General features: G+C 70.6%; 56 protein-coding genes, 1 tRNA gene and 3 pseudogenes. 26 read left to right on the top strand and 34 right to left on the bottom strand.

The features are described 5' to 3' along the window. The first annotated feature begins 173 nt into the window (after positions 1–173). A tRNA-Val gene (locus tag ABZX90_RS02475) sits at positions 174–248 on the top strand. Positions 249–315: 67 nt separating this feature from the next. Here the strand turns inward: ABZX90_RS02475 and ABZX90_RS02470 are convergent. The 13 genes from ABZX90_RS02470 to ABZX90_RS02410 form a co-directional block, all read right to left on the bottom strand. Next, complete coding sequence (locus ABZX90_RS02470) at positions 316–1,470, bottom strand: site-specific integrase (protein ID WP_355200981.1); 1,155 nt, start codon at positions 1,468–1,470, stop codon at positions 316–318. After that, the gene (locus ABZX90_RS02465; RefSeq protein WP_355200979.1) at positions 1,470–1,658 is read right to left on the bottom strand and encodes a helix-turn-helix domain-containing protein; all 189 of its coding nucleotides are present in this window, start codon (positions 1,656–1,658) and stop codon (positions 1,470–1,472) included. Before ABZX90_RS02465 ends, ABZX90_RS02470 begins: the two co-directional genes overlap by 1 nt. Then, a complete protein-coding gene (repSA, locus tag ABZX90_RS02460) occupies positions 1,655–3,046 on the bottom strand; it encodes a replication initiator protein RepSA (RefSeq protein WP_355200977.1) in 1,392 nt (463 codons plus the stop codon). Before repSA (ABZX90_RS02460) ends, ABZX90_RS02465 begins: the two co-directional genes overlap by 4 nt. After that, positions 3,034–3,234 (bottom strand): hypothetical protein, encoded by a 201-nt coding sequence (locus ABZX90_RS02455; RefSeq protein ID WP_355200975.1) that lies wholly within the window; start codon positions 3,232–3,234, stop codon positions 3,034–3,036. Before ABZX90_RS02455 ends, repSA (ABZX90_RS02460) begins: the two co-directional genes overlap by 13 nt. After that, entirely contained in the window at positions 3,234–3,419 is a 186-nt protein-coding gene (locus ABZX90_RS02450; protein ID WP_355200973.1) for a hypothetical protein, read from the bottom strand. The genes ABZX90_RS02455 and ABZX90_RS02450 overlap by 1 nt, the downstream gene beginning before the upstream one ends. 91 nt (positions 3,420–3,510) lie before the next feature. After that, complete coding sequence (locus ABZX90_RS02445; RefSeq protein ID WP_355200971.1) at positions 3,511–4,068, bottom strand: GGDEF domain-containing protein; 558 nt, start codon at positions 4,066–4,068, stop codon at positions 3,511–3,513. Positions 4,069–4,159: 91 nt separating this feature from the next. Then, entirely contained in the window at positions 4,160–4,492 is a 333-nt protein-coding gene (locus ABZX90_RS02440; protein WP_355200969.1) for a SpdD-like protein, read from the bottom strand. 24 nt (positions 4,493–4,516) lie between these two features. Further along, positions 4,517–4,672: a hypothetical protein gene (locus tag ABZX90_RS02435; RefSeq protein WP_355200967.1), complete on the bottom strand. Its 156-nt coding sequence runs from the start codon at positions 4,670–4,672 to the stop codon at positions 4,517–4,519. Positions 4,673–4,682: 10 nt separating this feature from the next. Beyond that, entirely contained in the window at positions 4,683–4,874 is a 192-nt protein-coding gene (locus tag ABZX90_RS02430) for a mobile element transfer protein (protein ID WP_351133123.1), read from the bottom strand. A 19-nt stretch (positions 4,875–4,893) separates the two neighbouring features. Continuing rightward, positions 4,894–5,568 (bottom strand): DUF2637 domain-containing protein, encoded by a 675-nt coding sequence (locus ABZX90_RS02425; protein WP_355200965.1) that lies wholly within the window; start codon positions 5,566–5,568, stop codon positions 4,894–4,896. Beyond that, complete coding sequence (locus ABZX90_RS02420; RefSeq protein ID WP_355200963.1) at positions 5,568–5,786, bottom strand: hypothetical protein; 219 nt, start codon at positions 5,784–5,786, stop codon at positions 5,568–5,570. Before ABZX90_RS02420 ends, ABZX90_RS02425 begins: the two co-directional genes overlap by 1 nt. A 68-nt stretch (positions 5,787–5,854) precedes the next feature. Further along, the gene (locus tag ABZX90_RS02415) at positions 5,855–7,210 is read right to left on the bottom strand and encodes an FtsK/SpoIIIE domain-containing protein (RefSeq protein ID WP_355200961.1); all 1,356 of its coding nucleotides are present in this window, start codon (positions 7,208–7,210) and stop codon (positions 5,855–5,857) included. Positions 7,211–7,212: 2 nt separating this feature from the next. Continuing rightward, the gene (locus ABZX90_RS02410) at positions 7,213–7,566 is read right to left on the bottom strand and encodes a hypothetical protein (RefSeq protein ID WP_355200959.1); all 354 of its coding nucleotides are present in this window, start codon (positions 7,564–7,566) and stop codon (positions 7,213–7,215) included. Between the two features lie 151 nt (positions 7,567–7,717). On the opposite strand from ABZX90_RS02410, the gene ABZX90_RS02405 reads away from it, so the two are divergent. From ABZX90_RS02405 to ABZX90_RS02385, 5 genes are all read left to right on the top strand, one after another. Beyond that, positions 7,718–8,089, top strand: a complete 372-nt coding sequence (locus ABZX90_RS02405) for a winged helix-turn-helix domain-containing protein (RefSeq protein ID WP_355200957.1) — start codon at positions 7,718–7,720, stop codon at positions 8,087–8,089. A gap of 234 nt (positions 8,090–8,323) precedes the next feature. After that, positions 8,324–9,538: a helix-turn-helix transcriptional regulator gene (locus ABZX90_RS02400; protein ID WP_355200955.1), complete on the top strand. Its 1,215-nt coding sequence runs from the start codon at positions 8,324–8,326 to the stop codon at positions 9,536–9,538. Between the two features lie 18 nt (positions 9,539–9,556). Next, a complete protein-coding gene (locus ABZX90_RS02395; protein ID WP_355200953.1) occupies positions 9,557–10,042 on the top strand; it encodes an NUDIX hydrolase in 486 nt (161 codons plus the stop codon). Between the two features lie 5 nt (positions 10,043–10,047). Continuing rightward, complete coding sequence (locus tag ABZX90_RS02390) at positions 10,048–10,482, top strand: NUDIX domain-containing protein (RefSeq protein WP_355200952.1); 435 nt, start codon at positions 10,048–10,050, stop codon at positions 10,480–10,482. Between the two features lie 806 nt (positions 10,483–11,288). Next, positions 11,289–11,591 carry a hypothetical protein gene (locus tag ABZX90_RS02385; RefSeq protein WP_355200950.1) on the top strand — a complete coding sequence of 101 codons (303 nt, stop codon included), beginning with the start codon at positions 11,289–11,291 and terminating at the stop codon, positions 11,589–11,591. 907 nt (positions 11,592–12,498) lie between these two features. Here ABZX90_RS02385 and ABZX90_RS02380 read toward each other — a convergent pair. The 4 genes and pseudogenes from ABZX90_RS02380 to repSA (ABZX90_RS02365) form a co-directional block, all read right to left on the bottom strand. Next, the gene (locus tag ABZX90_RS02380; protein WP_355200948.1) at positions 12,499–13,188 is read right to left on the bottom strand and encodes a site-specific integrase; all 690 of its coding nucleotides are present in this window, start codon (positions 13,186–13,188) and stop codon (positions 12,499–12,501) included. An 84-nt stretch (positions 13,189–13,272) separates the two neighbouring features. Beyond that, positions 13,273–13,632 carry a hypothetical protein gene (locus ABZX90_RS02375; protein ID WP_355200946.1) on the bottom strand — a complete coding sequence of 120 codons (360 nt, stop codon included), beginning with the start codon at positions 13,630–13,632 and terminating at the stop codon, positions 13,273–13,275. Further along, a complete protein-coding gene (locus ABZX90_RS02370; RefSeq protein WP_355200944.1) occupies positions 13,632–13,844 on the bottom strand; it encodes a helix-turn-helix domain-containing protein in 213 nt (70 codons plus the stop codon). The genes ABZX90_RS02375 and ABZX90_RS02370 overlap by 1 nt, the downstream gene beginning before the upstream one ends. Next, positions 13,841–14,311: pseudogene (gene repSA, locus ABZX90_RS02365) on the bottom strand (replication initiator protein RepSA); the annotation flags it as partial. The gene ABZX90_RS02370 and the pseudogene repSA (ABZX90_RS02365), both read right to left, overlap by 4 nt. A 153-nt stretch (positions 14,312–14,464) precedes the next feature. Here repSA (ABZX90_RS02365) and ABZX90_RS02360 point away from each other — a divergent pair. The 5 genes and pseudogenes from ABZX90_RS02360 to ABZX90_RS02340 form a co-directional block, all read left to right on the top strand. Next, complete coding sequence (locus ABZX90_RS02360; RefSeq protein WP_355200942.1) at positions 14,465–14,869, top strand: hypothetical protein; 405 nt, start codon at positions 14,465–14,467, stop codon at positions 14,867–14,869. 1,260 nt (positions 14,870–16,129) lie between these two features. Further along, complete coding sequence (locus ABZX90_RS02355; RefSeq protein WP_355200940.1) at positions 16,130–16,474, top strand: hypothetical protein; 345 nt, start codon at positions 16,130–16,132, stop codon at positions 16,472–16,474. Positions 16,475–16,711: 237 nt separating this feature from the next. Beyond that, the gene (locus ABZX90_RS02350; RefSeq protein WP_355200938.1) at positions 16,712–17,149 is read left to right on the top strand and encodes a hypothetical protein; all 438 of its coding nucleotides are present in this window, start codon (positions 16,712–16,714) and stop codon (positions 17,147–17,149) included. Between the two features lie 391 nt (positions 17,150–17,540). Further along, a complete protein-coding gene (locus ABZX90_RS02345) occupies positions 17,541–18,356 on the top strand; it encodes a hypothetical protein (RefSeq protein ID WP_351121758.1) in 816 nt (271 codons plus the stop codon). A gap of 1,146 nt (positions 18,357–19,502) precedes the next feature. Beyond that, positions 19,503–19,604 (top strand): annotated as a pseudogene (locus tag ABZX90_RS02340) (SMP-30/gluconolactonase/LRE family protein); the annotation flags it as partial. 234 nt (positions 19,605–19,838) lie between these two features. On the opposite strand, the gene ABZX90_RS02335 reads toward ABZX90_RS02340, so the two are convergent. Further along, a complete protein-coding gene (locus ABZX90_RS02335; protein ID WP_351121760.1) occupies positions 19,839–20,171 on the bottom strand; it encodes a hypothetical protein in 333 nt (110 codons plus the stop codon). A 350-nt stretch (positions 20,172–20,521) separates the two neighbouring features. On the opposite strand from ABZX90_RS02335, the gene ABZX90_RS02330 reads away from it, so the two are divergent. The 6 genes and pseudogenes from ABZX90_RS02330 (at position 20,522) to ABZX90_RS02305 (ending at position 25,362) form a co-directional block, all read left to right on the top strand. After that, positions 20,522–21,724, top strand: coding sequence for a hypothetical protein (locus ABZX90_RS02330; RefSeq protein ID WP_351121762.1), 1,203 nt, complete (start codon positions 20,522–20,524; stop codon positions 21,722–21,724). Between the two features lie 204 nt (positions 21,725–21,928). Beyond that, positions 21,929–22,393: a MarR family transcriptional regulator gene (locus ABZX90_RS02325; protein WP_351121764.1), complete on the top strand. Its 465-nt coding sequence runs from the start codon at positions 21,929–21,931 to the stop codon at positions 22,391–22,393. A gap of 89 nt (positions 22,394–22,482) precedes the next feature. Beyond that, a pseudogene (locus ABZX90_RS02320) lies at positions 22,483–23,559 on the top strand (MFS transporter); the annotation flags it as partial. Further along, positions 23,478–23,822: a hypothetical protein gene (locus tag ABZX90_RS02315; RefSeq protein ID WP_355200935.1), complete on the top strand. Its 345-nt coding sequence runs from the start codon at positions 23,478–23,480 to the stop codon at positions 23,820–23,822. The pseudogene ABZX90_RS02320 and the gene ABZX90_RS02315, both read left to right, overlap by 82 nt. Before the next feature lie 2 nt (positions 23,823–23,824). Then, a complete protein-coding gene (locus tag ABZX90_RS02310) occupies positions 23,825–24,412 on the top strand; it encodes a hydrolase (protein ID WP_355200933.1) in 588 nt (195 codons plus the stop codon). Between the two features lie 38 nt (positions 24,413–24,450). After that, a complete protein-coding gene (locus ABZX90_RS02305) occupies positions 24,451–25,362 on the top strand; it encodes a LysR family transcriptional regulator (RefSeq protein ID WP_355200931.1) in 912 nt (303 codons plus the stop codon). A gap of 176 nt (positions 25,363–25,538) precedes the next feature. Here ABZX90_RS02305 and ABZX90_RS02300 read toward each other — a convergent pair whose 3' ends face one another. Further along, positions 25,539–26,453, bottom strand: a complete 915-nt coding sequence (locus ABZX90_RS02300) for a 2-dehydropantoate 2-reductase (RefSeq protein ID WP_355200929.1) — start codon at positions 26,451–26,453, stop codon at positions 25,539–25,541. Positions 26,454–26,595: 142 nt separating this feature from the next. Next, positions 26,596–27,369 carry an MBL fold metallo-hydrolase gene (locus ABZX90_RS02295; protein ID WP_355200927.1) on the bottom strand — a complete coding sequence of 258 codons (774 nt, stop codon included), beginning with the start codon at positions 27,367–27,369 and terminating at the stop codon, positions 26,596–26,598. Between the two features lie 171 nt (positions 27,370–27,540). Here ABZX90_RS02295 and ABZX90_RS02290 point away from each other — a divergent pair, with 171 nt between their 5' ends. Next, positions 27,541–27,771 carry a DUF2277 domain-containing protein gene (locus tag ABZX90_RS02290; RefSeq protein WP_351121776.1) on the top strand — a complete coding sequence of 77 codons (231 nt, stop codon included), beginning with the start codon at positions 27,541–27,543 and terminating at the stop codon, positions 27,769–27,771. Positions 27,772–27,783: 12 nt separating this feature from the next. On the opposite strand, the gene ABZX90_RS02285 is transcribed toward ABZX90_RS02290, so the two are convergent. The 5 genes from ABZX90_RS02285 to ABZX90_RS02265 form a co-directional block, all read right to left on the bottom strand. Beyond that, positions 27,784–28,416: a VTT domain-containing protein gene (locus tag ABZX90_RS02285; RefSeq protein WP_355200925.1), complete on the bottom strand. Its 633-nt coding sequence runs from the start codon at positions 28,414–28,416 to the stop codon at positions 27,784–27,786. Positions 28,417–28,754: 338 nt separating this feature from the next. After that, entirely contained in the window at positions 28,755–29,210 is a 456-nt protein-coding gene (locus ABZX90_RS02280; RefSeq protein ID WP_355200923.1) for a DoxX family protein, read from the bottom strand. A gap of 85 nt (positions 29,211–29,295) precedes the next feature. Next, complete coding sequence (locus ABZX90_RS02275) at positions 29,296–31,170, bottom strand: FAD/NAD(P)-binding protein (RefSeq protein WP_355201293.1); 1,875 nt, start codon at positions 31,168–31,170, stop codon at positions 29,296–29,298. 289 nt (positions 31,171–31,459) lie between these two features. Next, a complete protein-coding gene (locus tag ABZX90_RS02270) occupies positions 31,460–33,172 on the bottom strand; it encodes an alkaline phosphatase D family protein (RefSeq protein WP_355200921.1) in 1,713 nt (570 codons plus the stop codon). A gap of 145 nt (positions 33,173–33,317) precedes the next feature. Further along, entirely contained in the window at positions 33,318–33,962 is a 645-nt protein-coding gene (locus ABZX90_RS02265) for an HNH endonuclease family protein (RefSeq protein ID WP_351121787.1), read from the bottom strand. A gap of 481 nt (positions 33,963–34,443) precedes the next feature. Here ABZX90_RS02265 and ABZX90_RS02260 point away from each other — a divergent pair, with 481 nt between their 5' ends. Both ABZX90_RS02260 and ABZX90_RS02255 read left to right on the top strand, forming a co-directional pair. Next, on the top strand, positions 34,444–35,025 hold the full coding sequence (locus ABZX90_RS02260; RefSeq protein WP_355200919.1) for a TMEM165/GDT1 family protein: 582 nt from the start codon (positions 34,444–34,446) through the stop codon (positions 35,023–35,025). Positions 35,026–35,336: 311 nt separating this feature from the next. Beyond that, positions 35,337–35,999 (top strand): HAD family hydrolase, encoded by a 663-nt coding sequence (locus ABZX90_RS02255; RefSeq protein ID WP_351121793.1) that lies wholly within the window; start codon positions 35,337–35,339, stop codon positions 35,997–35,999. Positions 36,000–36,133: 134 nt separating this feature from the next. Here ABZX90_RS02255 and ABZX90_RS02250 read toward each other — a convergent pair whose 3' ends face one another. Continuing rightward, the gene (locus ABZX90_RS02250; protein WP_355200917.1) at positions 36,134–37,552 is read right to left on the bottom strand and encodes a peptidoglycan-binding protein; all 1,419 of its coding nucleotides are present in this window, start codon (positions 37,550–37,552) and stop codon (positions 36,134–36,136) included. 383 nt (positions 37,553–37,935) lie between these two features. Between ABZX90_RS02250 and ABZX90_RS02245 the strand changes: the two genes are divergently transcribed. Then, positions 37,936–39,894, top strand: coding sequence for an MDR family MFS transporter (locus tag ABZX90_RS02245; protein WP_355201291.1), 1,959 nt, complete (start codon positions 37,936–37,938; stop codon positions 39,892–39,894). Positions 39,895–39,897: 3 nt separating this feature from the next. Here the strand turns inward: ABZX90_RS02245 and ABZX90_RS02240 are convergent, their stop codons facing one another. Continuing rightward, positions 39,898–40,419: a GNAT family N-acetyltransferase gene (locus ABZX90_RS02240; protein WP_355200913.1), complete on the bottom strand. Its 522-nt coding sequence runs from the start codon at positions 40,417–40,419 to the stop codon at positions 39,898–39,900. A 213-nt stretch (positions 40,420–40,632) separates the two neighbouring features. On the opposite strand from ABZX90_RS02240, the gene ABZX90_RS02235 reads away from it, so the two are divergent. After that, entirely contained in the window at positions 40,633–41,349 is a 717-nt protein-coding gene (locus ABZX90_RS02235) for a hypothetical protein (RefSeq protein WP_355200910.1), read from the top strand. 14 nt (positions 41,350–41,363) lie between these two features. After that, entirely contained in the window at positions 41,364–42,023 is a 660-nt protein-coding gene (locus ABZX90_RS02230; RefSeq protein ID WP_355200908.1) for a hypothetical protein, read from the top strand. A 222-nt stretch (positions 42,024–42,245) separates the two neighbouring features. On the opposite strand, the gene ABZX90_RS02225 is transcribed toward ABZX90_RS02230, so the two are convergent. Next, on the bottom strand, positions 42,246–42,701 hold the full coding sequence (locus tag ABZX90_RS02225; protein WP_355200906.1) for a DUF1992 domain-containing protein: 456 nt from the start codon (positions 42,699–42,701) through the stop codon (positions 42,246–42,248). Between the two features lie 119 nt (positions 42,702–42,820). Here ABZX90_RS02225 and ABZX90_RS02220 point away from each other — a divergent pair, with 119 nt between their 5' ends. Further along, positions 42,821–43,216, top strand: a complete 396-nt coding sequence (locus ABZX90_RS02220) for a hypothetical protein (protein ID WP_351121810.1) — start codon at positions 42,821–42,823, stop codon at positions 43,214–43,216. Positions 43,217–43,316: 100 nt separating this feature from the next. Here the strand turns inward: ABZX90_RS02220 and ABZX90_RS02215 are convergent, their stop codons facing one another. The 3 genes from ABZX90_RS02215 to proP form a co-directional block, all read right to left on the bottom strand. Then, positions 43,317–43,988 carry an O-methyltransferase gene (locus ABZX90_RS02215; protein ID WP_351121811.1) on the bottom strand — a complete coding sequence of 224 codons (672 nt, stop codon included), beginning with the start codon at positions 43,986–43,988 and terminating at the stop codon, positions 43,317–43,319. A gap of 109 nt (positions 43,989–44,097) precedes the next feature. After that, positions 44,098–45,165 (bottom strand): DUF2330 domain-containing protein, encoded by a 1,068-nt coding sequence (locus tag ABZX90_RS02210; RefSeq protein ID WP_355201289.1) that lies wholly within the window; start codon positions 45,163–45,165, stop codon positions 44,098–44,100. Positions 45,166–45,357: 192 nt separating this feature from the next. Further along, a complete protein-coding gene (proP, locus tag ABZX90_RS02205; RefSeq protein WP_355200903.1) occupies positions 45,358–46,743 on the bottom strand; it encodes a glycine betaine/L-proline transporter ProP in 1,386 nt (461 codons plus the stop codon). 427 nt (positions 46,744–47,170) lie between these two features. Here proP and ABZX90_RS02200 point away from each other — a divergent pair, with 427 nt between their 5' ends. After that, positions 47,171–49,219 carry a bifunctional glycosyltransferase 87/phosphatase PAP2 family protein gene (locus tag ABZX90_RS02200; protein WP_355200899.1) on the top strand — a complete coding sequence of 683 codons (2,049 nt, stop codon included), beginning with the start codon at positions 47,171–47,173 and terminating at the stop codon, positions 49,217–49,219. Here ABZX90_RS02200 and ABZX90_RS02195 read toward each other — a convergent pair. Together ABZX90_RS02195 and ABZX90_RS02190 are read right to left on the bottom strand one after the other, a co-directional pair. After that, positions 49,173–50,807 (bottom strand): hypothetical protein, encoded by a 1,635-nt coding sequence (locus ABZX90_RS02195; RefSeq protein WP_355201287.1) that lies wholly within the window; start codon positions 50,805–50,807, stop codon positions 49,173–49,175. The two genes, ABZX90_RS02200 and ABZX90_RS02195, sit on opposite strands and share 47 nt — an antisense overlap. A 198-nt stretch (positions 50,808–51,005) precedes the next feature. Then, positions 51,006–52,250, bottom strand: a complete 1,245-nt coding sequence (locus tag ABZX90_RS02190) for a cytochrome P450 (RefSeq protein ID WP_351121821.1) — start codon at positions 52,248–52,250, stop codon at positions 51,006–51,008. Positions 52,251–52,579: 329 nt separating this feature from the next. On the opposite strand from ABZX90_RS02190, the gene ABZX90_RS02185 reads away from it, so the two are divergent. Next, positions 52,580–53,749, top strand: a complete 1,170-nt coding sequence (locus ABZX90_RS02185) for a steroid 3-ketoacyl-CoA thiolase (protein ID WP_355200891.1) — start codon at positions 52,580–52,582, stop codon at positions 53,747–53,749. Positions 53,750–53,789: 40 nt separating this feature from the next. Here the strand turns inward: ABZX90_RS02185 and ABZX90_RS02180 are convergent, their stop codons facing one another. Then, a complete protein-coding gene (locus tag ABZX90_RS02180; RefSeq protein WP_355200889.1) occupies positions 53,790–54,476 on the bottom strand; it encodes a YoaK family protein in 687 nt (228 codons plus the stop codon). Between the last annotated feature and the right edge of the window lie 195 nt (positions 54,477–54,671).

Here is a 54,671-nt window from a genome sequence, read left to right as displayed (position 1 = left end):
CCGGACCCGGTCCGCGAAGCCTCTTCGACGGTATGCACCCACGGAGCCCGGGGGGATCCGGGCCGCTCCCGAATCCGGGGTGGGGATAACCCCCGGGCAGCCCCGCCCCGCCACACGCCGGATACGGGTTTGCGGGGCATCCCCCCGGGCAATGTAGGCTGTCGACTCGTCCTGGGCGCGTAGCTCAGTGGTAGAGCGCCGCCCTTACAAGGCGGATGTCGGCGGTTCGAAACCGTCCGCGCCCACCAGGAAAAAGGCCCCCAGCCGATCATGGCTGGGGGCCTTTGACATCCAGATCTGACATCAGTGCCGCCGCTACTCGCGCTGTAGCCGCCGCGTAAGCAGCCGATCCATGTGACTGACGGCCTCCCGCTGCGTGTCCTGGACGACGTGCGCGTAGACGTTCATCGTCACGGCGATCTGGCTGTGCCCCAGGATCTCCATCACGACGCGGGGCGCCACGCCGGCCGCGGTGAGCAGGGTCGCGCAGCCGTGCCGGGCGTCGTGCAGCCGGATGACCCGAAGGCCCGCGTTCCCGGCGACCCGGGTGAAGGAGCGGTACATGTTGCGCGGCTCGATCGGTCGCCCCGTACGCGTGGTGAACACGTAGTCACTGTCCTCCCAGCGATCACCCGCCCGCTCGCACATCGCGGCCTGGCGCATCCGCTGGTACCGCAGGGGTGCCACGCACATGGCCGGCAGCGGCAGCACCTGCCGACGACGCCGACCCTTGGGATCGTCCTCGTACACCTCCCCGCCGACCCGCTGCCGCTGCTTCCGGACCCTGAGCTCGCGCTTGTCGAGGTCGACGTCCTGCCACCGGAGTCCGATGACCTCCCCGCGACGGAGACCCAGCGCGATGGAAAGCACGAAGGCCGGGTAGAGCAGATCGCGCCGGGCCGCGGCAAGGAAGTCGAGCGTTTCCTCCAGGCTCCAGGGATCGAGGCTGCGGGACTCGACCCGAGGCGCGTCGACCAGGGTGACGACGTTCCTGGCGATCAGCTCCTCGCGGCAGGCGGCCGAGAGGGCGGTGCGGAGAACCTTGTGCGTCTCCTTCGCGGTGGCCGCGGTGGTCTGCTGCTCCAGCCGGACGAGGAAGCGACGGACGTCGGCGACGCTCAGCGACTCCAGCTTCTTCGTGCCGAGCATGGGCACCAGGTAGAGCCGGACGTGGAACTCGTACTTGGCGTACGTGGTCCGCTTCCGCCGAGGCTTGATCATGTTCTCCAGCCAGTAGGGCAGCCACTCGGAGAGCTTGGCCGACCGGGTGGGCACGGGCACGCCCTGGTCGACCTTGGCGAGCAGCTCGCGCCGCTTGGTGTCGCACTCGGCCCAGGTCTTGCCGTAGGCGAACTTACGGGCCCGGGTGCCGTCCGGCTGGAGCACGTAGACCGCGCACTGAAAGCGGCCGTCCTTGCGCTTGGTGATCGTGCCCGCCCCATTGGGGTTGCGCTTGCGCTGGTCGGCCATCAGGAAGCCTCCTCGATCCGGCCGAGGATGAAGTCCCGTACGGCGTCGGCGGGGATGCGGCGGGCGCCGTCAATCTTGATCGATATCAGGCGGTGCGAGCGGATCAGGTCGTAGACCTTGGATCGTCCGAGCTTGAGCCGTGCCATGACCTCCGGCACGGTCAGCAATTCGGCGGTGGCGGTGGTCATGCTGCTTCTCCTTCCAGGGCGAGCAGGTCCCGTAGGGCTTCGCGGGCGGTTTCGCGGTTGTGCTGGAGGTCGCGGGCGATGGTGGCGGCGAGTGCGGATTCGCCGGGGGTGTGGCCGTGGCCGGCGTACTGCCAGTCGGCGAGTACGAGGACGGTGTCCGGCTCGTATTCCTCGAGGCCGAGGGCTTCGCGTTCCTGTGCGGCGCGGAAGTCGGCGCGGGCCTGGCGGAGTTCGCCGAGGGTGGTGGAGTAGCGGCGGGACTTCGAGCTGAAGTGGCCGCGGAAGCCGAGCATGTGAGCCCAGGCCCACAGCCGCCGGTCCGGGTAGAGCGGGTCGAGCTGCTTGCAGGCCTCGATGAGGCGGCGGGTGTGGTCGGGGATCTGGTGGCGGTCGAGTTCGGCGAGCTCGCCTATGCGACGGTCGAGGCTGCCGGTGTTCTCAGCTGCCTTGGTGGCGTACTTCGCGACGTAGGAGGCGACCGTCTGCTCGGTGATATCGGAGCCGTCACCGAACGCCTTCACGGGCCGGACGTCGAGCTGCGTGCCCCAGCGGAAGGTGCGGGTGGGCTGGTCCTCGGCGGCCGGGACGGAGACCGAGGTGTAGGAGTGCGTCGCGGCGGCGTGGATGGCGTTGGTGAGCAGGCCGACGCTCGCCCAGGACGGGGGCGGGGTGTCGGGGCCGTCCGGTCCGTCGAGGCGGATGACGGCGTGGAAGTGCAGGGCACCGCGCTTTTGGAACTCGGCGACCTTGCCGTACGACAGCCGCACATGGTTGGGCAGCTCGCTGCGGGTGAGGCCGGCGCGGGCGGCGATCTCGCGGCGGAGACGGGTGGTGAAGCGCTGCCAGAGGTCGCCCGCATGGTTGTTGAACAGGACGGCACCCGCGTAGTCGTACGTCTCCGGATCGAGCGCCGTCCCGAGCACGGGATCGTCGACCGGATGCCGGGTCCCGCAGCGGCAGACGCCACGGTCGGGGCGGTTGTGGACGGGGCCGAAGGAGGGGGCGGTGAGGGTGGCGAAGACGCGGGGGTGGTCGCGGACGGTGGAGGGGATGTCGCGGCGGTCGTCTCCGGCCAGGCCTGCGCGGATGAGGTGGTAGGTGTCGCCCGCGTAAGTGAAGGCGCAGGAGGGGCAGCGGGAGGCGCGGCGGTTGCCGCATGCGAGGCGGAGCCGTCCGCCCGGCTCGGTCTCGGTGGAGTAGTGGTGGAGGGTCTGGCCGGTGGTCTTGTCCTTGGTGAGGGTCCAGCCGGTGAGGTGGATGGGGTCGGCGCAGCCGCCGGTGCGGCGGATCTGGTCGTGCCAGCGGTCGAAGTCGTCGGCCGAGGCCACCCTCAGCAGGTCGCCGAGGGTGGTCGGGTCGAGCTGGGTGTCGGGGTTCAACGGCGCCATCCCCGCTTCTGAGGAGTGCTGGCGTTGCTGCTGGACGTCTCGTTGGAGGAGCGGCCGGTGCGGGTGGCCTTCGCGGTCCGGTCCTTGTCGTGCAGGTGGTGCGCCTTGACGATCTTTTTCAGGCGGTCGTAGTCGCCGTCGATCGGGTCGGGCGGGATGCGGTCGACTCCCTTGCTCCAGCGGGGCATCAGACGCTCACCGCCTGGCGTGCGGCGGGGCGGGCGGTGGTGCCGGTGCCGTGGCAGGCCGGGCAGTGCGCGGTGATGGTCCGCAGGTGACCGTGCCGGTTGCGGCCGCCGAGGGTGACGGCGGCGGAGGCGAAGCCGTCGCAGTTCGGGCAGATCCGGGCCCGGGGTCGGGTGTGGTGCGTCATGCTGGTGGTTCCTTTCGATTGCGGTTGGAAGGGGCCGGACCGTCCGGGCGGCGGCGATGCTTGGTGGCTTGTGCGCCGCCCGGAGGGTCGGTCAGAAGGAGGCGGGGCGTTGCCCGCGGCGAGTGGCGCGTCCCTTGGCCGCGTACATGGCGACGTCGGCAGCGGCGAGAGCTGCGGGGAGTGTCCGGGTGGGCAGGTCCGCCAGACGGCAGGAGCCCACGGACGCGGCGAGCGGAAGTGTCTGCCCGGCGTGGAGGAAGGGCCGGTGCAGCGCGCGGCCCAGGTCAGTGAGGTCCGGGCCGTGCGTGTGGTCGAGGGCGGCGACGAACTCGTCTCCGCCGAGGCGTCCGGCGATCCCGCGGCGACCGCACCAGGCGGTGAGGCGGGATGCGGCCACGGTGAGCGCGGTGTCTCCGGCGGCGTGGCCGTGGGTGTCGTTGAGGGTCTTGAAGCCGTCCAGGTCGACCAGGACGACGAGCGCGTCCGGGTGCCGGCGGATGAGGCGAGTGGCGCGAGCGGTCCATCCCGCCCGGGTGTGCAGGCCGGTGAGCGGGTCCCGGCGGGCAACGGCGAGCCGGTGGGCGAGGAACCCGGAGTGAGCTGCCCAGCCGACTAACGGCGGGACGAGGGCGAGCGCTTGGGTGTCCACGGTTCTCCTTCAAGGCAGGTTGGAAGAGAGGTGCGGGAGCTGTCCGGACGGCGGCGATGCTTGGTGGCTTGTGACACCGTCCGAAGGCCGTTCAGCGGCGCCGGTTGTCCGAGGCGACCAGTGAGCGGATGACCAGGGCGCAGACGGCGACGGACGCGGCGGTGACGGCGACCGCGAGGAGCAGCGAGACCAGGACGGCGCCGACGACCAGGACCACGGCCGCGCCAGTGCCGACGAGGGCGATGGCGGAGCCGGGGGTGAGCTGCACGGCCGGCCGCGCCGGTACCGGTGCCGGGGAGTCGGCCGGGGCGGGTGCGAAGTGCTGCGGGCTCTGCTGGATGACTGCGGTCGGTTCGACGACCCGGGCGGGCGGGGTGATGTGGCCGGTGGGCTGGGGCATGGCCGGGACCTTGGGGCGGAGCATGACGGGGTCTCCCTTCGTGGGTGGTTACTTGACGGTGGCGTCGATGACGGGGGCGAGGACGCTGTCGGCGAGGAGGTAGCCGCCGAGCAGGAGGACGGCGACGAGCCACCAGGGCGGGCGGATGAGCTTGATGCCGAGGTAGCCGACGACGATCAGGGCGAACCAGAGCGGGACGTCCACGGGTGTCTCCTCAGCGGGCGGTGCAGTGGTGGGTGCGGGCGGCGAGCTGGGCGGCGGTCTGGCTGGAGTAGTCGGCGGACCAGCCGCACTGGTCGTTGGTGCAGACGGCGGCGTGTTTGGTGTGGCCGTGGCGGTCGCGGTGGGTGCCGATCTGCACGGGGCCGATTCGCATCACGGAGTGGAAGTGGTCGCGGGCGGGCATGACGGGTTGTCCTTTCGGGTCAGGTGAGTTGGGCGGCGATGGCGTCGGCGAGCTGGGGCGGGACGCCGAGGCGGGCGCGCAGGGTGTCGGTGTCGATCCGGGCGCCTGTGCGGGCCTGGTGGTCGGCGGCGAGCTTGCGGGCGTGGTCGACGAGCGCGGCCGGGACCGACGGGAGCGGCGAAGCCAGGGGAGCGGGCGTCAAGGCGGGGGTGTCCTCGGCCGCGGGAAACGGTGCCGGTTCGGGCTGCGGATCGGGGACGGATTCCCGCTCGACCTCCGGCGCCAGAGCCGGGACCGAGGGGGCCGGCTGAACCGGCTCCAGGTCCTCGGCAGTGTGCGAGTGGGCGAGGAGGGTGCCGCCGAGGAAGGCGAGGGCGGGCCATCCGGCGATGCCGAAGCGCAGCCAGGCCGGGGGGTGGGCGAGGTCGAGGAATCCGGCGGTGGCGACGTTCGCGCCCAGCGAGGCCACCAGGGCGATCAGGAACCAGCACCAGGCCAGCCGCGACGGCCCGTCGGAGCGGAGTCGACGCCAGGCCGCGACCAGGAGCAGATCCACGCTGATCGGGTAGGCCCAGCCCTTCCAACCGGTCTGACCGGCAGCGTCGGCCAGCTCATGCAGGTGCGCGAAAGACAGGGCTCCGGCGATGACGGCCTGGACCAGGACAGCGTCCACGCGGAACGCGGGCCGGGCCATCACGAGCTGCCGGGGTAGTCGGGGCCGTCGGCCGGGTCGTAGCCGGGCGGAAACGTCCCCGCCGGCGGCTCGGGCAAAGACGCGGCCAGCGACGGGCCCACGGCGTCGACGAAGTCCCGGTCAGCGCCGGATACGTCGGCGTAGAGGGCGAGTTGGCCCAGCAGGAGCACGGTGCGGGCGAAGTCCTCGCAGTCGGGGCACATGGCGGGATCTCCCATCAAGCAGGCATGGAGGGGGTAGGGACCCGGCGCGAGACGGTCACGCCAACCGGAGAGCGAGGGAGGAGTCAGGCAGTGACGGAAGCAGCCTTCGCGAGCGGCTCAGCGGCCGGGGCCAGGGAGCCAACGACGGGCCGGAACGGCGCGAGGGCGGGCAAGTCCGGGGTGCGGTCGGCGTAGCGGTTGCAGACGTTCACGGCCGTACGCAGGGAGGTGTGCGGGGCGCGGATGCGGGCCCAGCCGCCGGAGGAGTCGCCGGTCACGGCGATGCCGGGGGTGTCGGTGCGGATCTGGATCGCGGCGAGGACGGCGTCCGGGGCGATGTCACCGAAGGCCATGTTCGCCGAGGACTCGTCGTTGACTCGGTGGGCGGTGCGGCCGGTGAGCTGGGCCCGCAGCATCGTGATGCCCTTGCCGAGCTCGGAGCCGAAGCGCTGCCCGCAGATCTCCAAGTAGATGCCAGCGGCCCGGCCGAGCTGGGCGAGGCGGACCAGGGCGGTGATGATCCGGTCGCGGCGCTTCTCCTCGTCCTTCGTGGCGAACAGGGCGAGTTCGGCAACCTCGTCCACCAGGACCACGACCGGGACCGGCCGAAGGTGCTCGGGCAGGTCCCAGATGTCGGCGGCGATCTCCGCATCCGGCACGTTCACCGTGATCCGCTGCTCAGCCCGGATCACCTGATACACGTCCGCCATGTGCGAGACCAGGGCCTCGAGGAGGTCGAGAGCGGTGTCGGGGTTGTCGGCGAGCGCGGAGAACCGGCGCGCCAGCGGGAAGAGTTCGACCCCCTGCTTACAGTCGATCCCGACCAGGGCGACGTCCATCGGGGCGAGGCCGGCCACCAGGTTCCGCTGGTAGACGGACTTCCCGGACTCGGTCGCGCCGAGGGTGAGTCCGTGCGGGACGGCCCGGTAGTCGCGGTAGTGCACGGCCCCGTCCTCGCGCAGCGCGACCGGGACTCGCATCGGCGCCGGATCAGCCTTGGCGGGCATCTGGACCCGCTTGAGGACGTCATAGCCGGTCATCCGCACCTCGACCACACCAGAGCGCAGCTCACGCGAGGTCACGCCGTACATGCCGAAGGAGTGCCGAAGCCGGTCCGTGACGGCGGAGACGTCAAACGCGTCCTGTCCGGGACGGAGCTTGAGGCGCAGGACCAGACCGGTCCGGGTGGGGCGAAGGCGCAGGATGCGCGGGGCCCTCGACTCCGGGACGGGCCGGTTGGTCATCCGGGCCAGGGCCAAGCGCCAGCGCGAGGGCGGCACGGTCAGCCTGCACGCGTCCATCACCGACGTGTAGTGGACCAGCACCCGCACCGTGGCGAAGACGGCACCGAAAGCCAGCCAGTACCAGGCCGGACGCCGCCACCGCAGAAGTCCTGCGGCAGCAACAACCAGCATCAAGGCGACGGTTAACCCGGTCATGATCAGGCCACCTTCGACGCCGAGCCAGCACCGGCGAGCGAGGTGACCGCGACCGCGCGGAACGCGATCCCGTGCCGCTTCTGTCCGTTGAACTCGTTCTCCCACGCCGAGGCGACCAGGCCCGTCAGCGCGACCGGGGTCCCCATGGTCAGGTCCTCGGAGACGCCCGGCTCCGGGACGGTGAGCTTCAGGATCTCCACCTCGTCCGGCGTGGAGAACATGACCTCCACCGTCATCAGCGTGACGCCGTCCTTGTCCACGGCGATCTCACCGGTACGACGGTCCTTGATCTTCGGCTGCGGGGCCTTGGCGACCATCACGGTCGCGTTCGTGGTGTCGACGGGAATCTGACGCATGAAGCGCTCCTCAAGTCGATCAACTTGACGTACTTAGTACGTCATCTGAGGTTCGAGCATGCACCTGTACTACTTGGTGCGTCAAGTGGTTGTTCTCGACTCCTGTCGGAGCGATGTGCTGCACTAGGTACGACAACCACGGAGAGGGGCTATGGCCGACTTCACTGCCGGACGTGCCGCGTACTTGCAGATTGCGGACGAGTTCAAGGACAAGATCCGGGACGGAGAGCTTGTCCCGGGGGAGAAGCTCCCTTCGGAGGCCGAGCTGATGGAGCAGCACTCCGTGTCACGGACCGTCGCCCGCCAGGCAATCTCACGGCTTCGCGAGGACGGCTACGCGGTCTCTCACCAGGGCAAGGGCAGCTTTGCGGCCCTACCGGGTGAAGGCGCCCCGGTCAAGCGCAGCCCCGAGTTCGAGCTGATCACGGAGTACCTGTCCGAGGTTCGTCGGGATGTACGCCGTCTCGCCGAACGGATGGACCAGCTTGAGGACCTGGTACGCAAGCAGGCCCAAGGGCGGTGACCAAGACGTCAGCTCGACGCGCGATCTCTGAAAGCTCCTCAACAAGTCCCCCTAACTGCTTGATCAGTTCGCGCTTCTCTGCCGGGGTCAGCACGGTCACAGCCCTTTCGTTGCCCTCACGGCCTGACAGTTCCTCAACCTGTCGACAACGCTAGGACCGGTCGGCCTCACCACCCCGGAAAAACTCTCCGGGGCCGCAGAGAGAGACGGGTGGACGCTCTTTCCATGCGAGGAATGACGACGAACCTGACGATCGGTGAACGAGTCGCTTGGTACCGCCGAAGGCGCGGCATGTCCCAGGAGGTCCTGGCCGGACTGGTGGGCCGCACGGTCGACTGGCTGAGCAAGGCCGAGAACAACCGCCTTGAGCTCGACCGGCTGTCGGTCATCAAGGCCCTGGCGGATGCCTTGGACATCTCCCTTGGTGACCTACTCGCCGAACCGACCCTCATGGACTGGACCCACGAGAGCGGTAAGCACACGGTGCCGGCGCTTCGGTCAGCCCTGATGAACTACCGCCAGCTCACACCCTTGTTGGGACTTCCGACCGAGGGCGAGCCCACGCGGCTGGAGGAGCTGCGGAGGAACGTCACGGAAGTGCTCGACGCCTATCAGGCTTCCCGCTACGGCTTCGCGACTCGCCGCCTGCCGCTGCTCCTGGCCGACGCCCTCATCGCGGCACAGGCCTACGAGGGCCGAGACCGAGAGCAAGCCAACGAGCTCCTGGCGCTCACCTACCAGAGCGCCGCCATGGTGCTCGGCAAGGTGGGCGAGGTAGATCTCGCATGGATCGCAGCCGACCGCGGATTGGCCGCAGCCCAGCAGTCGGGCAACCCGGCTGTGACCGGCTCCCTCTTCCGGTCCGTGGCTCACTGCCTTTTGACGACTGGCCGCTTCGACTCCGCCGTGCAACTCGTAGGCGATGCCGCCGACTACCTTCGGCCCGGACTCGCCGACGCCACTCCTGACTTCCTGTCGATCTACGGAACGCTCTTCCTCGCCGGATCGATGGCGGGGGCCCGAGCCGAAGACCGCTCGACCGTTCGCGAGTTCCTGACAGAAGCGGATCAGGCAGCCCGTCGGCTCGGACGGGATGCCAACCACATGTGGACCGCTTTCGGCCCGACTAACGTCGACATCCATCGCGTTGCCACTGCGGCTGAGCTGGGGGACATGCAGGTTGCTGTCGACCTGGGCCCGCGGATCGACACCAGCAACTTGCCGACAGAGCGGCGGACGCGTCACAACATTGAGGTAGCTCGCGCGCTCAGCGCACACAACCGCACCGACGACGCGGTGGCGATGATTCTTGAGGCCGAGTCCTGGGCCCCTGAGCAGGTACGAAGCCACTACCTGGCGCGAGAACTGGTCCTCACGTGGATCCGGAATCATCGAGGGCGACCGAGCCAGACCATGGCCGGGCTGGCCGATCGGCTACACGTGGTCTAACTGGGTACGCTCGGCTGCATGGCAGTGAACGAGCACGAAGCGAAGATGGCGCATCCGCGTATGGCCGCGGGTGCGCTCTTCTTTGATGCCGATGGCCGCGTCCTCATGGTGGAGCCCACGTACAAGGACTACTGGGACATCCCGGGTGGGTACGTCGAGACCGGTGAATCGCCGCTCCAAGCTGCCAGCCGCGAGGTGAACGAGGAGCTAGGCATCGCGCCGGTACTCGGCCGCCTCCTGGCCGTCGACTGGGCACCGAACGGCGCCGAGGGCGACAAGGTGTTGTACCTATTCGACGGCGGCGAGCTCTCTCCGGAGACCGTGGAGGGGATCCGCCTCCAGGCGGAGGAGCTGAAGGCCGTCAGGTTCGTCCCCCCGCGTGAGATCGCAGATCGCACGATTCCGCGACTGGCCCGGCGAATCCTGGCAGCGATCGAGGCCCGCGCCCAAAGCGCTCCGGTCTACCTCGAGCACGGCCAGGCGCCGGGCAACCTGGCGGCGTAGCGGCAGTGGGGGAGAGCCCGCGGCACTCAGTATCTGTCGCGGGGATCACCGTTCGCGGAGATGGCAGGGTCCTCGCTGTCCGCCGAGCAGACAACGGAACCTGGGAGCCGCCTGGCGGAGTCCTGGAGCTGGATGAGGAACCACAGACGGGCGTAGCGCGCGAGGTCTTCGAGGAGACCGGAATCAAGGTCGCCGTCGGTGAACTCACCGGTGTCTACAAGAACATGAAGCTGGGAGTCGTGGCTCTGGTCTTCCGCTGCGAGCCATCGGCCGGCACCGAGCGCACGTCCAGCGAGTCGACTGCCGTTGCATGGCTCACGCCTGTCGAGGTCCAGGAGCGCATGTCCGAGGTCTTCGCGATCCGAGTCTTGGACGCTCTGAACGGCAACGGCCCCGAGGTACGGAGCCACGACGGCCAGCGCCTCATCCCAGCGGGATAGAACTTTCTCTACTTCATCAAGGCTCGCTGCGCTCGCGTCCGCCTTGGCATCCGCGGGCGCCAACCACCTCTTCCCCGGGACTTGCGGCCCTCGGTGACGCGGAAGCGCCCGCCGGGTACCGCCGCCGCGATCCGACCTTGGGAGGGGGAACCGTTGAGCATCCGTAGGGCCGAAAAGCGCACGTACGTAGAAGACCCCAGAAGTACCACCAGACCCCGCGCCGCCCAACGAAGTAAGGGTCGATCCGAAGGAACCGAGGGCCGCGCAAGCAAAGGGGGGTCGCCGGCCGGCCCGGCGCCCCCCGCCTCCATGTCTGCGCCACCGGCCGGGCGCACCGGTCCGTCCGTCGCCCCCCAAGCGGCCAAAACCCAGCACTAGGGCCATGGGGCATAAGGGGATTGCCGCGCAGCAGGCCAAAGACGCTTTGTGTTACCGAAGAGGCCGGATCGCGGCGGCGGTACCCGGCGGGCTCTCCCACTGCCCGGGCCGTTGCCCCGTGGCTGGGGCGGTCGGCTCCACGGCTTTAGGCAGCCACCATGGGGCGAGCCTCGAAGATCATGGCCCCAACGTCGTGCTTTAACGGGCAGGTCCACAGACTGCCCGACTCGCCGGAAGCTTAAGGGGCCATGATCACTCGCCCCATGGCAGCTCCCGCCCAAAGCCGTTCCGCCGACCACGTGGGCAAACCCCGGGGCTGCTGATAGCCAGACCTCGCTCGGCATGGCGGGCAGCATTTTGCTGAATTAGCGTGAAAAATAGCGCTTGTCCAGTCGATTACTGCTCGAGCAGGAAGGCAGAGTCAGATCATGTACATGATGCGCGAGGTCTACCAAGCTGAACGCGGGAAGGCGCCGGAGATCGTGGCGGCGTTCAAGACCCTCACCAAGGTCTTTGAAGAGGCCGGGTACGCGAACCGGCGAATCTACGTCGATTACGCCGGTCCCATGGATACGGTCGTCGGCCAATGGGAATTCGACAGCCTCGACCAGTACTTCACCATGGAGCGAGCGTTCTTCGTGAATCCAGACGAGAACGCCCAGTCACTGATCGATACGTTTAACCGCAACGCGGTATCCGGCTACAAGGAGATCTACGAGGTCATCCAGTAGCGGATCGCCTGGGCGACAGAGGCCACCGTCACCCGCGCGTTCCCGGACCACGACCGGCTACACCACTCAGCGGGACGCCATCGGCTGTAGGGCGCGGTGCTGGAGCAGGCGGGGTGAGCTATGGGGATGGGGTGGGGGTGACTGACGCGGCATCGCTGAGCGGTTTACGTGGCCCGAGCGCAGCCGTCTGCGGCCATAGCTGTTGTGCTGTCGAATCAGGCTGGCGGCGGAAGGGGTGGCCTTAGGGCGGGCGCCGAAGCCGGGCGGAGACGGCCGGCGGGGGGCGGATCGCCGTACCGCCGCCGTCACCCATGCGGAGCGTGAGCGGACCATGCCGAGAGATGGGCTGAGGGGGAGCAGTTGCTGCCGCGAGGCGGCTGAGCCCGTCGTGGGCGCTCCGCTAGGGGGCCCGCCGTGGGGGAGCGGGGTTCGGCTGCGGGGCCGTCTGTGGGCCGTCCGAGGGGGCTCAACAGTGACCAACGTCGACAACCAGTGACAGGCCAGCTACCGAGGCGAACCAGGAACGGCCAGGTCACGGACCCCCGACCATACTGGTTTCCCCCTTGGGGTAGCCGTCAGGCAAGATGGGGCGCTTCTCGCCACCTGGACGCAGGTGCCCCATCGACACGCGTGCCGATCTGCCCTGTGCCGGAACTGTTCCGCTGACATCCAACGCTGACATCAACGACCACGCACAGCCGCAGCCTTGGACGGTTGCAGATGACTCCTGCGCGCACAGCTGGGCCCAGCCAAGGCCGAGTCGGAGCGAACTTACAAGGCGGATGTCGGCGGTTCGAAACCGTCCGCGCCCACCAGTCTCAGGACACGAACAAGGCCCAGGTCAGCCGGTGTGATTCCGGTGATCTGGGCCTCTGTCGTTTCGGACCGTTCGGTGCCGCCGTGCCACTCACGTGCCAGATGGACCGCGCGGAGGCCGCAGTACCTTCCTGATCTGGCCGTCGACGTAGTCGGCGATCTGGTGGTCGCGCCCGTTGACGAGATGCTGATAGACCAGCGCGGCCCGCACCGACGAGTGGCCCATGCGCTGCATCAGCTCCCGGGTGGTGGCGCCGCCGGTCGCGGCGAGGGTGTTCCCGGTGTGCCGGAGATCGTGGAAGTGGACGTCACCGAGACCGGTCGAGGCGAGCGTGCGAAGCCAGATCCGCCGGAAGTTGTTCCGTCGCAGGACACCACCGCGGGCGCCGACGAAGACGAGCCCGGTTCGGCCGGCCTCCGCGTGCTCGGCCAGGTGGTGCGCGAGCTCGGGCACGAGCGAGGCCGGGAACGCCACGGTGCGGACACCCGCCGCGCTCTTGGGAGCCTTGACCGTGAGGCCATCCGTCCGGGTCTCGGAGTACGAGCGGCGGACGGAGACGGTACGGGCCTCCAGGTCGATGTCCCGGCGCTGGAGCGCGGCCAGCTCACCGAAGCGAAGCGCGGCGAACGCGGCCAGGAGCACCAGGGTGCGGCAGTGAGGCGGGACCGCGTCGGCGAGCCGGTACACCTCGGGCACGGAGAGGAACGGCCGCTCGGTGTGGGTGACCGTGCCCGCGCCCTTGACCCGGCACGGATTGCGCTCGATCAGCCCGTCATCCACGGCCGTGTTCAGGATGGCCCGCAGGACCTGGTACGCCTTGGAGAGAGTGGCCGGCCCGACCCCCGCGTCGAGGAGATCGGTACGTCAGCGCCGGACCTGCGGAGTGGTGATCTCCCGCAAGGGGACCGCGCGGAACGTCGGCAGGATGTGCCGGTTGAGGACGCCCGCGTTGCGCTCACGCGTGGTGGCCGCGTAGTCACGATCCTTGAACCAGGACGCCGCGAAGTCGCCGAACGCGATCTTCACGTCAGGGTTCTTCCAGTCCCCGTCGAGGATCTTGGCCTCTTGCTTGACCAGCCAGCGATCCGCATCGGTCTGCGTCGCGAAGGTCGCGTCAGCCGTCCGCATCAGACCGTCCGGGCCCCGATAGCGAGCCTGGAAGCGCCCGGAAGGCAGCTTGCGCACGGACCCGAAGCGACGACGGCGCCCCTTGGAGTTCGCCATCAGGCCACCGCCTTCAGCCGCGAGGTACGCGCGGTGATCGGCTCCACGGTGTGCTCCGTGATGTACGCGTCCACCGCGCTCTCCGGGATGCGGACGTGACGGCCGACCTTGACGAAGGTGATGCGCCGCTCGGCTATCAGGCGCCGGGGGAAGCGCGCCGAGGTGCCGAGCAGTTCGGCCACCTGGTCGACGCTGAGGTACCGGTCCTTCATGCTGCGGCTCCTTCCAGGGCGAGCAGGTCACGTAAGGCTTCGCGGGCGGTTTCGCGGTTGTGCTGGAGGTCGCGGGCGATGGTGGCGGCGAGGGCGGATTCGCCGGGGGTGTGGCCGTGGCCGGCGTATTGCCAGTCGGCGAGGACGAGGACGGTGTTTGGCTCGTGGTCCTCGAGGCCGAGGGCTTCGCGTTCCTGCGCGGCGCGGAAGTCGGCCCGGGCCTGGCGGAGTTCGCCGAGGGTGGTGGAGTAGCGGCGGGACTTCGAGCTGAAGTGGCCGCGGAAGCCGAGCATGTGAGCCCAGGCCCACAGCCGCCGGTCCTGGTAGAGCGGGTCGAGTTGCTTGCAGGCCTCGATGAGGCGGCGGGTGTGGTCGGGGATCTGGTGGCGGTCGAGTTCGGCGAGTTCGCCGATGCGGCGGTCGAGGGTGCCGGTGTTCTCGGCGGCCTTGGTGGCGTACTTGGCGACTGCCCGACTCGCCGGAAGCTTACGGGGCCATGATCACTCGCCCCATGGCAACTCCCGCCCAAAGTCTCGGAGCCAACCTCTCAGCGTGGTCGACCGCAGGCCGGCGGGCGCCGGTGACGAGTGGCCTCACCTGGGCGTATACGATCCCCGGCCATGAAGCGTTCGATGATCGCACTGGTCAGCGCAGGAGCAATCACGCTCGCCTCGGGCAGCTATGCCGTAGGGGCGATGCGACACGACGGCGCGTTCGAGCGGTCAGCGACGTGCGAGCAGGCCAACCAGGACTTCGAAAAGCGGGCTGGCCAGTTCCGGAAGCACAAGCAACGGGAGTCCCGCGATGCCGAGTACTCCGACTCCGTAAGTGCAAGTTGGGAGATGGAGTCGACCAAGGTGAAGATCCTCAGCCTGATCGTGGTGCAGAATCCGACCTGTTTCGGTGCCGGGACGCGTGCGACAGCGGCGTATCTGCAGCAGCACCGAACTGAGGGCGAGCAGGATGCTGCCGCGTGTGAACTTGCCGCCGTCCTCTCTGAGTACTGCACGATCGCGGTCGGCTGAAGTCCACGTGCCCCTACTGTGCCCGTTCAGTCGGGAAGCAGCGGGGAGTCACGGGCGCCGGCGGACACCGGGCACGAGAACGGACCCTGACCGATTTACCTGGTCAGGGTCCGTTTGTGCTGGCGGTGGGTGTGGGATTTGAACCCACGGCGACTGCGCCACGACGGTTTTCAAGAGCGTCGCGGTGCCGTGTGGCGCATGCGCTCTGACCTGCGCGGTACTGCCGTTTGTCACGCGGATCCGTCGCTCTGGCCCACATATGGCCCACGGAGCGAGCGCAGAGCGGTTGATCACTGCGTTAGAAGTTCGATCACAGTCCCGGGCGGCCCGTTGGAACGCACGGCCTCGCCCGGTGCTCAGTCCCCGTCAGCCCAGCCTGATCCGTCGTCGTACGACGTTGATATCGAGCGTCGATGTCACGTTGCGGGGGACGCTGAGCCTTCGAGCCGTCGACGACTTCCACCCCCGCTTCGGTCATCGTGGATTCGCCACCACCGGCCGTCGACCCATCAGAGATCAGCATGGCCAGGGGCGGGTACGACATCGACAAACAGCCCAAAACGTATGGCGATCATCATCTACGGCTGGAGCACTAAGTGCTCTAAGGGCAGAATGAATCCATTACGGCCTGCAGTGAATCTTCCTCAACGTTGTTAGCGTACAGCTCTGACCAGGCCTTATATACACCGCAACCTAGCATTACGGTCTTTCCGAAGCAGGCGCGACGTTGCCCACCGGCGAGCGTGTAGTGGCCGCAGCCCCATCCGGGATTCTGCGAACCGTAAAGCTGATCCGAGTGCACGACTCCCCAAATGTCGGCAGCTTTGGTGGATCGATTGGCGACAACCAGCACAGCCTGGGCGTGACTCGCGTCTGAATCAGTAACGATGCACGTCTGAAAGTCTATGTAATTAGAAATTGCGTGGTGAGTGGTAGTGCCGCAATGCCACCTTGAGTTGGAGCTATATGTCTGCCACTCCGGATACGCACTAGCTGATCCGGCCCCGTACGCCAGGAGAGCGACTGTGGCTGCCGTGGCAGCAAGCGCCTTGGCAATGTGACGCAAGTTCATATCTTCTCCTGGTGACTGCAGTTGAGCGCGCTTGGCATGTCCACGAGCGGGCGGTCGGTACAGTAGCTGAATAACACCCCCTGCCGCGAAGTAAGCGCTGCCGCTGGGCGGCGAAGAAGGCGACGGGCAGGGAGCCGCGGTCCGCCTAGGTTCTGTCCGGCGGATCACGAGGTCGTAGGGTGCAGCGCATGCACAGCACCCTGACCGAGCACGCCAGGTGCCTTTACGGAGATGAATACCGCCCGACACCGGCGTGCGGCCAGGAGCACCGCGAGCACTACTTCGTCGAGGAGCTGACGTTCGCTGATGCGGACGCGATCCTCTCGATGCTGCGGGAGCTCTGCCCGAACCTGGTCGACGGCCAGTTCCCGGTGTGGATTCGCAACCTCGCCTATCGACTTGTGCTCCTGCAAAGGCCAGACGAGCCGACTCTGCTTCGGGAGGCCGCGCAGAACCTGTGGCTGCACGGCCCGGACTGGGACGACATCGCGGCGGAACTCGGGCGGCGAGCCGAAGAACTGGAAGCCCGCTGACGGCACCGGCTCGTCAGGGCTTGAGCCACAGGCGGATCGAGGCTCGTCACCGCTTGCCAAGCTCCATCTGCTCCGGCGTCGCCACGCATCGGCGGGGTCTGCCGCACGATCGGGTGACATCTTGAACTGGCTTGGCCTGCGGGGCGGGTGGGAAGGATGTCGCTGTGCCCAAGCCCTATCTGGAAGAGGTCGGCGATGCTTGACGTGTGACCTAAACGCCGTGGCCTACTGGTTGCCATGACGGACCGTTTCCCTGCGATCACCTCCGCGGAGGAGTTCATCCGGCTGCGGAAGAGCGAGAACCGGGCGGAGTACAACCGCACGGCGTGGGCAACTCTCCCGCTGCCCGTCTGGTGGGACCTGGTGCGCAACCATCCCGATATGCGTTTCTGGGCCGCGCACAACAGGACGGTGCCGTCGGAGATCCTGGCGGAGCTGATCAAGGATCCGGACTGGCGAGTCCGAGACCGGGTGGCCGGCAAGCGCTACTGCCCGCCCGAGTTGCTGGAACGGCTGGTCGACGATCCGCATGACGCCGTGCGGAGGCTCGTCGCAAGCCATCCTCACTCGCCGCGGTCGGCAGTGGCGCGTTTGGTTGATGACCCGTGGCGGGTCATTGCGCAGGAAGCCCGCGCCCGGCTGGCCGGCTGGCCGTCCGAGCAGTCGTCCGAGTAGACGTCCGAGCAGTCGTCCGAGCCTTCAGGTGGGGCTTCAACTGCCCGTCATGGCAGGAACGATCACCCCGGAGTCTCCCCGGAAGGCTGACAGAGTTCACACAACTGCCGTGCGGAAGGTGGCTCATGAGCCACTAAACTGCCGCGATGTCGCCGTGCGACACGGCAATTGGCCGAAGACGAACGGGGAAAGAGACATGGCAAGCGGGGGATGGGGGCCGGGCCCGAGATCGGGACAACCTGGCAACGGACCGAGCGGCCAGGGATGGGGTCCTCCCGGGCCGCCGGCCAACAGCCCCTACGGGCCACCGCCTGCCGGCGGTCCCTACGGTCCGCCCGCGCCGCACCCGTATCCACCTCAGAACCCGTACCCCTACGGCCAGCCGGCCCCAGTGCCCGCTCGCCCGCAGCGACGGCGCAGCCGCCTGTGGTACTTCTCCGTCCCGTTCCTCGTCGGCCTCGTCCTCCGCTCGGCGCACCGCGTCGCCACCCGCCTCTTCGTGCAGGAGGGCGACGGCCGGATCGAGGACCGCACCGTGGACCGCGTCCAAGTGGCCCGTACGGTGCTCGGCGTCGTCGCCGCCCTCGCGCTGATCCTGGTCTACGGCGTGGATGCCGACCGCTGGGAGAACGCGGCGACCGAAGGCGTCGCCAACATGATCATCACCCCGGTTCTGCTCCTCTGCACCGGCCCGCTGGTCGTCCTCGGCTTCATCCTCTACGCGCCTTCGCACCTGCGCCCGCATCTGCGCTCCCGGCTCCATGCACCGCTCAAGGCGGTCGGCTGGTACCTGCTGACGGTGATCGTCATCGGCGGTGTCCTGTACACCACGGCCCAGGTCGCCGTCGGGGACCGGAAGGACTGGGTGGTCTATGTGATGCTCCTCCTGTCGCTGGCCGTGATGGTGTGGGGTTTCCCCTTCTTCTTCCTGGCGTCGCTGTACTCCGCCCGCAGTGCCTTCAACACCGCCCACGTCCACCCGATGCTGCCGCCCGTGCTCACCGGAGTGCTGGTGTGGGTGCTCGTGGTCTTCAACCTGATCGACAGCGGCATGCCGGAGGGCCCGCCGGTCTTCCAGTTCTGCTCCCTGCTGGGCGGTCCGCTGTCGGTGACCGCCGTCTCGCTGTGGGAGCTGCGGCGGATGCGGACCCGGTTCGGGGTCACCGTCCGCGGCGGAGCGGGACCGGCCGCCTCCGGCATCCGATGAAGGCGGTGTGAGGGTTCACCGGTGAGCCGCGGGAGTTGAGTGTGCGGTCGTGGGGTCTCGCGTCCCGGGGAGTCCGCACAGTTGGTGAGACCTGCGTGAGACCTGTGTGAGAGCGCGTGAGACGACGAAGCCCCGCCGGGATGCTCCGGTGGGGCTTCCGCGCGCGGTGGGCTACACGGAGTGCAGCGTCCCGACTCCGCCCACCGCGCCTGAAGCCTGCAACGTCGTTTCTGATCGTAAGACGTTGATCATTTGGGATGATGCGGCAGGATGCCGTGTCCGGTGGCCTGCCAGGGGAGGGGAACCCATTGAATGCCGAGAAGTGGTCCAGACTCGCGTACCTCGCTATTTCCGTGGTGTCCGGCGCCGTGATGGTGGCAGTGATGATCGCCCTGTTCCGTTCTGGTTCGTGACAGGTCGCGAGCCACAGCGCGATAGCGCGAGTCGCTGGATCGCGAGATCGACCTGACGAGGCACGCGCGGGTCGATCGGTCCGTCAGTGGCCCGGTCCGGCAGTGGCTCGATCCGGCCCCGCATACGCCCGCGCTCCGAGTGCACCCTGTGGAAGCAGGGCCGCACTTCCCAGGGCGCCGGCCATGAGGAATTTCCTTCGCTCGAACACTCTCTCCAGCCCTTCCTCATCACCTCATATGACGTCCAAAGGGATACAGGGCGGGCTCGGAGCGTTGCCGCAGCACGCCGGTCCGGTCCGGGAAAGCCACTCATTGAGCGGATATCGACTATCGACTATCGACAGAAATTTGGCAGGCATCGAAATCGAAATCGAAGAATTATACTGCCAGTCTGAATGCGTAAAACCATTTTGGCGCCCTGAATTTATCGACATCCACCGAACACTCTTCTGACGCGTCACATCCGGCTGTTCGGCAGACGGTGGATCCGGTTTCGCCGTTGTTCGGGATCGCTCACGAGCCCTGACCTAGCCCTGACCCGCCCAGGGGGACTCCCTGGTCCGCGGGTTGGCCTCCCGGCGGAGGGGTGCCATGGCGGCGTGGATCATGTTGGCCCAGCGCCTCGTCGGCCTCCGGCGGGCTGTCCCGCGTCCAACGCCCTTTCGAAGAAGGTCTCCAGGACCACCGGCGCCTGCGTTCCGCTGACCCCGTCGATCGCGTACAGGCGGCGCAGCACATCGCCTTCGGCGGCCCGAAGAACAACCGCCTGTTCATCACGCCCACCACCTCCCTGTACTCGCTGGTGTTGTCGGTGACCGGCGCGCCGCGACGCTAGGGCCTGTCCGGCGGATCATGCCGGAGACGCGGGGCCTGGCACGCCCTCCCCCGAGCTCTTCGAGCAGGGGGGACCCCCAGCGGCGTTGTCGTCGGTTGCCGATGCTCCGCATCGACGCCCTCCTCCGCCTTGCAGTTGCACGCACCAGGCCCCGCTCGCGTGCGCTGATCAGGCGCCGCAGGTTTCCTCCGACTTGATCCGCCGGACAGGCCCTGGGCCGGGACGGGCGCCGCCTTATGACGGGGTGTCACGCGTGTGCTTCAGGCGCATCCGCGCGTCGACCTTGTCCGGAGGGGCGACCTCCGACCAGAAGCGGTGGCCGGAGACGAACACGGTGAGCTCGCGCTCTCGTTGGCGCAGCTTCTCGACCTCGGCCTGTTCGTCGGCGGTCCAGCCGGGGGAGGCGGGGCGCTCCACCTTGCGCCAGCCGCCGGTGTCACTGAAGCCGTCCAGCGGCTCCACCGACCAGGGAAGCCGTTTCAGCAGGGCCAGCAGCTCGGCCCGGACCTGATGCAGCTCCTCCTGACCGGCGAGGAGGTCACTCGGAAAGTCATAGGTCGCTGCCACGCGGCAATGCTACGCCTGTTCGATTTTGTGATGCGAGTTCCTTCCGGGACTTCACGCGAACGGGTGTCCCGGCTTGTGGCCTGGTTCCGTGGCGAATGGTGGCGCGGCCGGCTCGGGCGTCCGGGTGCGGTGGTCATCGCGAGCGGTCCTGCTCGGTGGGCGTTGGCGGGGAACGGGCGAGCGACGAGAACGGGCCAGTGGCACATGCCGGGCGCATTAAACACTTCCCGTCGGTGCTCCATCAGATGTGGTGAACTCCGCAGCTCACAAGAGTGATGCGCCCAGATCGCCCTCAGATCGGCCTCCATGATGACGTCGTCTCACCCACCCCCCCCACGAGGAGTACGACCATGTCCGAGACGGCCGAGCCCAACGTCGGTTCGTTCACCCTCGGCGGTCCGCTGACCGCCGAACCCGCCGGGACGATCGAAGTACCGGAGCACGACGAGTGGCCCCTGCCGAACGGCTTCGCCTGGGTGTTTCCCGGTGAGGGCAACGACGGTCTCGTCCGGCCCGTGATCATGGCCGACGGCTTCAACCTCGGCCGGAGCAAGCTCGACGTGCTCTACCAAGGGCTCGAGGACGGTTTCCGCTTCGTCTCCGAGCTGCGCCGACGCGGCAGGGACGTGATCCTGCTCGGCTTCGAGGAGCGCAGCGCTTCGATCCTGGACAACGCGCAGGCGGCCACGGCCGCCATCATGCGGACCATCGCCGAGCGGCAGGGCAACGCCCCCCTGGTCGTCGGCGGCTTCAGCATGGGCGGCATCGTCACCCGCTACGCACTCGCCAAGATGGAACGCGAGCGCATGGACCACCAGACCGCGCTGTACTTCTCCTACGACAGCCCCCACCGCGGCGCTTCCATCCCGGTCGGCGTGCAGGCGTTCTCCCACTTCATCCCGTTCCCGAACGACTTCGCGAAGCAGATGGACAGTGCGGCCGCGCGCCAGATGCTGTGGCAGCACTACGACAAGGACACCGGCAAGATCGGCGTCGCCCGGGAGCGTACGGAGTTCCTGGCCGCGCTGGAGCGGCTCGGCGGCTGGCCGATGATCCCGCGCAAGATCGCCGTGGCCAACGGTCGCGCCGACGGGGTCGGCCTGCCGGACCTGACGCCCGGCGAGGTCGCGCTGCGGATCGACCGGATCTACCCGGGCACCACGTTCTACACCCAGGCCCAGGGTGACGACGTGACGGCCGCCTACCTCAACCGCAGGTTCCCCAAGGCCGAGAAGACCATCACGACCAGCGGCTTCCCGGAGCTGGACGGTGCGCCGGGCGGAACCCTGCACACGTACAAGATCCTCGCCGAGGCGATGGAGAAGCTCGGCGGCAAGGCGGACCTGCGACAGGAGGACGTGTGCTTCGTCCCCTCGGTCAGCGCGGTCGCGATCCGCGACATCGACAACCAGGACGACCTGTACCTGAACATCGGCGAAGCCGGCCCGGAGGAAAGCGAGCTGGACGGCTACCTCTGTTCGTCCACGACCACCGCGCACACGGCCATCACCCAGGAGCTGTGCACCTGGATCATGGACCGGCTCCCCGGCTGATCCCGCACGCTCCGACCGGAGCTGCCGTCCGCCACACCGGCCGGACGGCAGTCCCTTCGTCGATCCGCGCTCTGACCAGCCCAGCCGGCCATCGTCGACAAGGCGCCCCTGCGGCTCCTGCCTGCCTGCGCGGGGCGGCGTTGCTCAGGTCAAACTGCACAGTTTGAACTGGACAGTCTGGACTGAATAATTTACCGTGCCGATATGGATCAGAGCGGCAACGGCCGGAACGACGCGGGTGTCTCGGATTCCGCCGCCCGCGCGGCGCAGGACCTGCGGGTCGCGTTCAGCCTGCTCCGGCGGCGGATCCGTGAGGTCTCCGAGAAGCAGGACCTCACGCCCTCCCAGGTCTCCGCGCTCACCCTGGTGAGCAAGAGCGGGGCCGCCACGGCCAGCGCCTTGGCGGCGACCGAAGGAGTGCGCCCGCAGTCGATGGCCGCCACGCTCGCGGCCCTCGACCAGTACGGGCTCATCCAGCGCAACCCCGACCCCGGGGACGGCCGGCGTCAGCTGGTCACGCTCACGGATGCCGGGCGTGAGCGCGTCGAAGGCACCCGGCAGGCCCGGTCCGAGTGGCTCGCCCGGGCCTTCCAGGACCGGTGCACGGAGGACGAGCGACAGACGGTCATCGAGGCGATGGCCCTGCTGGAACGGCTCACCCGGCCGTGACACCCACGCTCCGGGAGCGGCTCCAGCAGCGCCTCACCGCCGCGCGCCGCCGCCCGCCCGACCGCTTCGACCGTCGGCTGATCGCCCCGATGGTGTTCGGCTCCGTGCTGAACCCGGTCAACTCCTCGATGATCGCGGTGGCGTTGGTGCCGATCGGCCAGGCGCTCGGAGCAATGCCGGCGCAGACCGCGTGGCTGGTCTCCGGGCTCTATCTCGCCACCGCGGTGGGGCAACCCGTCATCGGACGGCTCGTCGACCTGTACGGCCCACGCCGTCTCTACCTCGCGGGTACGGCCATGGTGGGCGTCGCCGGACTTCTCGGCGCCCTCTCCCCGAACCTCGGTGCGCTGGTCGCCGCCCGGGTGCTGCTCGGATTCGGCACCTCGGCCGCGTACCCCGCCGCGATGCACCTCACCCGCAGTGAGGCCGAGCGCACCGGGCAGGACAGCCCGGCCGGTGTACTGACCGCGCTCGCCGTATCCGCCCAGACCGTCGCCGTGATCGGGCCCACCCTGGGCGGCCTGCTCATCGGCGTGGGCGGCTGGCGCACCGTCTTCCTCGTCAACGTGCCGCTGTCGCTGGCCTGCCTGGTCCTCGGAGCAACACGGCTGCCGAAGGCCCCCGAGCGCGCGACCGGCCGGGACGCGGCGCACGGTCCCACCGCGCGAAGCGTCGACCTCGTCGGCATGGCCCTCTTCGCCGCCCTCCTCGTCTCGCTGATGCTGTTCCTGATGAGGCCGCGGGCCGCCGACTGGTACCTGCCGGTGCTCGGCCTCGTCGCCGGCGCCGCCTTCGCGCGGCGGGAACTCCGGGTCCCGGAGCCGTTCATCGACCTGCGGGTGCTCGGCGGCAACAGGCCCGTGCCGGCCACCTACCTGCGCCAGTTCCTCAGCTACACCACGGCGTACGCCTTCCTCTACGGGTTCACGCAGTGGCTGGAGGAGGGGCGCGGGCTGCACGCGGCCGCCGCCGGGCTCGTCCTGCTGCCGCTGTCGCTGAGCGGACTCCTCGTCTCCGGCGTCACGGGACGGCGGGAGTCGGTCCGCGGCAAGCTGGTGGTCGGGAGTCTCGTCCAGATCGCCGGATGCGCGGCGCTGCTGACCATGAACTCCGCCAGCGCGATCTGGCTGCTGGCCGGCGTCGGCGCCCTCATGGGTGTTCCGCAGGTCTCAATGGCCTGGCCAATCAGAACGCCCTGTACCGGCAGGCGGACCCCGCCCGGATCGGCTCCGCGGCCGGGCTGCTGCGCACCTTCACCTACCTCGGCGCGATGGCCGCCTCCGCGGCCGACGCCGCCTTCTTCCCGCACGGCGCCGACACCGGCGGCATGCACCGTCTGGCTCTCCTCATGCTCGCCGGAGCAGCGCTGCTCCTGGCGGTCACCCTCATCGACCGATCCCTTCGCGATCTCACCCCCCGAAAGGCCTGACCATGGCAGTCACCACGCTCGACCCCCGCACCGCACTCGTCCTCATCGACCTCCAGAACGGCATCGTCGGCAACCCGGGCCTCGCCCCGCACCCCGCCGCCGACGTGGTGCGACGGGCCGTCCGGCTCGCGGACGCCTTCCGCGGCCACGACCTCCCCGTCGTCCTCGTCCGGGTCACCGCCGCAGCCGACGGCGCGGACGCCGTACACGGCCGCATCGACGGCCCGAGCCGCGCCGGCGGCTTCCCGGCGGGCTGGGACGTCCTCGTCGAGGACCTGGCCGGGCACCCCGAGGACATCACCGTGACCAAGCGGAACTGGGGCGCCTTCTACGGCACCGACCTCGACCTGCAACTGCGCCGCCGCGGGATCAACCAGATCGTGCTGGCCGGCATCGCCACCAGCATCGGTGTGGAGTCCTCCGCCCGCGCCGCCCACGAGCACGGCTACCACGTCACCCTGGCCACCGACGCGATGTCCGACCTCGATCCCGAGACGCACCGCAACAGCGTCGAGCGGATCTTCCCGCGGCTCGGTGAGACCGGGACGACCGAGGAGATCGTCGAGCTGCTCGACAAGACCCGGGCCTGAGCGAAGACCCCCGACGGGCCGCCGCTACCTTGGGGCCCGTGACTCTGGATGATCTTCGTGTGTTCGTCGCCGTCTGCCGGGCCGGGAGCCTGAGCGCCGTGGCCCGGGAGCTGGGCTGCACACAGTCGGCGGTGAGCCAGCACGTACGCCGGCTGGAACGCGAGGTCGGGGTCGGGCTCGTCGAACGGCAGGCCCGGGGCGTCGTGCCCACCCGCGCCGGGCGGGTCCTCGAACGGGCCGCCGCCGACGGGATGGCCGGCCTCGACCTCGCGCTGCGCCGCCTCGACGAGCTGGCGCGCGGGGGCGGCGGGGCGGTGCGGATCGCCACCGGCGGCACCACCGTGCGGCACTTCATGGCCGAGGCCGTGGTCGACTTCCGGCGCCGGTACCCCAAGGTGAGCCTGGAGTTCCGGACCGAGAACTCCAGCCGTGGCTGCTTCGACGCGCTCGCCGACCACGACCTCGACCTCGCCTGGATCACCCTCGGCCCGCCGGTGCGCGGGGTCGAGCAGCGGGCCGTCGCCCACCTCTCCTGGGTGCTCGCCGTACGCGCCGACGACGAACTCGCCGGGCGGGAGCGGATCGAGGGGGAGGAGCTGGCCGGACTGCGGATCGTCGGACTGCCCGAGAACTCCACCTCACGCGCCCATCTCGACTCCGCCTACCGGGAGTTGGGGATACCGGCGAGCGCCAGTGACACCAGCGTCGCCGACTGGGACACCGCGATCCTGCTCGCCGAACTCGGCCTCGGCCACGCCGTCGTCCCCGACCTGCCCGGCCTGCGCGGCCCCGGCCGCCCCGGCCTCTGCTTTCTTCCCGTACCGGCCCTGCCGCCCCTCACGGTCGGCTGGGCGGTACGCCAGTGGGACGCCCTGTCACCCGTGGCACACGCCTTCGCCGACACGGTTGCCCAGCACTGCGCTGACGCCGGGACGCCCGCGGGGGACTGACGCCGACACCGGTCCCGTAGGCCCTGGTTGTTCTCGGATGCCGCCTCGGTCTCCCGAACCGCGGATGTCTTCGGGCGCCGCCGTGGTCTCGTAGGGCCTCAAAGTCCGCGGGCGCCGCCCCGGTTCCCTGGACCCTTCTCCCCGGACCCTTGTTGTCCCCGGGCGGCGCCCCGCCGTCAGTCGTCCGCGCCGGCGGGCGGCGTCAGGTCCCGCACCAGTCCGCCCGCCACCGGTACCGGCACCCCGGACCGCTCCGCCGCCCGCAGCAACGCGCCGCCGATCGCGTCGAGTTCGAGCGGGCGGCCCGCCTCGGCGTCGCGCTGCATGGAGGACCTGGTGCTCGCCGGGAAGGCGTCGTAGCGGGCGAGGGCGGCCGCCGGATCGACGGGGGCACCGCACGCGCGGCCGACCGCCGCCGTCTCCTCGACCAGAGCGGCCAACTCCTCACGGTGCAGCGTGCGTACGTCGCCCACCGGCACCCCGTACCGTGTCGTCAGCAGCGCGAACGGCGCGAGGAACGCCATCTTCGCCCAGAGGGTCGCCGCCTCGCCGTCCTGGACCCGGGCACGGACCCCGGCCCACTCCAGGGCACCGACGAGCTCCTCGACCCGCGCCCGGGGTGCCGTCTCGGCGGTCAGGTCGACCTCGGCGAACGGGCTGCCGTGCTCGATCACCCCCGGCGCGATCCGCGTCGACTCCACGCGGATCACCGCGGGGGCCACCTGCTCGGGGCGGTATCGCTCGCGCAGCAGCGCCGGGTGCTCGACACCGTTCAGGAACGGGACGACCAGACCCTCCTCGCCCAGGGCCTTCGCCGGGACGCGCTCCAGGGCGCTGTCCAGGGCCGTCGCCTTGACCGTCATCAGACACACGTCGACCGGCTCGCGCAGCTCGGTGTCCGCCGCCACCCGCGCCGTGAAGTCGCCGAAGTGGCCGCTGCGCACCTCGATGCCGTCCGTGGCCAGCGCCCGCGCGGTCTCGTCCCCGGCGAGGCAGATCACCCGGTGGCCGGCGCGGGCCAGAAGAGCGGCGAGCAGCCCGCCGACACCGCCCGGACCCAGCACCGCCACCGTCAGCCGGTCGTTCGCCATATGTCCTCGCTCCTCTCGGCGGGCCCCGAGCGGGGCCACGGCGATGATCACAAGGGACGGTCACCCGAGTCAATCCTCGGAGAAGCTTGCCCAACTCCAAGGATTTGCTGGGGTATTGCCGTGAACGGGACCGCGGGCGCCGCTACGGCAGGCGTACCGAAGCCCCCGGCTCCAGCAGTCGCAGCCGGTCCGTGAGCCCGGCGTCCGCGAAGGCCTTCGTCAGGGTCGAACCGTCCTGGGTGAAGTGACCCCAGTGCTCGAAGTGCAAAGGCACGACCTGGTCCGCGCCCAGGATCTCCGCCGCCCGGGCCGCGTCCTGGCTGGTCAGGGTCAGCGGCGCGTCCGGTACCAGCGGCGTGCGCGCCGCGCCCGCGAACAGCACGGCCACATCGAAGGGGCCCTCCCGGTCCGCGATCTCCCGTACGACGTCCAGGGACGCGTTGTCGCCGCTCACGTACACCGTGGGCAGCCCCTCACCGGACAGGACGAAGCCGGTCACCTCGCCCACGAGCGGCAGCGAGCCGTCGGGTCCGTGCTGTGCCGGGACGGCCGTCACGCGCAGCACCCCGCCGTCCGGACGGTCCAGTTCGACGGACTCCCAGGAGGGCACGACCCGTACGGGCGCACCGATCCTCTCGTACGCCGACGCCGTGGACAGGGTCACCGGGGCGCCCTGGAGACACGTACGGCCCGACGTGTCCAGGTTGTCCGGGTGCTGGTCGTGGGAGAGCAGGACGGCGTCGACCGGGCCGAGCTCCTCGGCCGGCAGCGCGGGTCCGGCGGTCTTCACCAGCTTCCGTGCGCCGACGGGGTACTCGCCAGGAGCGTCGAAGGTCGGATCGGTGAGAAGCCGCAGCCCGCCGATCGCGATGACGGCCGTGGGGCCGCCCACATAGGTGATCTCCACTGTGGTCATGTTCCGCACAATCCGCGGAACCGGCGGCGGTATTCCCCGGCCGTGGAGGTTCCCGGACGGGACGGTTTCCGGATGCCGGTGGCGGCGGCCGGTCGTCGACGCATTCCGGCCGCGGCGGCCCGATTCCGTGAGCGGTGACCATGACGGCGCCGTACGCGCGAGACTGGAGTCATGTGCCGCAGCATCAAGACACTTCGCCCGCCCGCGATCCCCGAGGAAGCCACCGAGGAGGAGATCCGCGCCGCCGCTCTGCAGTACGTCCGCAAGGTCTCCGGGTTCCGCGCCCCGGCCGCCCACAACCGTGACGTCTTCGACCGTGCCGTCGAGGCGGTCGCGGCGGCCACGGCCGAACTGCTGGACAGCCTGGAGGTGCGCGGGGCGCCGGCCCAGCGCGCCGGATAGCGCGGCCGTGGCTCAGGCGCCGGTGACCGGTCCCCGTACCGCGGGCCGGCGCACGAGATAGGCCGCGCCCGCTCCCGCGGCGAACAGCGCCCCGAACGAGACGCCCGTCGCGAGCCAGGTGGCACCCAGCCACTGGCCGCCGAAGTAGCCGAGGGCCACGCTGTACCCGGCCCAGGCCACGCCCGCGAGGACGGACCAGGGCAGGAACTCGCGGACCCGGCGGTGCGCGGCGCCCGCGCCGAGCGAGACGACCGAGCGGCCGGCCGGCGCGAAACGGGCGACGACGACGAGCACGCCACGGGCCCCGCCACCGCGGGCCAGGACTTCGCCGAGACGTTCCTGCGCGCTGGTCAGGCGGCGGGAACGGGCGATGGCGCGATCCAGCCGGTCGCCGCCGCGCCAGGCGAGGCGGTACGCCACCAGGTCGCCGAGGACCGAGGCCGTGGCCGCGCACAGGGTGAGCAACAGGATGTCGGGCACGGCGTGCGGAACGGCACCGGTGGCGGAGCCCGCCGCGGCGGTCGCCGCCGTGATCACCAGGACGCCGCTGGGCAGGACCGGCAGGAACACATCAAGAAGGACGGACACCGCGACCGCCGCGTAGATCCATGGGCTGCCTGTCAGCGACCCCACACTCTCCAGCACCGAAACTCTCCCCCGATATCCCCCGTGGACACGACCGCTCAGCGACTCGCGGGGAGTGGCGGGGCGTCGTGTGACAGCCATACAGCGTACGCCGCGGATGTGACAGAAGGGCCTCAGGGGCCTCAGGTGTCGGTCACATCACGTCCACGGACCTGCACGCTCCGGTATGGAGCACGCCGTTGATATTCCCTATGGGTGCAAATGAGGGACGGCGCGAGCGCCGGCGCGGGGCGAGGAGCAGGGCGCGGGTGAGGGGAACGGCCCGTCGAACGGGGGAGCGGGCCGGCACGACGGCGCCCGCCTCCGTGGGCGGGAGGCGGGCGCTTTCGTGCGGGGCGTCAGGCGGTGACTGGCTCCGATGCCCGCTGGTCCTCGGCGGCCGAGGAGGTGCGGGTGGCGAGCAGTCGGTCGAGGCCGAGCGCGCCGGAGCCGGTGAAGACGAGCAGGAGCATGGTCCAGCAGAACAGCGCGGAGAGCTCGCCGCCGTTCTGGATCGGCCACAGGGCCGCCGACTGGTGGACGTCGAAGTAGGCGTACGCCATCGAGCCCGAGGCGATGAACGCGGCGGCGCGGGTGCCGAGTCCGAGGAGCACGAGCGCTCCGGCGACGAGCTGGATGACGGCCGCGTACCAGCCGGGCCAGGTGCCCGCGTCGACGGTGCCGCCGTCGGTGCCCACCGCGCCGCCGAGCACGCCGAAGAGCGAGGCGGCGCCGTGCGCGGCGAAGAGCAGTCCGACGACGATGCGGAACAGGGCGATGGCGTACGGCTGGGCGCTGTTGAGGCGTCCGGTCATGTGGGGGAACTCCTTCGGTCTGGTTCGGTCCGGGCAGGGCCGGACCGCGGGACGGAACCGAGTGAGCCACCAAGGTTAGGTGCACCTAATCTATGCTTGCAAGTTCAACATTCAGCCATGGCCGGGCTTCCGGTTCCGGTTCCGCTTCGGTCGTCGTCGCACGCAGCGCGGCCCGCGCCACGGCGTCGGCATCCGAAAGCGTGACCGAATCCACTCCGGGTCTGGCGCCCGCCGCGGTCACCCAGCGCACGCCCTCCGTCGGCACCCCGAACGCGAACCGACGTGCGTGCGAACGGCCCTGACGGTCGATCAGGCGGTAGGGCCGGGGTGTCACGTCCAGTCCTCCGGTCTCGTAGCCGTCGACGGTGTGCGGGCGGCACTGCCCCGTCCTCACCAGCCGGGCGAGGAGTTCGTCGGCCGTCCGTCGCACATCCGGTTCCGGTAGCCGCGCCTCCACGAGCGTGGTCGCGCGGACGGCCGAGCCCGGCACGTCCGGCGAGTGAGCCACCCATGCCCCGTCCTCGGCCCGCACGTCGAGCCGCGGACCGAGCACCTCCACGACGCCCGCCTCGATCAGCGCGGCCAGCTCCTCGATACGGCACCGGGGCGGGCCGATGGAGAGGAAGGCGTTCAACGGCGTGTACCAGCGGTCCAGACCGGCCCGGCGTGAATCGCCCGGCAGTCCGCCGTGGTCCACGATCCGGCGCAGCTCGTTGCGCAGATCCCGCAGCACGTCCAGAGCGGCCTTCAGCGGCCCGTCCACATTGCCGAGCGCGGCCTGCGCGGCATCCTCGCGCAGTCGGCGGAGCAGCCACTCCCGCCAAGCACCGGGACCGGTGAAGGCGTGTCCCGCGTACGGGCGCGCCATGCGGTCCCAGGACCAGCGCCCGGTGACCGCGATGCCGAACTCGTCCAGGAGACGGGCCTCTTCGGGATCGCGGTGCGGGACGGCGACAAAGCGGTCCCTGAAATCGGCGGGATCGACGCGCCGTCCCGAGCGTGCCAACAGGCCCTCGTAGTAGACCGTTTCCACCTCCTTGGCGACCAACGGCCATATCTCGCGCAGGAAGTCAGGCGCGTCCCCGGAGTCCGCCCGCTTCCGGAAGCGCGCGATCACGTCCTCGGTCAGGACGAGCGGCACATGACGGCCGTACGGGCCCTTCGCGTTGTCACCGCGGGCCTGATAGGGGATGCCGCGCCGGGAGCCGGCGTACAGGCGCGGCTCGTCGCCCGAGGGCAGATAGCGCAGGCCCTCGCCCGCCCGGACGAAGCGGCCGCCGCGGCCCGTCGTCAACAGGGCCGTGTGATCGAAGAAGTTGAGCCCGAGACCGCGCAGCAGGACCGGCTCGTCCGGCGCGAGGGGGGACAGGTCGACGTCGGCGGGGTTGGCCGGCGGAATGTGGCGCAGGCCGTGCCGCCCGGCGTACGCGGCCAGCCGCCGCTCGGCGGGGTCGGGGAGTACCGGCAGATGACCCTGTGCGAGGACCACGGCGGCGAGCCCCGACAGGGCGCGGCCGGTGGACAGGGTGAGCGCCTGGCGGCCGTCGGGTCCGTCGGTGAGCCGGAGCGCGCGGGCGGTGTGCACCTCGATCCGCACCTCGGGCGGGGCCTCGCGCACCACCTCGCCGAACACCCACTCCAGATAGTGGCCGTACTGGGCGCGCGTGGGATACGCGTCCGGGCCGAGCTCGCCGCCCGCCCACCCGTGGAGGCTCGGCCCCGGGCGGATCGGCCCCGAGCAGTCCACGCTCTCGTCGGTGAACAGGGTCACTTGCGAGGCCACGGTGTTCATCAGCAGATGCGGGGACTGCGCGGTGCGCCAGACGCGGCCGGGTCCGGGCGGGTCCGGATCGACGACATGGACCGTCAGCCGCACGCCCGGTGCGAGGAGTTCGGGCGCGGAGGCACAGAGGCGCTCCAGGACGCTGGTGCCGCGCGGGCCCGCGCCGACCAGGGCCACGGACGAGTGGGTGGAGGGGCGGACGGAGGGGAGGGGGGACCCGGCGGGCGAGGAGGGCTCCTGCGGTGCGGGCGCGGCGGAGCACTGGGGGGAGGGCTCTGCGGACAAGGGGGTGACTCCCGGGCGTGTGGGGCGCTGGGCGGCAGACCGCCCACTGGAAGCGGACGGTCCGCCTCATCATGCCGCCGGGTGCCGCGCGAGCCGAGCCCCGGAGCGGATGATCCGCACCGGGTGTGGCATGCCTCACGGTCATGGAGGACGACGCGCACAACAACCATGGGGAATGGCGCTATTGCGGGACGATTACGGACTCCGCCACGGTCGTCAGCCGGGCACCTCCCGCCGTTCTGCGACTGCGACTGCGACTGCGACTGCGACTGCGACTGCCACTGCCACTGCCACTGCCCCGCGCCTCCCGCGCCTGTTCGAGGCGCAGTGAGGCCGAACGGCCCCGCAGCGTCAGGGTCATCAGCTGATTGCCGAACCAAGGGCCCCCGGTCTTCCGCCAGTCGACCGGCGGGCGGCCGCGGCGGCCGTGCCGGGCGAAGATGCCGCCGAGCATCCGGGCCGGGCGGCTCCAGCCGAAGCGGAAGCCGAGCCGTATCGAGAGCGGGATGGAGTTGTGGACGGGGGAGCAGGTGAGCTGGAGAACCCGGGCGTCGGGCTGCCGGGCGGGGTCGGCCCAGACCGGCTCGGTGACATAGGCGTGGTGCACGTCTCCCGACAGCACGCACACCGTCGCCGGCGCGTGCTCGCCCGAGCCGGCCTCGGCGATCAGCTCCGTCAGCTCCTCGAACGACTCCGGGAACGCCGCCCAGTGCTCCAGGTCGGCCGCACGACGCAGCCGCTCGCCGAACCGTGCCCATCGCGGGCCCCGCTCACCCCGGCACAGCACGGCGTCCCATGTCTCCGCCTGGTGGATCAGCGGGGGCAGCAGCCAGGGCAGGGAGGTGCCGATCAGGAGGTGGTCGCGGGAGTCCGGCGCGTCCAGGGCCTGCTCGCGCAGCCAGGCCGCCTCCCCGGTGTCGAGCATCGCGCGGTGCTTCTCGTCCAGGACGCGGGCCGCGCGGGTGTCGAGCATCAGGACACGGGTCCGCCCGAAGTCGCGGCGGTAGCTCCAGCGGACCGAGGCCGGGTCGGCGTCGGCCTGGGCCGCGAAGGCGCGCAGCACGTCCGTGCCGTCGGGGGTCTCGCCCACGGCGGCGTACAGCAGGTCCCGGGAGAGCTCTCCCGGGGAGAGGTTGCCGAGGTGCTGGTGGACCCAGTACGACATCAGACCGCTCAGTACCCGCTCGCGCCACCACGGGGTCGCGCGGATCTCGGCGAGCCAGGCGGCGCTGGTGTTCCAGTCGTCGATGACGTCGTGGTCGTCGAAGATCATGCAGCTGGGCACCGTGGACAGCAGCCAGCGGATCTCGGGGTCGAGCCAGGATTCGTAATAGAGGCGGGTGTACTCCTCGTAGTCCGCGACCTGATGGCCCGGGGGGTCGGCCAGACCCCGCCGCGCGGCGATCCACGCGCGGGTCGCCTTCGAGACCTCGTCCGCGTACACCTGGTCGCCCAACAGGAGCAGCACGTCCGGGCGTTCGCCGTCCGGGTCCGCGGCGATCCGGGCGGCGAGGGTGTCCAGGGCGTCGGGCCCGACCGGGTCCTTCTCGTCCGCGGGCGGCGCCGCCCAGCGGCAGGAGCCGAAGGTGACGCGGACGGCGGTGTCGTCGCCCTCGGGGGTGCGGACGACCGACGCGGGAAAGGGCGAGTCGGGCAGCGGCCAGACGGTCGCGTCGTCCAGCAGGACCTCGTACGCGGTGACCGTGCCCGGGGTCAGTCCGTTCACCGGCACCAGCGCGTAGTGGTGGCCCGCGATCTGGAACGTACGGGCTCTGCCGCGGGCGCCGTCCGCACAGCGCACCTCGGCGGTGCACGGACGGCTCGCCTCGACCCAGAAGGTCGCGGACGAGCCGTCGACGTACCTCAGCAGCGGCCCCAGGCGCAGTTCAGCCATGATGATCCCCCTCCTCCGTCGCCCCGTACGGTACGGAACGACGGAGGCCGGTGGGGAGGTTCCGGAAACCGTGGGAACACCGTGGGGGGAACGATGTCCGGAACCCGGGCGACCTGCGGCCGCCGGTCTGTGACGCGGCTGCGGTTCAGCAGCCGTTCAGGACCGAGCTCAGCTTGGACTTCTCCGCGGAGTCGACCTTGAGGTTGTAGTAGTACTTCACCTGGACCCAGGCGCGGACATAGGTGCAGGCGTAGGAGCTGACCGGGGGCATCCACTCGGCCGGGTCCTGGTCGCTCTTGGACTGGTTCACGTTGTCCGTGACGGCGATGAGCTGCGGGCGCGTCACGTCGTTGGCGAAGGCCTGGCGCTGGGCCGTGGTCCAGGCGCTGGCGCCGGAGTCCCAGGCCTCGGCGAGGGGCACGAGGTGGTCGATGTCGAGGTCGGAGGCGGCGGTCCAGGTGGCGCCGTCGTAGACGGAGTACCAGCTGCCGCTGGTGGCCGTGCAGGCGGAGTTGACGACGACGTTCGAACCGTCGCGCTTGAGCACGTACTCACGGGTGTTGCAGGTGCCGCTGATCGTGATCCAGGTGGGGAACAGATCGCGGCTGTAGCCGGTGCGGTTCTCCGTCGCGACGGTGAGGGAGGCGAGGTAGGTGCGGGCGGTGGCCGCGCTGACCGGGGTGGGGAGGGCTGCGGAGGCGTTCGGGCCAGTGAAAACACTGGCCATGGCTATGAGGCCCGTGATGGCTGCGAGTATGCTCAGTCGTCGACGCGCGTAGACCTTTGGCATGCGAACTCCCTTGTGGTGTGGGGGTGTTGGAGTGCGAGCGAACGAATGCTCGCGGCGCCGTATTGCCGGGAGGTAAGTGCGTGGTTAGAAACTAGTGACGTGTGCATGACATGACAAGGTTCACGACTGAACTTTGGGTCCGCGGACCTTCCCGTCCCCGGGACTTTCGGCTCTGTGGGGGCGTTCCGGGCGTCGCGTAGTATGGACGGCGCAGAAGGGGAGTAGCTCTTCGCCGGACCGTCGACATACTGCTCAGCTCGTCTGAGCCGGCGCCCGGAGGCAGACCTCGTTCACGAGGCCGGCCAGCGAGACCTTCGGCAAGCAGTGCACTTTGCCCGTGCCGGGCCTTTCCGGCGTGGGTGCTTCGGCCCGCGCCTTTTGGTGCGGGTGTCGCTGTGTGCTGCCGTGCCGAGGTGTCGCGCAGTCACAGCACGCGCAGTCGCAACACTCTCGGCGGGGCAGCCCGACCGATTGAGGAATTTTGATCAGCTTCAGCGTGATGGCGCTTGTCTTCGGTGTCGTCTTCCTTGCCGAACTGCCGGACAAGACCGCCCTCGCCGGCCTCGTCCTCGGCACGCGCTACCGCGCCTCGTACGTCTTCGCCGGTGTCGCCGCCGCGTTCGCCGTCCACGTGACACTCGCCGTCGCGGCGGGCAGCGTGCTGACGCTGCTGCCGCAGCAGATCGTGCACGCCCTCACCGGTGTGCTCTTCCTCGGTGGCGCCGCCGTGCTGCTCATGAAGAAGGACGAGGACGAGGAAGAGGTCCGCAAGCCGCGGAACCAGACCTTCTGGAAGGTCTCCGGGGCGGGCTTCATGCTCATCCTCGTCGCCGAGTTCGGCGACCTCACGCAGATCATGACGGCGAACCTCGCCGCGCGCTACGACGATCCGCTGTCGGTGGGGCTCGGCGCGGTGCTGGCACTGTGGGCTGTCGCGGGGCTGGGCATCGTGGGCGGCAAGGCGCTGATGAAGCGGGTGCCGCTGGCGCTGATCACCAAGGTGGCGGCGGTGCTGATGCTGGGGCTGGGCCTCTGGAGCCTGTACGAGGCTGTCGCGGGCTGAGTCCTGGCCCGTCCCGGCGTCCCGCGGCCTCGGTCCGAGGAGGCGCGGGCCGCGTGTTTCCGTCGTCCCGGCGATGGTGCTCCCTCGGTGTCCCCGTGGCGTCCGAGGGGAGTCCTGACGGTGCCCTGAGGGTTACCGTCGGGGTCTCGGTTGCCGAAGGGCAGGTCAGGGGCGGTGGCGCCGAGAGAACTTGTTTTGTATCTTGTAGGAACAAAGTGGTTCCCGTCCGCACCTCCCTGACCGGCGGGCGGGGCCGCCTTGTTTCTCGGGGGGCACGTTGAACCTCCCTCCCTGCGCCTTGGAGCATGTCGATGACGACGGCCACCACCGTTCTGACCACCCGCGCCCTCCTGCTCGACATGGACGGCACCCTCGTCAACTCGGACGTCGTCGTCGAGCGCTGCTGGCGCGGCTGGGCCGACCGGCACGGGCTGGACGGGGACGAGGTCATGAAGGTCGTCCACGGAAGGCAGGGCTACGCTTCGATGGCGGTGCTGCTGCCGGACCGGCCCATGGAGCAGAACCACGCGGACAACGCGCGGATGCTGGCCGAGGAGACCGCCGACATGGACGGCGTCGTCGCGATTTTGGGAGCACCGGAGTTCCTCGCCTCCCTCGCCGGAGTGCCGCACGCGCTCGTCACCTCCGCGGACGTGGCGCTGTCCGGCGGACGGATGGCCGCCGCCGGGCTCGGACTTCCCGACGTACGTGTCACCGCCGAGTCCGTCGGTGCCAGCAAGCCCGATCCCGAGGGCTTCCTGAAGGGCGCGGCCGAACTCGGTATCGCACCCGAGGACTGCGTCGTCTTCGAGGACTCCGGGGCGGGGATCGAGGCGGGGCGCGCTGCCGGAATGCGGGTCGTCGGGGTCGGCCCTCGCGCGGGATTCCACGGGCCGGATGTGCTCGTACGCGATCTGACCGAGGTACGGGTCGAGGCTCTCGCGGACGGGACGGTCCGCCTCCACATCGGCTGAGGGCAGCCTTCACGGGACCGGGCCGGCGGCGGGTGTTCTCGCCCCGCCGCCCCTGCCCTTCCCACACTGGGGCTCCGCCCCGGACCCCGCTCCTCAAACGCCGGAGGGGCTGAATCCGGCACACGGACCGCCGACTACGGCTCGGACGTCTCCGATTCCAGGCTCGCCCGTGTGGCCGCGCCGTACACCCCCGGGTCGTCCCCCGTGATGCCCCGCGCCCACTGGTACCAGCGCACGGCGTCCTCGAGGTGGCGGTCGAAATGGCCGTCGGCATGGCGCGTGTACATCCTCAGCTGAGTCATCCGCAGCTGGAGTTCGGTCACCTCGGGCCCGCTGTCGCCGCGCCGCAGGCTCTGCACGGCCAATCCGCCCGAACCGCCCCCCGTGGACGCCGCCGAGCCGGTCGCGGTCGCCGTCGCGCTCGGGGACGCGGACGCCGGCGCCGACGTGGCCGACCGGGACGGCGTCGCCGACGCGTCCGACGCGTCCGACGCGGACGTCGACGGCGACGGGCTCGCGCTCAGCGAGGAGGCCGGGGCCGTCGGCGCGGACGACGTGGAGGAGGCGCCCGCTGACGGCGACACCGAGGCCGTGTCGGACAACACCTCCGGCACGCTCGCCCGTACGTCCTCCGGCTGTGCCCCGTCGCGCGCGGGAGTGTCGTACGAGAGCAGTCCGCTCGCGAACCCCGCCGCGGCCACCATCGTCACCACGACTCCGGCGACGGCGACGACCCCGGTCCGTCGGCGGCGCCCCGGCCGATCGGCGGCGTAGGCCCCCGATCCGGGCTCCGGGGAGCGCTCCTGGAAGAGGCGGACGTCGGTGGCGCGCGCCTCCGACGGAAGTGCCTTCAGGCGCATGGTCGCGTCCGCGGGGACGGCGGCCGGTCGCATGACCGCCTCAGCGGGAACGGCGGCCAGCTGCATCGTCGCGTCCGCGGGAATCGCGGCCAGCTGCATGGTGGAGGCGGCGTCGTCGCCGTTCGCCGGCGGCATCGGCGTTCCGCCGGTCGGCGGAAGGCCGCCCGTCGGTGCGACGCCACCGACCGGTGCGACGCCGTGCGACCACGCGTCGCCGCCGTTCGCCGGTCCGGCGCCGGCGTCCCCTGTACCCCCGGAGTGTCCGGCGCCGTCGATCGGCGCCGTGCCGTTCGGAGGTGCTCCGTGGCGGCTCATCGGCATGGAGGCGCCCTCCGGCGTCCAAGAACCCGCGCCCGCGCCCGCCCCTGCGGTGTCCGAAAGCCCTCCGGTCCTCGGGGCGGCGTGCCGGGGCCCCGCTTCCGTTCCGGCCGGGCCGGGAGCGCCGGCGCTCACGCCCGGCCCCTGGTCCTCTCCGGAATACCCGGAATACCCGGAATACCCGGAATACTCCGCACTCAGCTCCACATAGGGCCGTATGCGCAGCGGCTCGAAGTCCTCCGCCGCCGCGGCCTGTGCCGTGCGCGTGTCGCGCAGAGCGTCGGACGCCCTGCGGTTGCAGGCGCACGACGGGGTGCCGTCCTGTGCCCGGTGTGCGGCGCACTCGGGGCAGACATGCCCGGTCGGTTCAGTCACGAGTGGGTCCCTCCCCCCTGAAAACTCCAGTGATTATCCGGAAGACCTTCATACAAGCTTCAAGCAGCCCCCCGGAATCGCTGATTCCGGTTGCCTCGACAGGCCATAACCGGACACACCGATCAGGATGGAGGGTGACCGGGACCCTCGGGGCTCAGGGAGGCCGTATGACCGGGGACGCGCACGGTTCGGACACGCCCACCGGCCGAGGGACGGAGGGGCCTGACGGGCCGACCGGCAGGGGCGTGGGCGGGCCGACCGGCCTGCACGACTCGGTCGAGGTGAGCGAGTCGGCGGTGCGGCGCCGGACCGCGGCGGCGACCGATGCCCGGGACACCGTGCACGGCAGCGTCTTCGTGTCCATCGGCGCACTGCTGCTCGGGATGCTGCTCGCCGCCCTGGACCAGACGATCGTGTCCACCGCGCTGCCGACCATCGTCAGCGACCTCGGCGGTCTGGAGCATCTGTCCTGGGTGGTCACGGCCTATCTGCTCGCGGCGACGGCGGCCACTCCGCTGTGGGGCAAGCTCGGTGACCAGTACGGCCGCAAGAGGCTGTTCCAGACGGCGATCGTGATCTTCCTGATCGGATCGGCGCTGTGCGGCATGTCGCAGAACATGGGCGAGCTGATCGGCTTCCGGGCCTTGCAGGGACTCGGCGGCGGCGGGCTGATGGTGCTGTCGATGGCGATCGTCGGCGACCTGGTCCCGCCGCGTGAACGGGGAAAGTACCAGGGGCTGTTCGGCGCGGTGTTCGGCGCGACGAGTGTGCTCGGGCCGCTCCTCGGCGGACTGTTCACGGAACATCTCAGCTGGCGCTGGGTCTTCTACATCAACCTCCCCGTCGGCGTCGTGGCGCTCGCGGTGATCGCGGCGGTCCTGCACATCCCGAAGAAGTCGGCCCGGCACGTCATCGACTACTTCGGTACGTTCCTGATCGCCGCGGTCGCCACCTGCCTGGTCCTGGTGGCCTCGCTGGGCGGCACCACCTGGGACTGGGACTCGCCGCAGATCATCGGTCTCGCGGTCCTCGGCGTGGTCCTGGGCGTCGCCTTCGTCGTGGTGGAGCGGCGCGCGGCCGAACCCGTCCTGCCGCTCAAGCTGTTCCGCGTCCACACCTTCACGCTGTCCGCGATCATCAGTTTCATTGTCGGCTTCGCGATGTTCGGCGCGATGACCTATCTGCCGACGTTCCTCCAGGTCGTGCAGGGCGTCTCGCCCACGATGTCCGGCGTGCACATGCTGCCGATGGTGTTCGGGCTGCTGCTGTCGTCCACCGCCTCCGGCCAGATCGTCAGCCGTACCGGCCGCTGGAAGGTGTTCCCGGTCGTCGGCACCGGGGTCACCGCCCTCGGCCTGCTCCTGCTGCACCAACTGGACGAGAGCAGCAGCACGGGTGAGATGAGCGCGTACTTCTTCGTCTTCGGCCTGGGCCTCGGCCTGGTCATGCAGGTCCTGGTCCTGATCGTGCAGAACGCGGTGTCGTACGAGGATCTGGGCGTCGCCACCTCCGGCGCGACCTTCTTCCGGTCCATCGGCGCCTCGTTCGGCGTCGCGATCTTCGGCACGGTCTTCGCGAGCCGCCTCGGCGACAACCTGACGAAGGCGCTGGGCGGGCAGCAGTTGCCCCCCGGCATCACCACGGACTCGCTGAAGGCCGACCCGAAGGGGATCGGGCAACTGCCCGCCGATCTGCAGCAGCCCGTCCTGCACGCGTACGCGACATCGATCACGGACGTCTTCCTGTACGCCGCTCCGGTCGCCCTGCTCGGGTTCGTCCTGGCCTGGTTCCTGCGCGAGGACAAGCTGCGCGCCTCCGTCACGGCCCCCGACGTCACGGAGACGCTCGCCAGCAACCCGGTCGAGCGGTCGTCGTACGACGAGGTGTGCCGGGCGCTGTCGGTGCTCGGCACCAGGGAGGGACGCCGCGAGATCTACGAGAAGATCACCGCGCGCGCCGGCTACGACCTGCTGCCCGCGGCGAGCTGGCTGCTGCTGCGGATCAAGAAGTACGGGTGGGCGGAGCCCGCTCTTCTCGCCGAGCACAGTGCCGTGCCCCTGAACATCGTCCTGGCCGCCACCCGCCAGGTCGAGGAACGCCGGCTCGCCCGCCGCGAGGGCCTGGACCTGGTCCTGACCGACGAGGGCCAGGAGGTCGCCGGGAGGCTGTCCAGGGCCCGCGAGGAGTCCCTCGCCGAGCTCCTCGGCGACTGGTGGGGACCGGACCGGCCGACCGACCTCGCCCAGCTGGTCGCGGAGCTGAACGACGAGATGTGCGGCTCCGACGCGGAGCGGCCCCACGAGCGCACGCTGCTCGGCCGGCCCGAGGGAGAAATGGGCTGAGCGTCAGCCGGTCAGGTCCTTCCGGAACCAGTGCTCGGCGTAGATCTGGTCGTTGTGCGCCTCGGTCTCCTCGTAGCCGTGCCGGGCGTACAGCGCGCGCGCCTCGACGAGGTCGCCGCGGGTGTCGAGGACCAGTCGCCGGGCGCCCAGGCCACGAGCCGCCTCCTCGGCCGCCGCCAGCAGGAGAGGGGCGCCGCCCTTGCCGCGCAGCTCCTCGCGGACGAAGACGCGGCGCAGTTCGCCCGTCGTGTCGTCGAGCATCCGCACCCCCGCGGTGCCGCCGGGCTCACCGTCGTAGCGCGCGACGAGCAGCACACCCCTCGGCGGCGCGAACTCGCCGCCGGTCCCCGCGGCGATCTCCCGCTCCAGCTCGTCGGGGTCCGTCGTACGTCCTTCGTGCAGCAGGTACCAACGGTCGCTGACCTCCGTGTAGTACGCCCGCCAGAGTGCGGCGGCGACGGGGGAGTCGAAGGGTTCGGGGGCCACGCTCCAGGAAGCGGGCGAGCCGGAAGGCGATCGGGTCATGCCGCTCATTGTCATGAGGCACCACCCCCGGCGCGCAACCGGATTGCGCCGCGGTCCCGAACAGCTCGACGAGGGGCGGGCGTTGCCGGTGGTCGGCGTGCGGCCGGTTCCGGGTCGCGGCGGTCGCGCCGTGCGGGGGCCGTTTGAGGAGCGCCTTCCGGGCAACCCGGTCCAGGAACCGGCCCGTTGGGTCGAGAACCCCGGAAGGCACCCATGTCCACAGGCGTGATCATCGCTCTGATCGTGATCGTGGCGGCCGTTGCCGTTGTCGCGGCCGCCCTGACGCTCCTCAACCGAAGGCCGCCGGGCGGGCGCACCCTGCGGCGGCGCTTCGGACCGGAGTACGACCGGACCGTCGCCCGGCACGACGGCGACACCCAGGCCGCCGAACGCGACCTCACCGAGCGCGTGAAGCGGCACGGCGCCCTGCGCGAGCGGCCGCTGGAACCCGCGGCCCGTGAACGGTACGCGGCCGGCTGGACGGCCGCCCAGGAGCGCTTCGTCGACTCGCCGCGTGAGGCGGTGGCCGAGGCCGACCGGCTGCTCGGTGAGCTGGCCGGAGCGCGCGGGTTCCCCGACGGGGGCCGGTACGAGGAGCAGGTCTCCGCGCTCTCCGTTCATCACGGACACCACGTCCACGGCTACCGCCGCGTGCACCGTGCCGTTCTGGCCCGCACCGGCGCGGGCCAGAACGGCGGCGCCGACACCGAGCAGATGCGCGAGGCCATGCTGGAGGCCCGCGCCCTCTTCGACGACCTGCTGACCCCGACCCGTCAGGACACCGCCCCCGGCCGCGCGCACGGCACGGACGACGTGAGCGAGCCCCCAGCCGCCCGCCCGGAGGGCACCGAGAGCACCGAGACTTCCACCCCCGACACTCGCTCCCACCTGCCCTGGTCCTTCACCAGGCGTCAGGCGAAGGGGAGTTGAGGAAGGTGAGCATCATGAAGCCAGACCAGGAACCTGAGCGGACCCCGTCCCGTGAGGCCGCCGCCGTGAAGGGCCGTGTGACCCCGGTCCCCGCCGAGCGCTCCCCGGACGACCGGGCGACGGCCGGCGAGGGCACGACGGACCGCGCCGTCGGGAAGCGCGGGGAGGCCGGGGAGGCCGAGGACGTGTCGCGCCGCGAGGCACTGAAGGGCCACGTGGATCCCGCGACCGCCGGACCCGCCCCGGGCGACCGGGCCAGGACCGGCGTCCCGGCCCGCGAGGTGACCGCAGGAGCGCACCCGAGGAGCGGCCCGGCGGACGCCGAGGGCCGTACGGATTCGGGTGGGCGTGCGGATTCGCGCGGGGGTGCGGGCGATCCCCCCGGGCGCGACGAGCGGCTGCTGCCGCTGGACGCGTACGACAAGTTCTCGCTGCGGATGCGGCACGCCGTCGGCCGGTTCGTCGACGGGCCGCAGGCCTCCGTCGAGGAGGCCGACCACGTACTGGAAGAGCTCGCGGGCCGGCTCACGGAAGCCGTGACCCGGCGGCGGCGCGCCCTGCGGACGTCCTGGAACTCGGGCGGCGACGGCAGGGCGGCGGCCTCCGACACGGAGCAGCTCCGGCTCGCCCTGCGGGACTACCGCGAGATGACCGAGCGGCTCCTGAAGATCTGAGCCGGCCCGGACAACTCACCGGTGAGGCCGCGTCCCGGACCATGCCCCGGGACGCGGCCTCACGGCTTTCGCAGGGCCCCTCGATGTTCGTAGGGCCTCGCGATGTTCGTGGGGCCTCACGTGGTCCGCGCGCACCGATGGGTCTGTGCGTGTGCCGCGCGGTTCACCGTGCGGCGGGGCCTCGCCGGATTCCGTGCGGTGCTCCCGCGGTCCTCCGCGGTCTCACGTGGCTCCGCCTTTTCCCCGCCCGTCGAGGTGCCGGTCCCCGGGGGCCCGGTCCTCGCGCGCCGCGCGCCACTCCCGCACGATCTCCTCCACGTCGTACGGCTTGAGCCCGAGGGGAGGCCCAGGCGGCGGCTTGAACATGACCTCGCGGATCTTGGCGTTGATGTCCTCGACGATCCGCCGCACGATCCGCTCCGAGGGGGCCACGGACGCCGCCACGAGGGCGTCCTCCGCCTCCTTGCGCAGGGCCAGTGTGGGCGGCAGGACCGACAGCCCCTCACGGGCCATCTTCCGCTTGATCCACCAGAGTTCGTCGTACGCCGTGTCGGTGACCTCCGGCAGCGGTTTGCCCGCGCCGGGGAGTTCCGCGAACTCCCCGCGCGCCTCCGCCTCGCGGATCTGTCGGTCGACCCAGGACTCGAAGCTGACACCGGGTGGCTTGCGCTCGGTCATGGGTCCATTGTGCCGGAGGTCACACGTCGACGGGAAAGGGCGAATTATCATGCGGCGGCGGTGGGGCAACGACGCTCCGCGCCAGGACAATTGGACCAGCACCTCACGAAGGAGCGCGCGTGCTCGAACTCACCATGGCCTCGGTGTCCGGAACGGACGCCGGTGCGACGGCCGGGATGCAGATGGCCGACGCGCCGAGCGACCCCGGGGCCATGCTGCGGGTGGGCAGGGACCGGGCCGTCTGCCGTCTCGCGACCCCCGACGACTGGCTGTTCGTGTCCCGGGTCCACCTGGAGTTCCTGTGCGGCCCGGACGGCTCCTGGCAGGTGACCTGGCTGCGGGGTTCCCACGCGGAGCCGTCCTCCGAGGTCCGGCTGATCCTGTCGGGGCTGCCGCCCCAGCCGCTTCCGTACGGCGGGACGGCCAAGCTCCCGGCGGGCGGCTCCGGCGAACTCGTCGTCCAGGACCGCACCGGCCCCCGCACCGTGAACGTGGGCTTCTACCACGAGGTCTGAGGGCCGCGCGGGCCCAGGAACTGCGGGGCCCGGCGCGGTCCGGCGGGACGAGGTGATCGGTCGAGGTGATCGGTCGAGGTGGTCGGGCGGGGCGAGGGGGTCAGGCGAGGACGCGTGCCAGCGCGAACCCGTCGTACCCCTTGCTGCCCACCGTCTGCACCGCCGTGCCGTTCAACTTCGGGTGGGAGGCGATCAGTTCGAGCGCGGCCCGGGTGCCCCGCACGCTCGGGTCGGTGCTGGTCCCGTCGGTGACCGCTCCGCCGCGGACGACGTTGTCGAGGACGATCACGCTGCCGGGCCGGGTGAGCCGGACCGCCCACTCGATGTAGTGGGCGTTGTTCACCTTGTCCGCGTCGATGAAGACGAAGTCGAACGGCTCCGGGTTCTCGTCCGCCAGCTTCGGCAGCGACTCCAGGGCGGGGCCCACCCGTACCTCGGTGACCCTGTCGAGGCCGGCCCGGGCGAGGTTGGCGCGGGCGACCTCGGCGTGCCGGGGGTTGTACTCGAGGGTGATCAGCTGCCCGTCGGCGGGCAGGGCGCGGCCCAGCCAGATCGTGCTGTAGCCGCCGAGTGTGCCGATCTCCAGGATGCGCCGGGCGCCCTGGATCTCGGCGAGCAGTTGGAGCAGCTTGCCCTGGTTCGGCGCGACGTTGATGGGGGGCAGTCCGGCCGCGTCGCTGTCGCGCAGCGCGGCGGCCAGGATCTCGTCGGCCGGGGCCAGGAGGGTGGTGAAGTGGTCGTCGACGTCGTTCCAGACCTGCGACTCGCTCATACACCGGGCCTTTCGTATGCCTAGTTAGATGCGCTAAGGACTTCCGGAGATGAACTTAGTCCTCGACGCCGCCGCCTGCCAGCGGGATTCGGGCGCCCGGGGGCCGGTCTCAGCCGATCGGCGGCGGGACCCGCACCGGAGGGGGAGGCAGGACCGGACGGCGGCCGCGGGCCCGCACGAACGCCCCCACCGCCACCGCCGTGAGCAGCAGCGCCCCGCCCACCGCCAGCAGCCACACCGGAGTGCCGCCCACCCTCAGCAGCCGGTCCTCGTAGATCACCCGCCGGTAGGCCGCGTCCGTCGTGGTGCGGCGCAGATGATGGTCCCCGGAGATCAGCGACGGCCTGGGAAACTCCTGGTCGACGGCGGTGAGGAAGTCGGTGCCGCCGTCGGTGAACCGGGCCAGCGGGTCCGAGGCCGCCTCGACGCGGCCCGCGTACACGACCTCGGGCCGGTTGCCGCCGATCGCCGTGCGCGGCTCCATGCGGTGCGCGGCGAGGACGTACAGGCCGAGCGACTGCGGGGTCTGCGCCAGCCGGGAGAGCCGCATCGGGTAGATCAGCTCGGCGCTGGCGAAGGTGAGGTGCAGGGGGTCGAGGGTGCCGCCCAGCGGAGAGCCGGACTTCTCGGGGGCCAGCCGGATCGCCACGTACTCCCAGCCCAGGTCGACGTACGGGCGCAGTGCCCGGTCGAGCCGGGACGGCAGCCGGAATCCGTTGTCCGCCAGCCAGTCGCCGAGGGCGCCGGAGTCGGTGGCGGTGAGGCGGGCGACGTCGAAGGGGCCCAGGCGCTCGCGGCCGACCACCTCCACCGAGGGCGCCGTCGCGCCGGCCCGAGGAGCCGACGCGGTGTCGGTGTCGTGGGTGAAGGGCCAGTCGCCGTCGTGCGGCCAGAAGTGGTGGCGGGTCCGGTGCTCGGGCGCGGTCGCCTCGGTGAGCTGGTCGAACAGGGCGCTGCTGCCGAGTTCCACGGTCGCCCGGTGCGGGACCGGCATGATCCACGCGGCCTCGCGGGCGTCGCCGGTGACGGTCAGGGACATCACGATCTGTTCCTCGCGGCCGTCCCAGCGGACGACTGACATCTCGCGGCCGACGCCGACGTGCCGCTGCGCCTCCGGCACCATCGCGCCGCACCCGCAGGCATAGGCGGGTGCCACCAGGGACCCCAGCTGGAGCATCAGCAGCACCAGGAGGACGGCCGGCAGCCGCCCCCGTGCCCACGCCCGTATCCGCCCTCGTTCGCCATTCGGCAACCCCGCGCCCATCCCCCGTAGCCCTTCCGTCGTGCCGTCGGACAGGGACTCAGACGACACGACGGAGGCCGTGGTTCCAGGGCGGGGCGCGGAGGGCGCGCCGCGGGAGGCGCGACGTCAGTGTCGGGCGGGCTCCACCGCGGGGGCGGAACCCGGCAGCGGGCGGCCCGCCGACTCCGTCATGAACCAGACGGCGACACCGCCGATCACGGCCGCGCCCATCATGTAGTACGCGGGCATCATCATGTTCCCGGTCGCGCCGATGAGGGCCGTGACCACCAGCGGGGTCGTGCCGCCGAAGAGCGAGACGGAGACGTTGAAGCCGATGGAGAGCGAGCCGTAGCGGACCCGGGTCGGGAAGAGCGCCGGGAGCGCGGCGGGCATCGCGGCGGTGAAGCAGACCAGCAGCAGGCCGAGGGCGCCCATGCCGAGCCCGATCGCGATCAGGCTGCCCTGGCGGATCAGCAGCAGCGCCGGGACGGACAGGGCGAGGAAGCCCGCGCAGCCCGCGGCGATCACCGGGCGGCGGCCGATCCGGTCGGTCAGAGCGCCCGCGAAGGGCTGCACGACCATCATCAGCGCCATCACGCCGAGGACCACGAGCAGACCGTGCGTCTCGTCGTACTTGAGCTCGCTGGTCAGGTAGCTCGGCATGTAGGACAGCAGCATGTAGTCGGTGACGTTGAAGACCAGCACCAGGCCCACGCACAGGAGCAGGGCACGCCACTGACCGGTGACCATCTCGCGCAGGGGCACCTTGGGACGGTCGGCCTCGGACTTCTCGATCTCCGCCGCGAACGCGGGGGTCTCCTCCAGACGCATCCGCAGATAGAGGCCGATGATGCCCATCGGGCCCGCGATCAGGAACGGGACGCGCCAGCCCCAGGACAGCAGGTCGTCGGTGGACAGCAGGGCGGTCATCAGGGTCACGAGACCCGCGCCGCCGATGTATCCGGCCAGCGTGCCGAACTCCAGCCAGCTGCCGAAGAAGCCGCGCCTCTTGTCGGGCGCGTACTCGGCGATGAAGGTCGAGGCGCCCGCGTACTCACCGCCCGTGGAGAAGCCCTGCACCAGACGGGCCGCGAGCAGCAGGATCGGAGCGCCGACGCCGATCGTGGCGTACGACGGGATCAGGCCGATCGCGAAGGTGCCCGCCGCCATCATGATCATGGTGAGCGCGAGGACCTTCTGGCGGCCGATCCGGTCGCCGAGCGGGCCGAAGACCATGCCGCCGAGCGGGCGGACGAGGAAGGCCGCGGCGAAGGCGCCGAAGGTCGAGAGCAGCTGGGCGGTCGGGTTGCCGGAGGGGAAGAAGACCTTGCCCAGGGTCACCGCGATGTAGCTGTAGACACCGAAGTCGAACCATTCCATCGCGTTGCCGAGCGCTGCCGCCTTCACGGCGCGCCTGACCAGCGCGGGGTCGGTGACGGTGACCTCGGGGGAGGCCGGGCGTACGGGGGTCGGGACGCGTGCCGCGGGGGCGGTCGGGGTCGCGGTGGGCAAGGGCCTTCCTTTCGCCGGGGACAGGGACGGGTCCGCCCGGGGGCGGACCGGAGGCTCGCCCGGAGGCGGAACCAGGGCCTCGCCCGGAGGCGGACCGAAAAGCGACCTTAGGGCCACTCGTCCGGATCACGCACGGTGTGCGAACCGGGGCGCAGCGCACATAAAGGCGGCATACGCAGGGGCGACGAGGTGGCCGAGAGTGCCCCCTCGGGGGCCGGCTTGTGATCCATGTCGCGAGGTCGAAGGGCAACCGAACCCTTCCCCGACTGTCGTCATTCGGACAAAAGGTGGGCGGACGTCAGGTGAAGAGGGGGTTTCGTGCGTCTCTCGACGGGAGCGGTGCAAGCCTCATAGGGTCCTGATAAGGAATGACGTACGGGACACACGGGACACACCGGAACCAATGGGTCGGGAGGGCCGACGGGGCGTGGCGAACGTGGAGCACGGCGGACGAGCGGGTAATGCCTTCGCGGGGGCGACGGAGACTGCGCGAGCACGGCTGCGCGCGCTCCGCGTCGGGCTGTGGCTGATCACCGCGATACTGGCCGTACGGCAGGTCGCCGCCGTCCTCAGCACGCCCACGCCGGAGCGGCTGACGGATCTGGAGACCTGGGTCGGACCCGCCGGCGTCCTCCACGTGAAGGGCTCGCTGTACGACTCGACGCGGTTCACCGGTACCCCGTTCGGCGGACTCGTCCTCAAACCTCTCACCCGGGCGGCCGAACAGGCCCTCGGCTACGGCTGGACCTTCGGCACCCTGCTGCTGGTCGTCGCGCTCGGCCTGGTCGCCGCGCGCGCCCTGCCGCACCCCGTGAGCCGCCGCACGTCCCTGCTCGCCGCGCCCGTCGCGATAAGCCTGCTCATGCTGTCGCTGCCCGTGCGCAACGCCCTCTACCTCGGCCAGACCAGCATCATCCCGGTGCTGCTCGTCCTGCTCGGCTGCTTCGCCGTCCGCGGGGAGCGCACCTGCGGGGTCCTCATCGGCCTCGCGGCGGCCCTCCAGCCGACCGTGCTGCTCTTCGCGCCGCTGCTCCTGTTCACCGGGCGCCGCCGGGCCGCCGCCTCCACCGGGATCACCTTCGCCGCCCTCACCGCGCTCGCCTGGGCCGCGATGCCCCACGACTCGAACACCTACTGGGTGCACCACCTGGCGGGCGTCGGCCTCGGCAAGGCCGCCGACGACCTCGCCAACCAGTCCCTGCACGGCGCGCTGCTGCGGCTCGGCCTCACCGGACCGCTGGAGATCGGCCTCTTCCTGGCACTCGGCGTGGCCGTCGCCACCCTCGGACTGCGACGCGCGGTGCGCTACGCGCGCGACGGCCAGCTGCTGCTCGCCGTGGCGATCACCGGCTGCGTCGCCGTCGCCGTCTCGCCCACCACCTGGCAGCACCAGCTGTTGTGGGTGCTGCTCGCGCTCGTCGGCCGCGTCGGCAGGAAGGCCTCGGACCGCTCCATGTGGCCCGTCGCCGTCATCCTCGTCATGACGCTGCCCGCCACGATGATGCTGCCGAACATGCCGGTGCTCTACCCCCTGCGCGAGAACGTGGTGCTCATCGCCGCACTGGCCGCCGCCACCGTCGTACCGTTCCTGTCCCGCACCTCCGCCTGCTACCAGGCTCCGATCCCCACCGACTACGCGGAACTCGTCCCCACCCGATGGAAGCGGGTGCCGCTGCTCCCGTTCCTCGGCCGGGTCCTCACCCGCCCGAACCTGTTGCTCGAACTGCTCCTGATCCGTGTCGGCTACTCCGCCTACCAGCAGGTCAGGCTCGCCGCGACGGGCGGCACCAACGAGGGCGGCCGGGCCACCGCCGAGCACCACGGCGACCAGATCCTCGCCATCGAGCGGTTCCTGCACCTCGACTTCGAGCACTGGGTCAACCACGCGGCGGTGCAGGTCCCCTTCCTGCGGGACTTCTTCGCCTTCTACTACCAGTCGTTCCACTTCGGTGTCCCGCTCGCCATCCTCGCCGTGCTCTACGCCCGCCGCCCCGCCGACTACCGCTGGGCCCGCTCCGCGCTCGGCTTCGCCACGCTGCTCGCCCTCGTCGGCTTCTGGCTCTACCCGCTCGCCCCGCCGCGCCTGATGCCGGGCCTAGGGGTCATCGACACCGTGCACGGCGCCCAGGACTTCTCCAAGCCGGACTACGGCACACTGACCGCGCTGACCAACCAGTACGCCGCGATGCCCTCCCTGCACTTCGGCTGGTCCCTGTGGTGCGGGCTCGTCGTCGCGATCCTGGCGCCCAGGTGGTGGATGAAGGCGCTGGGCCTGCTGCACCCGTTCTTCACGGTCTCCGCGATCGTGGCGACCGGCAACCACTGGATCCTGGACGCCGTCGGGGGCGCGGCCGTGGTCGCCGCGGGCTTCGGACTGACCCATCTCCTCCAGGGCCCGAGGCCCCGGACACTGATGAAACCGGTCGAGGTCAGCACGAAGGAGCCGGTCCCGGCGGCGGGCCGTACTCCGAGCTGATCCGGTACACGCCCGGCTCGGTCACCGTCAGCCGGGTGAACGCGCCCTGCCGGGTCAGGCAGCCCCCCTCGGCGCGCAGCCACGGCGAGTACGCGACCCGCACGATCACCGAACCGGGCGCCGGCATCCGTACATCGATCTCGGCGCTCGTCGTACGGGCCACAGCGGCGGGCGCCGAGACCAGCGGCACCGCGCCGCGTACCCGGAACACCCGCCAGTGCGCGTCGTTCCACACCGGCTCCAGCCAGGCCGGGCGGCTCCGCACCAGACGAGCCTCGGCCTGGGCGAAACCGTCGGGCTGCCCGGACGGCAGGACGACGTAGCCGACCGCCCAGTGGTCCAGCCAGGCGCGGTAGGCCGCCGCCGAGAACGTGCCGTCGTAGAACAGCCAGGCGCGCTCGATGTCGAGCTGGCGGTTCCAGCCGCGCGCCAGGTTCATGTGCGGGGCCAGCGCGGTGGCCTCCCGGTGGTTGCGGGCCGGGACCACCTCGACCCGGACGCGGTCGGCGCCGAGCCGCTCCAGCGCCGTGACCACGCCGTGCGTGTGGGAGGCCCAGGCGGGCACGGCCGTCGAGACCTCCAGATCGTCGACGGTCTTCTTGCCGACCCAGGCGAGGGAGAAGACCAGGGCGGCGATCAGCGCGTTGCGCCGCAGCCCGCGCAGTCCCGGCGCGCCGAGCAGCACCGCGAGCAGCACGGCCGGCGCGAAGAGCTCCGCGAGCCGCTCCACGTTCGTGCCCACGGGCGAGGGGACCAGATACGCCAGCACGATCCCGGCCGCGTAGACGGCACCGCTCCAGCGCGCCACCCGCCAGCCGCGCGGGGCCAGCACGGTGACCGTCAGCCCGAGCAGTAGCGGCGGCCAGATCCGCGCGCACGGCATCAACTGCTCGCCGTTGAAGGGGAACAGCAGTGTCGTCGCGCCGACCACGACGGCGGGCGGCAGCAGCAGGGCACAGGCCCGCACCCGGTCCCGTACGCCGAGATGGGCGGCTCCCACGACCGCGAGGAACAGCCCGGCCACCGGGCTCGCCGCGGTCGCGAGCGCCGCGTAGGCGGCCGCGGGCAGAGCGTGGCGCTCGCGGGCCGGCGGCAGACAGGCGGCGAGCCCGAGCGCCACCCCGAGCGCGAAGGTGGTGCGTCCCGAGGCGACGTTGCACCACAGCGCGAGCGACGCGAGCAGCGCCGGGCCCACCGGACGCCGTATGCCGGTGCGCCCGATCAGCACCGCGGCCAGCCAGGAGGCGGCGAGTCCGGACACCACGGTCACCGTGCGCACCCCGAGCGCGGCCATCAGATACGGCGAGATCAGGCTGTAGTTGGCCGTGTGCATCCCGCCGTACCAGAACAGGTTGTACGCCGATCCGCCGTGCCGGGACACGAAGCCGGCCCAGGCCTCCTGGGCCGCGAGATCCCCGCCGCCGGTGGCGAGGAACGCCCACCACACCGCGTACAACGGGAGCGTCGGCACGGTGGCCAGGAGCGGGAGGCGGTGCCGGTGCGCGAACGCGCGGACGGGACGGTTCCGGGGCGGGCTCGGGCGGTCCGGCCGGACGGCGGTCCGGTCGGTCAGTTCGGCGGAGACCACGGCTCGGCGATTCCGTTCGACGTCTTCGAAGGGGTGGGTCGGCTGTGCCACCAGTGAAGACGCGAAGTGAATCGAAAACGTTTACTGTCCCCGTCGTGGGCTCGGGGGAGGCAGGGGCCGGGCGCGGGGGATGCCCCTGCCTCCCGAGGGACGGGCCGACGGTGCCGGGAGGTCGTCGGCCCGAGCGTGCGGCGCCCGCTACACGTGACTGACCTGGAGTTCCTTGACGCCGTTCAGCCAGGCGGAGCGGAGGCGTCGCGGGTCGCCGGCGAGCCGCAGATTCGGCATGGCGTCGGCGATCGCGTTGAAGATCAGGTCGATCTCCAGGGTGGCCAGGGACTTGCCGAGGCAGAAGTGCGGGCCTCCGCCGCCGAAGCCGAGGTGCGGGTTGGGATCACGGGTGATGTCGAAGGTCTCGGGGCTCTCGAACACCTCGGGGTCGTTGTTGGCGGAGGAGTAGAAGATGCCGACGCGGTCGCCCTTCCTGATCCGCTGTCCGCCCAGTTCGGTGTCCTGGGTCGCGGTGCGCTGGAAGGCGACGACGGGGGTCGCCCAGCGGACGATCTCCTCGGCGGTGGTCTTCGGCCGCTCCCTCTTGTAGAGGTCCCACTGGTCGGGGTGGGTGAGCAGGGCGTGCATCCCGTGGGTGATGGCGTTGCGGGTCGTCTCGTTGCCGGCGACCGCCAACAGCAGGACGAAGAAGCCGAATTCGTCGGAGGCGAGGTTCCCCTCGTCCTCCGCCGCCACCAGGGTGCTGACGATGTCCTTGGCGGGGCACTGCTTGCGGTCGGCGGCCATGTTCATCGCGTACGAGATGAGTTCGGTGGCCGACTCCGCGCCGACCTCCTCGGTGATCGCGTACTCCGGATCGTCGTACGCCACCATCTTGTTGGACCAGTCGAAGATCTTGACCCGGTCCTCCTGCGGGACACCGATGAGCTCGGCGATCGCCTGCAGCGGCAGTTCGCAGGCGACCTGGGTGACGAAGTCGAAGGCGCCGTCGGGGCCGGCCTGGGCCAGCGCGTTCGCGACGATCGAACCGGCACGGGCGCGCAGCGCGTCCTCCAGGGAGCGGATGGCGCGCGGGGTGAAGCCGCGCTGCACGATCTGGCGGACCCGGGTGTGCTCGGGCGGGTCCATGTTGAGCATGATGAGCCGCTGAACCTCGATCTGCTCGCGCTGGATGTGCTCGTTGAAGCGGATGACGGCGGTGTTGAGGAACGAGGAGAAGAGTTCGGGGTGCGTCGAGACGTACTTGACGTCCGCGTGCCGGGTGACGGCCCAGTAGCCGTCGTCCTCGAAGCCCGCGACACCGGGCTGTTGCGAGATCCAGTGGACCGGTTCGGCCCGGCGCAGCTCGGCGAACTCCGGGAGGGGTACGCGGTGGTGCAGTACATCTGGGTCGGTGAAATCGAACCCGTCGGGCAGCGCTGGACAGGGCATCGGCAACTCCAGGTCTCGCGCCTACGGTGGTGACGGCCCGTTCCCGCGGGCGGTTCTGACGGTCCATCAGGAACGTGGAATCGCCGAGAAGGTAGTAACGGGTTCTACAAGTGGCAAGAGGTGCGGGCCTCCCAATTGCGTGCGGGATTCGTGCAGATCACGACTTCGGGAGCTGCACGACCCTTGCGGCGCGGGGGGTTCGCTCAGCAAACTGCAGACAGAACTGGTACGCGTTCTAGTTCTGCGCGGTGGGTGGGCCGGGACGCCCCGCGCTGCGCGGGTCAGCAGGGCCTGGCCGCCGGGCAGGCCTGAGGAGAGGACGAGCCCCCATGGCCGCGGAACCCGTGATCGTCGAAGCCGTACGGACCCCCATCGGCAAGCGCGGTGGCGCGCTCGCCAATCTGCATCCCGCCTATCTCCTGGGCGAGACCTACCGTGAGCTCCTCGGCCGCACCGGCATCCCCGCCGACTGCGTCGAGCAGATCGTCGGCGGCACGGTGACGCACGCCGGCGAGCAGTCGATGAACCCCGCGCGCACGGCATGGCTGACGATGGGACTGCCCTACGAGACGGCGGCGACGACGGTCGACTGCCAGTGCGGCTCCTCGCAGCAGGCCTCGCACATGGTCGCCAACATGATCGCGGCGGGTGTCATCGACGTCGGGATCAGCTGCGGCATCGAGGCGATGTCGCGGGTGCCGCTGGGCTCGGGGTCCAAGCACGGTCCGGGCAAGCCGTTCCCCGACGAGTGGAACGTGGACCTGCCGAACCAGTTCGAGGCCGCCGAGCGCATCGCGCGCCACCGCGGTCTGACCCGCGAGAACGTCGACTCCCTCGGGCTCATCTCGCAGGAGCGGGCCGCCATCGCCTGGTCCGAGGAGCGGTTCAAGCGCGAGACGTTCGCCGTGCAGGTGCCCACCACCGAGGACGAGCAGCGCGCCGGGCAGGGCATGTGGCGGCTCGTCGACCGGGACGAGGGGCTGCGCGACACGTCCATGGAGGCGCTGGCGAAGCTGAAGCCCGTGATGCCGACGGCCGTCCACACGGCCGGCAACTCCTCCCAGATCTCGGACGGCGCGGCCGCCATCCTGTGGGCGTCCAAGCGGATGGCGCGGGCGCTGAAGCTGCGGCCGCGGGCGCGGATCGTGGCCCAGGCGCTGGTGGGTTCCGACCCGCACTTCCACCTGGACGGCCCGATCGACGCCACCCGGGCCGTGCTGGGCAAGGCCGGCATGTCGCTGAGGGACATCGACCTCGTCGAGATCAACGAGGCCTTCGCGTCGGTGGTGTTGAGCTGGGCGCAGGTCTTCGAGCAGGACCTGGAGAAGGTGAACGTGAACGGGGGCGGGATCGCGCTGGGGCACCCGGTGGGAGCAACGGGAGCCCGGCTCATCACCACGGCTCTGCACGAACTGGAGCGCAGGGACAAGGAGTTCGCGTTGATCACGATGTGCGCGGGTGGGGGGCTGGCTACGGGGACGATCATTCAGCGGTTGTAGGTGGCGTTCGGCGTCGTGCGAGGGGTTCCGGTGGGGGGTCTCACTCCCGGCCCGAGACCGTCGCCGCCAGGGCCGCCGCTACGAGTGCCGCGATCAGCAGGGGGATGCCCAGGCCGTGGTGCAGGACCAGCGAGGCGCCGAGCAGGGCGCCTGCCAGCATCGCGACGACGGAGCCGATGCGGCGCGGGTAGTGGTGGCCCGCGCCGCCGCCGAGGCGGGAGTCGGCGGCCAGGCCCGTCAGGGTCATCGTCAGGACGGTGGTCGTCAGGTCGGCCACGCCGAGCTTGCGGACGGTCGCGTTGCGCAGGCCCATCGCCAGGGCCGTGACGGCGATCAGGGTGTACGCGGTGGCGGTGGCGCCGGGGGCGGCGAAGGCGACCGCCGCGCAGGCGCCCGTCAGGACCGCCTCGGCGGCGAACGTGCCGCGGGCCCAGCTTCGGCGTGAGCCCTTGCCGAACCGCGCCGCGATCCGTCCGCCGGTCACCGCGCCCACCAGGAAGCAGCACAGCGAGGTCAGGGTGTGGGGCACGGAGAAGCCGGGTGCTCCGGCCGCGGCGAAGCCGAGCACCACCACGTTGCCGGTCATGTTCGCCGTGAAGACGTGTCCGAGGCCCAGGTAGCTGACCGCGTCGATGAGTCCGCTGACCATGGTCAGCGCGAGCAGCGCGGGTGTCAGGGGCAGTCCTCGTGACTCAGGGTCGCGGGGCGTGTCCGTCTGCGTGGTCATGGAGGTCAGTCCACCATGGGGTCGCTCGCGCTGCGGGTTCGCTCGCGCCGGCGGTGCGGGTGCCGGTGCGGGTGCGTTGTGGGTCGGGGCCGTGCCGGTACATCCCCGTCCGTCGCCGCTGGATCAGACGTGGGCTACCTGTGCGAACTGCTGCTCGATCCGAACGTAAGCGACGGACATTTGGGATGTACCGGC

The sequence above is a fragment of the Streptomyces sp. NPDC002935 genome, from assembly GCF_040611295.1.
Lineage (GTDB): Bacteria > Actinomycetota > Actinomycetes > Streptomycetales > Streptomycetaceae > Streptomyces.
Note: the sequence above shows the minus strand (reverse complement) of the source record. Positions and strands in the feature narration are given on the sequence as shown.

Excerpts from the sequence above, each read along its gene's own strand:
- ABZX90_RS02405 (WP_355200957.1), top strand. The coding sequence starts at position 7,718 with ATGGCCGACTTCACTGCCGGACGTGCCGCGTACTTGCAGATTGCGGAC.
- ABZX90_RS02255 (WP_351121793.1), top strand. The coding sequence starts at position 35,337 with ATGACGACGGCCACCACCGTTCTGACCACCCGCGCCCTCCTGCTCGAC.
- ABZX90_RS02190 (WP_351121821.1), bottom strand. The coding sequence starts at position 52,250 with ATGCCCTGTCCAGCGCTGCCCGACGGGTTCGATTTCACCGACCCAGAT.
- ABZX90_RS02355 (WP_355200940.1), top strand. The coding sequence starts at position 16,130 with ATGCACAGCACCCTGACCGAGCACGCCAGGTGCCTTTACGGAGATGAA.
- ABZX90_RS02215 (WP_351121811.1), bottom strand. The coding sequence starts at position 43,988 with ATGAGCGAGTCGCAGGTCTGGAACGACGTCGACGACCACTTCACCACC.
- ABZX90_RS02280 (WP_355200923.1), bottom strand. The coding sequence starts at position 29,210 with ATGACCGGACGCCTCAACAGCGCCCAGCCGTACGCCATCGCCCTGTTC.
- ABZX90_RS02415 (WP_355200961.1), bottom strand. The coding sequence starts at position 7,210 with ATGACCGGGTTAACCGTCGCCTTGATGCTGGTTGTTGCTGCCGCAGGA.
- ABZX90_RS02440 (WP_355200969.1), bottom strand. The coding sequence starts at position 4,492 with ATGCTCCGCCCCAAGGTCCCGGCCATGCCCCAGCCCACCGGCCACATC.
- ABZX90_RS02270 (WP_355200921.1), bottom strand. The coding sequence starts at position 33,172 with ATGGCTGAACTGCGCCTGGGGCCGCTGCTGAGGTACGTCGACGGCTCG.
- ABZX90_RS02455 (WP_355200975.1), bottom strand. The coding sequence starts at position 3,234 with ATGCCCCGCTGGAGCAAGGGAGTCGACCGCATCCCGCCCGACCCGATC.
- ABZX90_RS02330 (WP_351121762.1), top strand. The coding sequence starts at position 20,522 with ATGTCCGAGACGGCCGAGCCCAACGTCGGTTCGTTCACCCTCGGCGGT.
- ABZX90_RS02290 (WP_351121776.1), top strand. The coding sequence starts at position 27,541 with ATGTGCCGCAGCATCAAGACACTTCGCCCGCCCGCGATCCCCGAGGAA.
- ABZX90_RS02185 (WP_355200891.1), top strand. The coding sequence starts at position 52,580 with ATGGCCGCGGAACCCGTGATCGTCGAAGCCGTACGGACCCCCATCGGC.
- ABZX90_RS02395 (WP_355200953.1), top strand. The coding sequence starts at position 9,557 with ATGGCAGTGAACGAGCACGAAGCGAAGATGGCGCATCCGCGTATGGCC.
- ABZX90_RS02470 (WP_355200981.1), bottom strand. The coding sequence starts at position 1,470 with ATGGCCGACCAGCGCAAGCGCAACCCCAATGGGGCGGGCACGATCACC.
- ABZX90_RS02370 (WP_355200944.1), bottom strand. The coding sequence starts at position 13,844 with ATGAAGGACCGGTACCTCAGCGTCGACCAGGTGGCCGAACTGCTCGGC.
- ABZX90_RS02225 (WP_355200906.1), bottom strand. The coding sequence starts at position 42,701 with ATGACCGAGCGCAAGCCACCCGGTGTCAGCTTCGAGTCCTGGGTCGAC.
- ABZX90_RS02265 (WP_351121787.1), bottom strand. The coding sequence starts at position 33,962 with ATGCCAAAGGTCTACGCGCGTCGACGACTGAGCATACTCGCAGCCATC.
- ABZX90_RS02235 (WP_355200910.1), top strand. The coding sequence starts at position 40,633 with ATGTCCACAGGCGTGATCATCGCTCTGATCGTGATCGTGGCGGCCGTT.
- ABZX90_RS02430 (WP_351133123.1), bottom strand. The coding sequence starts at position 4,874 with ATGCCCGCCCGCGACCACTTCCACTCCGTGATGCGAATCGGCCCCGTG.
- ABZX90_RS02180 (WP_355200889.1), bottom strand. The coding sequence starts at position 54,476 with ATGACCACGCAGACGGACACGCCCCGCGACCCTGAGTCACGAGGACTG.
- ABZX90_RS02240 (WP_355200913.1), bottom strand. The coding sequence starts at position 40,419 with ATGACCCGATCGCCTTCCGGCTCGCCCGCTTCCTGGAGCGTGGCCCCC.
- ABZX90_RS02245 (WP_355201291.1), top strand. The coding sequence starts at position 37,936 with ATGCTGCTCGCCGCCCTGGACCAGACGATCGTGTCCACCGCGCTGCCG.
- ABZX90_RS02210 (WP_355201289.1), bottom strand. The coding sequence starts at position 45,165 with ATGCTCCAGCTGGGGTCCCTGGTGGCACCCGCCTATGCCTGCGGGTGC.
- ABZX90_RS02300 (WP_355200929.1), bottom strand. The coding sequence starts at position 26,453 with ATGGCGAACGACCGGCTGACGGTGGCGGTGCTGGGTCCGGGCGGTGTC.
- ABZX90_RS02350 (WP_355200938.1), top strand. The coding sequence starts at position 16,712 with ATGACGGACCGTTTCCCTGCGATCACCTCCGCGGAGGAGTTCATCCGG.
- ABZX90_RS02410 (WP_355200959.1), bottom strand. The coding sequence starts at position 7,566 with ATGCGTCAGATTCCCGTCGACACCACGAACGCGACCGTGATGGTCGCC.
- ABZX90_RS02325 (WP_351121764.1), top strand. The coding sequence starts at position 21,929 with ATGGATCAGAGCGGCAACGGCCGGAACGACGCGGGTGTCTCGGATTCC.
- ABZX90_RS02385 (WP_355200950.1), top strand. The coding sequence starts at position 11,289 with ATGTACATGATGCGCGAGGTCTACCAAGCTGAACGCGGGAAGGCGCCG.
- ABZX90_RS02310 (WP_355200933.1), top strand. The coding sequence starts at position 23,825 with ATGGCAGTCACCACGCTCGACCCCCGCACCGCACTCGTCCTCATCGAC.
- ABZX90_RS02295 (WP_355200927.1), bottom strand. The coding sequence starts at position 27,369 with ATGACCACAGTGGAGATCACCTATGTGGGCGGCCCCACGGCCGTCATC.
- ABZX90_RS02465 (WP_355200979.1), bottom strand. The coding sequence starts at position 1,658 with ATGACCACCGCCACCGCCGAATTGCTGACCGTGCCGGAGGTCATGGCA.
- ABZX90_RS02375 (WP_355200946.1), bottom strand. The coding sequence starts at position 13,632 with ATGGCGAACTCCAAGGGGCGCCGTCGTCGCTTCGGGTCCGTGCGCAAG.
- repSA (WP_355200977.1), bottom strand. The coding sequence starts at position 3,046 with ATGGCGCCGTTGAACCCCGACACCCAGCTCGACCCGACCACCCTCGGC.
- ABZX90_RS02360 (WP_355200942.1), top strand. The coding sequence starts at position 14,465 with ATGAAGCGTTCGATGATCGCACTGGTCAGCGCAGGAGCAATCACGCTC.
- ABZX90_RS02315 (WP_355200935.1), top strand. The coding sequence starts at position 23,478 with ATGCGCGGCGCTGCTGACCATGAACTCCGCCAGCGCGATCTGGCTGCT.
- ABZX90_RS02425 (WP_355200965.1), bottom strand. The coding sequence starts at position 5,568 with ATGGCCCGGCCCGCGTTCCGCGTGGACGCTGTCCTGGTCCAGGCCGTC.
- ABZX90_RS02450 (WP_355200973.1), bottom strand. The coding sequence starts at position 3,419 with ATGACGCACCACACCCGACCCCGGGCCCGGATCTGCCCGAACTGCGAC.
- ABZX90_RS02400 (WP_355200955.1), top strand. The coding sequence starts at position 8,324 with ATGACGACGAACCTGACGATCGGTGAACGAGTCGCTTGGTACCGCCGA.
- ABZX90_RS02420 (WP_355200963.1), bottom strand. The coding sequence starts at position 5,786 with ATGGGAGATCCCGCCATGTGCCCCGACTGCGAGGACTTCGCCCGCACC.
- ABZX90_RS02230 (WP_355200908.1), top strand. The coding sequence starts at position 41,364 with ATGAAGCCAGACCAGGAACCTGAGCGGACCCCGTCCCGTGAGGCCGCC.